This is a genomic window from Rossellomorea sp. NPDC077527, assembly GCF_044542955.1.
In the GTDB taxonomy this organism is placed as follows: Bacteria; Bacillota; Bacilli; order Bacillales; family Bacillaceae_B; genus Rossellomorea; species Rossellomorea aquimaris_E.
The window spans coordinates 288358-345095 of the sequence record NZ_JBITVL010000005.1 but is presented as its reverse complement, the minus strand read 5'-3'; the positions used below and the strand labels follow the sequence as shown (position 1 = coordinate 345095).

Genomic DNA, 56738 nt, shown 5'->3' with positions numbered 1-56738 from the left:
CCATGAAGGGGTTTGATGGAGAAGGAGAACTGTATACGATACAAATTGAAGATGTAACCGCCATTGTCTGTGACCTTCCATCCGATGACTACTCGGGGGAGTCAATTAAGGAAAAAGTCGATAATGACATGGACTGGCTTCAGGAAAAGGCCTTTCATCACCACGAAACCGTATTGATGGTGTCGAAACTCTATACCATCATCCCCCTTAAGTTTTGTACTTTGTACAAAAATGAGGAGAGTCTGAAAAGCACGATTAAAGGTAACCGAAACAAGCTTGATACGACGTTTAAACAACTGGATGGAAATGAAGAATGGAATGTCAAAATCTACTGTGACGATAAGCTGTTGAAAAAGCAGGTAAGCGAAAGCAATCCGTCCATTGAAGCCAAAAGACAGGAAATCAGTGACTTACCAAAGGGCAGGCAGTTTTTTGAAAAGAAAAAGATCAATCAGCTGATCGACAGGGAACTGGAAAACGAGAAAAACCGCCTCTGTGAAGAGGTTCATGAAAAACTGAAAGAGCACTCGATCTATGGAAACATTAAAAAAAATTGGAGCAAAGACGTTACGGGACGACAGGAACATATGGCATGGAACAGTGTATTCCTCCTTCCGGTTTCCAATGTGGGTGAATTTGTAGAGGAAATCAAGCAATACGAAGAAGAACTGGGACAAGCCGGCTGGAAAATCGAAGCTTCAGGACCTTGGCCACCCTATCATTTTTCTAGTTTTTCTTAACCAACTAATAAGGAATGAGAAATATGACTGTAAGAGAATCGATCGAGAACAAAGATATAGCCCTTATTGATATTTTAGATGTCATTCTCGATAAAGGTGTGGCGATAAAGGGAGATTTGATCATATCCATTGCAGGGGTCGACCTCGTATATCTGGATTTGCGGGTATTGATTTCTTCAGTTGAAACTTTAGTTCAGCATAAGCAGGGAACGCGTAAAACGGTCACGTCCGACCAATTTGATCAAGAAAGGGAGGGATTGATCCATGCAACAGGCCAGCGGGACAAATGGGCGAATTAATTTCGATCCGGATAAAGCAGAGCAAGGCTTGGCACAGCTAGTATTGACCGTCGTGGAACTGTTAAGGCAAATTGTCGAGCGGCATGCTATGCGACGTGTAGAAGGCGGTACATTAACGGATGAACAAGTAGAGAACCTGGGGATCGCCCTTATGAACTTAGAAGAAAAAATGGAAGAGTTAAAAGAGGTATTCGGTCTTGATGCTGATGACTTGAATATAGATCTTGGCCCTTTAGGAAGCTTGATGTAATAGCGGTTAGGGAGGTTACATGATGGGAATGGAGCATCCGGTACAATCCAATACAATTGTGGATGTATTAGAAAAGATTCTGGATAAAGGTGTAGTCGTGGCAGGAGATATTACGGTGGGTATCGCCGATGTCGAGCTGCTGACAATCAAAATCCGCTTAATTGTTGCCTCTGTAGATAAAGCAAAGGAAATAGGAATGGACTGGTGGGAAAATGATCCCTATTTAAGTTCAAAAGCGGCAGATAACAACACGAAAGCCCTTGAAGAAGAAAACAAGAAACTACAGGAACGATTGGAATCACTTGAAAAGAAACTGGATACAAACCGCCTTAACCCGGCGGATACAAACTAATTGGAGGTTTTACAAATGGCAGAAAAAAATAATACGCAAACAACAGTTGAGAATCAAGGACAAGAAAAGAATCCTACGAATGAGAACAAAACAAGAAGAAGCGGCCCGATCAAGAGGACAGTGGCAGGAAGTCTCCTCGGAGCAACAGTGGGCTATTTAGCAACACCTAAAAACGGGAAAAAACTTCTGGATCGTATCGATCAAGAGAAAATTAAAAGCAAGAGCTTAGACTTCGGAAAAGCAGCAAAAGAAAAATCGAGAAAAGCCGCTGTCACACTAAAATCATCTACAGCGAGCCTCTTCAAGCGTGATAGGGACGAGGAAGCATCTGAAGATACAGCAACAGCTGTAAATGCGACAGAAACGAACCAGTCAGAAGACTCCAACCAAGACTATGAAGCTCTTAAACAAGAAAATGAAGAACTTCAGAATCGCCTGCAGCAATTAGAAGAAAAAATGAATCAAATTGCAGCAGCCCGTGAGGAAGAAGATGATGAAGAGGAAGACGAAGACGAAGAAGAGGAAAAAGAAACTTCTTCTAGAAAGAAATCGTCAAAGAAATCCAAAGAAACGGCGACAGATGAAGAGGATGACGACGAGGAAGAAGATGATGATGATAACGACGATGAGGAAGAAGCATCAAGCAAAAAGAACTCAAACAGCAAGTCAACAAAAGGAAAGAAACGATCTACACGTAAGAGCAGTGCTAAAAGTAAAAAAACGGCCAAAAAAGATGATGACTCAGGCGAAGATCAAGAAGAAGACACAACACTCTCTACGGAGGATGACACAGTAGCTTAATGAAAGGGAGATGTGATCATGAGTTCAGGATCAGAAAAGGACAGCATCTTAGAATTTTTTGTGCAAGCTTCAAATAAACATGACTTTTCATTAGACATCACGTTAAACGTCGCTGGAGCCGTCATAACGGGTACTCTCGTTTCTGCGAAGGAATACTTCGACTCGTTAAGCGAAACCTTTGAGGACGGCAGTGACGTGGCTCAGAAGCTGAGTGAGGAGCTTGCCAAGGCAGGAGAGTCAGTAGAAGAGAATCAAAGCGCTGAAGCCAACTTCATTCATTTGAAGAATACAAAGGTATATTGTGGCGACAGCAAGCCTACCCCTTCCAAAGGGAAAATTATGTGGCGAGGGAAAATCAGTGAGGTAGACGGCTTTTTCTTAGGGAAAATTGCAGAATCGAAGAGCAGTAAATAATAAAAAGCGACTGAGCTTGGAATCAGTCGCTTTTTGCTATAGTAAGGGGAAATTTATTTCCCGGGCAGTAATCAACTCCAAAATCAAGCCCATTTCCAATAATAGATGGAAATGGGCTTCTAAATGACATCTTATTTTTGAACATTGATGATTTCACTGCTGTTCGGCTCTAAAGTCATCTGTACTTCAATATACTGCTTACCATCTGAAGCGTAGTTTTGTGTGATGCTTCCTTTGGATACGTTATATTTCCCCTCTTTCATGTAAAAAGGGATTGTAACCTGTAAAGGTTTATTTAAACGATTGGTTATATCCACTCGCTGTGAATCAGCATTTCCGTCGTTCGCTTTCAGATAATCTGCGTCAAAGGACATGGTCCCGCCTTCTGTATCGCCGTTTTGGTAAACAGGGATGGAACGATCGGGATCTTCGTAATGGTAGGATGAGATCTGACCGTTTTGAACGGAGAAGTCTCTAAAGCCTACCCAGGGTTTACCGGATAACTCAATGGCCGTGGTAGTGGTATATAAGATGCCATCCTGCTGGGTTACATCGTCAATATGAGTGTGTCCATGAAGACTGATTGTCACATCATTCGCCTTCATGATATCGATCAATTCTTGAGCATTTTCCCCGTGCCATTGCTGGTCGTACTTAAGCCCTAGTTTTTCGCCAAGGATCAGTGTGCTCAAGCGCTGAGGGTCATGCTGTTCATCATATTGCTTCCAGTATTCTTGAACGTCAGGATCGTCTTGAGGCCAAATATCTCTGTCGCGCCATAATGGATTATGGTGTGAAAAGAGGCCGCGGATTTGGTCACTTTGTGCGGTTTTGGCGTTCTCTTGTAGATCTTGTTTCACCCAGTTCAACTGTTCTTCCCGAATCTGGCCGCCCCATGTTGGAACAGAAACCGTACCATTTCCACTTCGGTCAAATTTATCCCAATCGAATGAGTTATATCCGATGAAATGGGCGTAAGGTCCGTAATCGAAGGAGAAATATTGAGGCCCGAAGTACTTTTCCCAATACTTTGCTCCATCCGTCAGTGTTGCATCCTGGGCGTAGTAATCATGGTTTCCAGGGACGATATAGACAGGTACATTCAGTTTTTGAAGCATTTTAAAGGTTTCTTCATATTCATAAATATACTCTTGAGGATTTTGTTGACCAAACATTAAATCTCCTGTCAGAACCACAAAATCGGGGTTCTTTAAGTTGACTTCTTTAATCGCTTTCTGCAGATATAACCAGCGTTTGGTTGGGTCCGGATCCCACATGCCGGTTTCCCTTGCCCGGCCTGGCGTTAAGGAAGAGGGATCATCGGTATTTCCAAGGTTACGCGGAGAACCTATATGAGTGTCAGTCAAATGCAAGAAGGAAAAGTTCTTCTTGTACTCGTCGACCACTTTGACAGAATGAGGTTGTTCATCTGTGATTCTTTGTCCGTTCCCAGTATAGGTCACCTCTAAATCATATAATCTCTGTGGAGTCCCCTCAGGAATGGAGACGGTGACATCGACAATGGAAGAGCTGTCCTTCCAATGCGATTGTCCTGGTTGTACAGATTGGACCGGTAATTCGTATTCACTGGTGAGGGAAGAGTGATTCGTTTGCTTTAATTTTACAGACCAAGACCCGGCTTCCTTTCCTTGAGTATCAACCTTTATGGTAAGGGGCTCCCCTTTCTTTTTAATAGCAGGCGTTGCAAATAAAGGATAGATAATCTGATTTACCTTTTCATCAACCGAGATATTTGGCGATTCGTCTAAGTAATGAGTACTGTTTCCGATTCCTCCATCACGCTCGCCAGAAGCACTAAGGGGGTTGTCCAGTGCCTGGGCTGATAGTGGAAGAAGAGAAAATACCAACAGTAGTACGAATCCTTTTTTAAACCAATTCATCATGATGCTTACCTCCTTTTCTGCCTCAAGAGTATCAGCTTTATGTAAAGGCAGTGTGGAGGGGTGTTTACAGAATGATATCTCTACTATTTACATTTTAATAAAAGAAATCCTACTAAAAAGGATGCCCCAATCATGTGGGACACCCTCTCTATCGTTAAACAAGTATGATCCATAACAATAAAGTAAATACAAGGGCGGTTAACCCTTGAACCAGCGTAGCGGCGGTCTGTGCCTTATAAGCGTCCGTGACCTTCATTCCGCTGAACTGTGTGACAACCCAGAAGTAGCTGTCATTGACATGGCTGACCGTCATGGCACCTGCTCCAATGGACATCACGACTAAAGCAAGCGGCACGGCACCTTCAATCCCCATTTGTGGAAGTAGCGGGGCAATCAGGGAGGAGGTGATGACCAGCGCTGCCGTAGAAGACCCCTGAGCCGATTTTAATAGTGCTGCCACAATAAATGGTATGAGAAGGACAAGGGCACCGGAAAGCAATCCTCCGTCTGCAATTCCTTGAATCATTTCCGCAACGGGAGTCGCCTTAATGACGGAGCCGAACGCCCCACCTGCACCTGTGATCAAAAGAATATTGGTCGCATCTTTCATCCCTTGAGTAACCCAGCCGTTCAAAGTTTCTTCATCCCATTTCGGCATGAGGGCGAATGCCGCCAGGACACCGATGAGTAAGGCTACAACAGGCGATCCGATGAATAAGAGTACATCTGCGGCTCCGCCTTTCCATTGGAAGAAGCTGACGACTGATCCTGCCCCGATCAATAGGATGGGAAGGACAATAGGGGCAAAAGATTTGAACGTAGAAGGAAGTTCTCCGAAGGATTTGACAATCTCATCATAATCCAAGTCCAGCTCATCTTCTCCTTCGATTTCAATTTTATCTGCGACTTTAACCGCCCACAGATAGCCTGCTAGAATTGTAGGAATGGCTACAATGATCCCAATTAAGATAATCGTTCCTAAGTAATCACTCGCACCGATATTCCCGGCTGCGGCAATAGGACCCGGGGTAGGTGGCACGAGGGTATGGGTTGCGTATAGACCCGTTGCCAGGGCAACGGACATGGAGGCAAGAGCCACTTTTGCCCGTTTTGCCAATGCTTTTTTCAAGCTTGAGAGAATGACGTACCCTGAGTCACAGAAGACCGGGATACTGACGATGGCACCGATAAGGGACATGGCGAGCTGCGGTCTCTTTTCTCCTACTAATCTCAGAACCACTTCTGCCATCCTGAGAGCAGCGCCTGATTTCTCTAAGATTGTTCCGATGATGGTACCTGCTACGATGACGATGCCAATATACCCCATCAGCCCACCGAAGCCGCCGTTTACTGCTTCTACGACTTCATTCAATGGAAGACCAGCGAATATGCCGACTAAGAAAGCTGCAAATAATAACGATAAAAACGGCTGAAACTTTAATTTAGATGTTGTGAAAATGATGAATCCTACCCCTAAGACAATGACCGTAAATAACCAAATTCCCGACATGAGAAGTTCCCCCTTTTATTTTTCACCCTTTGTTCTGTTCAAAATTCGTGCGATGTTTCTTGTTTCATGGTAAAGAAGTTCCTCGGCCCGGCTGATGCTTTCATCTAAAGACATTGGGCCGATGGCGATGGAGTGACAGCTGTCAAAGTCTCCGTATAAGTTTTGATACCCTTCTCCCAAGCTCCCGGCGATAAGGGACACCGGTGTTTGATACTGGTTGGCGATGGAAGCGACATAGGAGGGGAGTTTACCGAACAGTGTTTGATAATCGCTCTGTCCTTCACCGGTGAGCACCCAATCTGCATCCCGAACCGCAGTTGAAAGGCTGGACGCTTCAGCAACGAGCTTCGCACCGGATTCAAGTTTGCCGTTTAGATGAAGGAAGGCGAAGCCCAGCCCTCCGGCTGCGCCGGCACCGTTTGTATCTTTGAAGTCAATCCCTCTAGCCTCTGTAAGCACCTGACTGTAGTGAAGCAGTTGTCGATCGAGCTCCTTCACCTGTTCTTTCGTGGCCCCTTTTTGTGGACCGAATACAGATGAGGCTCCTGTTTCTCCGCATAAAGGGTTTTCGACATCTGAGGCGATGTGAAACGTACACTCTTTAACGGCGGGGTGAAGAGTACTCCAATCCACTTTAGAGATGAGTCCAAGATCTCTACCGAAGGACCCGACAGCATTCCCTCGTTCATCATGGAAGGTCACTCCAAGGGATTGGAGCATGCCGAATCCACCATCATTAGTAGAGCTTCCGCCCAGGGCAATAATGAAGTGACGAAAGCCTTTTTCCATGGCTGAGACAATGACTTCCCCGATACCTCGTGACGTTGTGTGGAAGGGGTTCCGTTTTTCTTTCGGAACCATGGGTAATCCTGCAATGGAAGCTATTTCAATGACCGCCGTCTTTTGATCTCCCAGTATTCCATACTCAGTGGGGATTTGTTCTCCCAAGGGACCTGTTGCTCTTGTCTTGATTTTCTTCCCTCCCGTAGCATAAATGAGGGTCTCAAGAGTCCCTTCGCCTCCATCGGCCATAGGGAGGACGTTCGTGTTAAACAACGAAGATTCATCCAGGAAGGCTTTCTCCATAATCGTCCCAACCTTAAGGGAACTTAGACTGCCTTTAAATGAATCGGGGGCAATAAGAATATTCATAGCGGCTCCTTTTTTTCAGAAAATATAATCTATTCTTCTATTAAATCAACTAAAGTAAGCGGTTACAATGTGAGTTCCTCTAAACATTTCTGTATAAAAATAAAAAAAGATTGTGCATCTGCACAATCATATTCTTACGTCTACATACTCATCTCCTGGATGATTAAAAGAAATCGAAGCAATATGGCATCATCAAACTGTCTTGGATTAAGACCTGTCAGTTCCTCAATACTTTCAAGTCTGTAGAGGAGAGTGTTTCGGTGAATATGCAATGAGCTTGCTGTCTCTTTCATGTTTAATTGGCAGTCAAACAGCCGTTGAAGAGTCTCTCGCAGCGTGGTGCTCAGGTGGAAGGTGCGATCATCATATCGATTCATAAAATCCTTCCTGATCTCAATGGGCACTTGCTTGATAAGATCCATGATACCCCAATCCTGAATATGGATATAGTCGGGGAACTGTGGGAAACTCTCTTGTAATTCCAGTGAGTTGTGTGCTTCCATATAAGATTTTCTGTATCCGTTGACTCCCGAGTAGATATTTCCGACAGCTGTCTTCACGCTGAAATGCTTTTCCTGTAAATGTCGCTGCAGGCGGTTAGCCAGCTGGATACTTTCTCCCTTGGTGGGGCAAATGCTTGATGAAATGCCGAGAACGCAGGATGATTCGGTAACGAAGGATTGAAAGTGCACTTTCGGTAGTTGAAGCATTATTCTCCTCATTAGCTCTTCCTTGACCATTGATAGAGGAAGGCTCGGTGAAGAGTGGGCTGATAGGTCATCAAATTGAACCAACATGATTTGTACCTTTTCGTTCGTTTCGAGATGTAAGTAGTGATGTGCAAATGACTCATTTTTTTGTTCATCAAAATAATGGGGGTGAACCAAATCCAGTAACCAATTATCCATCAATGTTTTTTGGTGCTGCAATTGATTGTGAAAATGTACCTGCTGCAACATCACTTCAACGGTGACCTTCACGATCTTCACAAACTGCTCTAATTCTTGTGGAGAACCTGTAACCCCGACAACTCCGATCATTTCCCCAAGGAACTCAATCGGAAGGTTGATTCCTTCCTTGGAGCCGTGATACCTGCCTGATTCTTGCTCCGATATGATCAATGGGCTTTTCTGTTCGAGAACGTATAGAGCTCCTTCGTGAACTTGATTCATACGTGAAGGGTCTGTGCTGGCAACAATGACGCCGGACGCGTTCATGATGTTGATATTGTAATGAACGATGGTCTTCAGTTTTGAGATGATTGGATAAGCTAATTCTTCCGTGATTTGCATGAGAAACTCCCCGTCATTTATCGTCTTTTCTCCATTCTAGCATATGTTTTCTTTCTTCAGATTCGGGTAGAGTACTGTACAAAGGAGGTTACCTTTATGAAACGTTTAATTGGAAGACTGATCAAATGGGGACCTATTATTTACCCGATCTATAAGAAGTATCGGAATAAACGAAGACATAAGAAATCGATGACGTATTGAGAGAGCAGCCTGCAATGGCTGTTTTTTTATTGGCACAAAATAACCCCCCCTGGACTCCAGGGGGGCAATCTCCTTAATGAGACGTTCTTCTCATTCCTCTTAGAAGAAGACTTAATAGGAATACAAAGATGATCGCTCCAATCAAGGCCGGTACGATGGCGATTCCTGCAAGTGACGGTCCGAAGCTTCCGAGGAGCTCTCCGCCGATCCATGCACCGATGATACCGGCAATGATGTTTCCGATGATCCCGCCAGGAACGTCTTTACCTAATATAAGTCCAGCTAACCAACCGATGATTCCACCAACAATTAAGTACAAGATAATACCCATTTTTGTTACCTCCATTTATCGTTTTTTAATATGTGTTGTTATAAAGTAAATTCCCCTTTTTCTCAAAGTCAAAACCTAATATGTTGTCACTTGGAAAATTTTCTGAAGGACATACATGACATACTTAACAGCAGGCAATTTATCCTGATATTCTTCATAGTCAACGGTGTACGTCCCGTTCCGGTTGTTCCATATACGGTCAAAATAGTCGTCGATTTCAGTCATGGTCTTGCTGTCTGTAGGGGCTGTCAGCTTCAGATTTTCTTCCATATTGTAATCATCCATATTCCGGGACGTATAGTTTCCCGACCCGCCAATGACGGTACTTTGATCCTTTCCTTTTACATAGATAATTTTTGTATGATATTGCTCTTTATTGGTGTTATACCATCTGATGGTAATATGTTCGTTCTCTAATTTATGGAGTTCGGCTGCAATAGGGAGGTTCGGTAACCCGATCTTTTCTTGACCAAAGGCATTCTGATTCGGGTCCAGCACTATACGGATGTCCACTCCCCGTTCGGCTGCATCTTCAATCGCATCGATGATGTCCCGGTCCGCCAGATAAAACATGCCGATCCATGCTTCGTCACCCTTTTTGGCCTTATCTAATGCCTGTACGACCCCTTTTTGGATTTTTCGTTCCGTCAAGATTTGTGCCTTGACAGTCGATCCATCTGTAGGGACGTCTTTGACGGTCTTGTCGAGTTCTTCCTCGGAAGGGAAGGCGTCCATCTTGCCATTTGAGAATGCCGCAACGGCTTTTTCGGCTTTGACCATATCCTTGATGATGTCCCCCTTCACCTTGAAAGCAATATTCGAATGAAAACCACTGGCATCATGGGGGTTGGCCGATAAGATGAGACCTGCGTCTTCCGTCATCACCACTTTTCGATGATTGGCCTTTACATTTAATAGTTTCAAATAGGATCTCATCGTGACGTTTGGTGCGGAAGGGGCCATCGGGTTGGGCAGCCACCCATAACCATCCTGTCCAAACCAGCCAATAGTGGTCCTCCAGACACCTGAGTATAAGATGTTGGGATCTCTCAGGCGATTCAAGTCGGTAAATACGACTTCAGCTCCCTGTTTTTCTAACGGTTCAAGTTGTTTCGCTATATGAGATCCGTAAGTCGTATTGACAACATCACTGATAAAAACCACTTTTAAATCGGGTTTCTTTTTCATCTGTTCTTGAATTTTCTTGGATAATGTTTCACTGATTTTAGGATAATCGCGGTCACCCTTCGTATATCCGTTCACTAAAAATAAGTCCAGTACAAGAAAATCATCGGCTTCTTCAATGGTTTGATAGACTTCATTGAAGATCGACTGGTCATATTGTTCCTTTCCATCTTTCTGATAAGTCAAATCGTATAAAAATTCTACTTCCTTTTCCGGTATGGTATAGGTGTCACTGGCGTAAGAAACCCCGGGTGGCAATGGTTTTACCCGGTTGTAAAACATGACCACGGTAAGAATCAGCAGGATGGCGCCGCCTATCCACCAACTTTTCTTCTTGTACCACTTTCTCTTTGTCTTCAAATGAATTCCCCTGTTCTACTATTTTTTCTTACTATACCCTGAATAGCAGGGAGAGAATCCATGGGGCTGAAGAAAATTTCATATAAAAAAACCAGGCAGATAATTCTGCCTGGAACTCTTTAGCTATCGTTTATTGTCCTGTCTGCGATATAAAAATAATAGAAGGAGAGAAAGCATCATGAATCCGATCAGAACGAGAAAGGTGTTCTGAAAGGAGCTCACCGGAAAGTCCGCACCGCCAAATTCCACGATGATCCCGCCAAGGACGGAACCTGAAGCGCTCCCGACATAATGGATCAGCTGCTTCATGCCGATACCAGAAGCCGTCAATTCCTTACTCATGACCCGGGAAACCTCGTTAGTGGAGCTTGAGGAAAGACTTGAGAACCCAAAACTTGTGAACATGTAGGCTAGCATAATCATGTATTCACTTTTCGGTGATAAGAAATAAAAGATGATGGTCGAAAGAATGAGAAGGATATGGGCGAGAAACATCACTCTGATATTCCCATAACGGTCAATCAGTCTTCCTACAAAAATGGCTGCCACTGCAGAGAGCATCGCACCCGGGAAAATGATGAATCCGACGGCCGTCGGATTTTTGCCAAACACATGCTGAAGCATGAGGGGCATGACAATCAAAATCGCAAAATGGGTGACGAATCCCAGAAAACTCATATAAAGTATCTGGCGGTAGCCCTTATCACGGATCAGGCTTGGTTGAATGAAGGGAAGCTCGATTTTATGGATTCGGATCCACAAGCCCCCGAAGAAAACAACGGCCCCCGCGAGATAATACCAGTGAAATGTCGAAATGAAGAGTAGGAAAAAGGTGATTCCTACACCTGTGAGTAAACCGCCCCATACATCGAAGTACCCCTTTCTGGTCGTTTCATTCGGCAGGAAGCGGTACAATACGGGAATCATTCCAAGTACGCATAATGTAACCAAGAATAAATAATTCCAATTCAGATAATCCGTAATGACCCCACCCACAACGGGGCCCAACCCAAATCCAAGGGAAGAAGCGGATGCTATCATCGCGAGTGCCCGGCCACGCCTATGCAAGGGGATGAAACGTCCGGCGAAAACCATCGACAATCCGGGAATGGCAGCTGCACCTGCCGCTTGAAACAGACGGGAAAGCAATAACCAAGCAAACGTATGGGCGAAGAAGCCTGTGAATGAGGCGACCCCGAAAATGGTGATGCCAAGGATCAGCAACCGTCTGATCGGGATGTAATCGGCCAATCTGGTATACGTAATGGTACAGATCGCGAGCACGATGGAATACCCCGATACAATCCAGGCCCCTTCGGAAGGCGCCAATGAGAAATCTTTTAAAACGTTCGGAAGGGCTACGTTGAACATCGTTGTATTCATGACCACTAGCCATATGGTAAGACTCAGGAAAAGAATCGTCTTTGTATGTGAAGGAGAGGCTTGTGCATGTTGATCACTAGTCATTCGTAAACACCTCCATTATTTATTTTTATGCTCGAAGTAATATACCATAAAGAGAGCATACTTAAAATGAATCTGCCTGCTCCCTGCATGGGTGAAAAAGTTTACTATTTATACATTGGTCTATTATATTAAGAGAATCTGTTAGGAGGGTGTGTATGTCAAATCTTACGATAAAAGCATTTGTATTCGATGCATACGGGACGCTGTTCGATGTACATTCTGTTATTGATAAATGTAATGAAATCTTTCCGGACAAAGGGGAGGAGATCAGTCAGGTGTGGAGGCAGAAACAACTGGAGTACAGCTTCCTGCGTCAGCTGATGGGGACATATGAGACATTCTTCTCGATCACAAGGGAGGCCCTTCATTTCGCTTGTGTACAAGTCGGGGTCGACCTTTCTGAAGACAATGAGAACGAATTACTGGATGCCTATCTTGAATTGACTCATTATGAAGAAGTGGAACAGGTTCTTGAACATCTGAAACCATATCAAACGGCCATTTTTTCGAACGGTTCCCTTGATATGCTTTCACCACTGGTGGAACAGTCTTCGTTTGGACATTTACTGGATGAAGTGTTGACAGTGGATGAAGTCAAACAGTTCAAACCGACTCCTATGGCTTATCAGCTTGTTCTTAAAAGGCTGAGAGTGAAACGGGAAGAAGTCTTGTTCATGTCATCCAATCCTTGGGATATTGCGGGAGCCACGAACTTTGGGTTCCATACCGCCTGGATCAATCGGCAGGATAAGGTGATGGATGAGCTGGGGGTAAAACCTCATTTTGTTTATAAGGATTTAAGAGGAATACTTGAGCATAAAAGCTGAATAAAAGGGACTGGCCCTCTTCATCGAGTATGATGTAAGCGGGCCAGTCCTTTTTGATGTATTTAGTAAGCCAAACCAATGGATTCGTTCATATGTTTTCCCTGAACAACGCTTTGTAGCAGGAAGTGGGCGACATCAGCCCTTCCTATTTTCCGACCCTTAACGGGAATTGAATGTGTATCTTGGCGATACGTCTTGGATAGAGGTTGGGTTGTCAATTGCATGGGTCTTGCAATCGTATAATGAACGCCTTGTTTCTTAATTTCTTCTACAGCATCCCCATGGTCCTTTAACACATTGCGAAGGATGAATTGTGAGAGTTTCCCTGTAAGCCCCGGTATTTCTTTGTTTATGCCCGCTGATGCCACGTAAGCGATTCGCTCGATGTTATGAGTCTTCATACCATTCAGGATATTCTTTGTCATCTCGGTGAGGATATTGGTTTCCTTCAAGCCATTTGAACCGAGACAAGATATGACTGCTTCATGTCCTGTTAGTGCATTTCCCACGTCTTTCGTGCTTAAAGCATCACCCTGCACGATGGTCAGAAGTGGATGTTCATCACTCATTTTTATGGGATTCCTAATAAATGCTGTGACTTCATGACCATCTGCCAATGCTTGCTTGACTACTTCTTTCCCTGTACCACCTGTTGCTCCGAATACAATTAACTTCAAGAATCTTCCCCCTCCCATTCTCTTATTATTCATTGTATAGTACAGGTAGAATATCAGACCAGCAGGAAGTAAGTACGGAAGATCCGTTACGGATCCTGGTAGGAATATAAACAAAGAATATCGAAGACTAATACATACAGAAATAAGGAGGAAGATCATGACTGAAAAGTTGATTACGGTGTCTGGCGTAGAAGTGGATTCTAAGACCAAATGCAAACATTATAGGTCGTCGAAGGATATCATCGCGATTAAATTTAAATGCTGCGACACCTATTATCCTTGTCATAGTTGCCATGAAGAAGTGACAGATCATGCTCCCATTCTCTGGTCTCCAGAAGAGTGGAATACGAAAGCGGTTCTTTGCGGAGAATGCAAGAATGAGTTAACCATTCTACAATATATGAATTGCCAGTCAGTCTGTCCTCATTGTCAGTCTTCCTTTAACCCTGGGTGTCAGAACCATTATCATATGTATTTTCAAGGGTGAGTGTTTTTTCTTGAGGGATATGTTTCACGTGAAACGAAAGGAGGGGTGATATGGAGAAAGCAACATTTGCAGGGGGATGTTTCTGGTGTATGGTAGAGCCCTTCGAAGACCAAGAAGGGATTGAGAGCATTGTTTCAGGGTATACGGGAGGCGTAACGGCTGACCCTACTTATAAAGAGGTGACGTCAGGTGCCACCGGCCATTATGAAGCGGTGCAAATCACGTTTGATCCGGTTATGTTTCCTTATGCAAAACTTCTGGATCTGTTCTGGCAACAAATTGATCCGACCGATAGCGGGGGCCAATTCAAAGATCGTGGAAGCTCATATAGGACAGCGGTTTTTTATCACAGCGAGACCCAGAAACGACTTGCCAAAACATCAAAAGAAGAGCTGGAGAAGAGTGGGCGATTCTCAGAACCGATTGTGACAGAGATTCTGCCCGCCGTGGAGTTTTACCCTGCTGAAGAATATCATCAGGATTTTCACAAGAAAAACGCTTTCCGCTATGCCTTATATAAGCGAAGCAGAGAAGACTTTTTAAAGAAGTATTGGCCCAGAGACCGGTCTTATTTAAAAGGGAAGCTGACGGACATGCAGTATTTCGTGACACAGGAAAATGGCACAGAGCCACCTTATGAAAACGAGTACTGGGATAATAGTGAAGAAGGAATATATGTGGATATCGTGTCAGGAGAACCCTTATTCACATCAAAGGATCAGTATGACAGTGGATGCGGCTGGCCCAGTTTTACAAAGCCTGTCATGGATGCGAGTGTAAACGAACGATACGATCTTTCTCATCGCTCGACACGTGTGGAAGTGAGGAGCAGGGAAGCCGATTCCCATCTTGGACATGTATTCACTGATGGTCCTGGTCCGAAAGGGCTTCGCTATTGTATCAACTCGGCCGCTTTGCGTTTTATCCCTAAAGAAAAGCTTGAAGAAGAAGGATATGGAGACCTTCTCATATTATTTCATCATAAATAAAGACATGGCGGCCCAGATCATGAGCCACCATGTCTTTTATCTTTTCACCTTCTCTTCTGCCTTTTCCCAAAGATTCTCTATGCCTTGCACCCGTTTGATCGATGTAATGGTTCCTTGATGTAACCCTTCATGCCAGTTAGCAAAGGAAAGAACTTCAGCTAAAGTGGTAAACGTCGTATGTTCTCCAAGGACAAACGGCTTCTCTCCCAATTGATCTAAGCGGCCTGTGAAAGCTTCTTTTATCCTTAGAGGCTGAGCCTCCAATTTGTCACGTAGTTCACTCAGGGTAGGAGGCGTGAGGGATTCCCACGTTTTAGGGCTGGTATTGAAGCCAAACAACTCCCCATATTCAGGTGGAAGAGATTTACGGTCATTTTCTCCTACAAATGAATACAGCAGGTTTTCCTGGGATAATAAGATATGACCCAGATTCCACCGGATCGAGTTTTTAAAACCTTCAGGGATTTCATCCGCCAGTTGTTCGGTTGTGGCATCCAGGGCAGCAAGGGTGCGCATTCGGATGAATTCCATTTGTTGAAATAACATTTGTTCCTTCATTTCGTATTCCTCCCCATAATGATCTCCCTTAATAGATTCGGGATAGGGTGGAAGATTCCTCTATATAAAAAAACCGGAAACAATGGTGAACCATTGTTTCCGGTTATTCTTTATTCGGAGCCGGTAGTGACTAATCCTGCGTCCGGTTTTTCTTGGTATTCGCCTGTCCTGTCGTGAATTCGACTAATTCGGAACTTGTACGATTCCCTTTTTTAGCATTCGTATTACTTTGAGCATTTCGGTTTCCTTTTTTTGTACGGCCCATTCAAAATCCCTCCCAAAATAGTGCTCGGTTATAGTGTGAGACGTAATCCAGGAAATATTCTTCTGTTCAATGCGACAAAATATGTCAATAATCATGATCATTCTGTTTATTTCCCAGGCTATATTCGACAATAAATCTGATATTGGACAGAGTCCGTCCCTTAATCTTTCATGTCGAGCCTTTTGAGTGGCTTTTTGGCTGGACCTTCGATGACGTCTCCGTCTATGGAGAAGCGTGATCCGTGACATGGGCAATCCCATGTGTGATCTCCGTGATTCCATTCGGTTTCGCAGCCCAGATGAGTACAGGTTGTGTCGACGATATGGAGATTTCCACTTTCATCCCTGAATCCGCCGCACCTGCGTCCGTTTACGTTCACGACATCGCCTTCCCCTTTATGCAGGTCTTCCGGTTTCTTGGATGGGATGTGCAGTTTTCCTTTCAAGAGCTCGCCGGCCACATTAACATTCTCTTTGAAGAAATGTTTGATGCTTGGATCGGCCACGAATCTGGAAGGAGAATATAGGTCGGCATAGATGTGATGATTTCCCAAGATTTTATCAGAAAGAATCTGCCCGGCCAGGGTACCGGACGTCATCCCCCATTTATTGAAACCTGTAGCGACAAAAATAGCGGGATGTTTTTTTGTGAGGTTGCCGATGTAAGGTACTTTATCCAAAGTGATCAGGTCCTGTGCCGACCAGCGATACCTGACTTCTTCTACACCGACCACTTCTTCGGCGAATGCCTGTAAGGTCTTATAATGATCCATCGTATCTTGGCCCTGTCCTGTTTTATGTTTTTCTCCGCCAATCAAGATGAGTTTTTCTCCATTTTCATCTTCTTCATAACGCAGAGAACGTGTGGGATCTTCAGCACTTAAATACATTCCCCCTGGATAGTCATTTTTGGCCTTCACCCCAAGGATATACGAGCGTTCTGCATGCATTTTTGTGTAATAAAAACCCATTCCATCATAAAAAGGGAAGTGTGAGCAGATGACGACGTATTCACTATCGAGATGATAACCGTCTTCCGTCACAACCTGGGTGCTTTCGCCTTCATTGATGGTTCTGGCCACGGTTCCTTCAAAGATTTGCCCGCCTATTCCTGTAAAAGAATCAATCAGGGCCTTTAGATATTTCAATGGGTGGAACTGAGCCTGGTTTTTCATGACCACCGCATTTTTAATAGAAAGATCAAGAGGGATCCTTTCTGTGATTTCACCTGGTATATCCAGCTTCTGATATGCCTCATATTCCTTTTGGACCTTCTCTGCATAGTGGTCTGTCGTTGCATATACGTACGCATCTTCTTGTGAAAAATGACACTCGATGTTTTCGCTTGTCATCGTGTCCTTTATAAACTGAAGAGCTTTTGTTTGAGATAAAAAATATTTCTTTGCAAATTCTTTCCCGAAATGCTGGATCAGCTCATCATAGATCAATCCGTGTTGTGCCGAAATCTTTGCAGTTGTATGCCCTGACGTACCGTTCAATACATGGTCGGCTTCGATAAGAGCGACATTCTTACCGCCTTTTGCCAGAAGGTAGGCAGTCGTGATCCCTGCTATGCCGCCTCCGACCACGGTGACATCCACTTTTACATTTTGTTCAAGCTTTTTAAACAGGGGGAGTTTCGTCGTCTCCCTCCAATAGGGTTCCGGTGTACGGGAGAAAGCATTGGGTTGTTGTTGTGAGTCCATTAGAACGCTCCTTTATCATTCGTTTCCTTACCATTTTCTCCGGAATCGAAGAAAAAATAAGTCCTGAATGAGAAAAAGAGACTGACCCGAAAATGGGGTCAGTCTCTTGAAGTTATACGTTTTGCTGCACACGACCGTATTTCTCGGCTGAATCAACGGTCTGTTTTAAGAGCATGGAAATGGTTACAGGACCCACACCACCCGGAACCGGTGTGATGGCGCTGGCTTTTTCATAGCATGCCTCGTAATCGATGTCTCCGACGTTGCCTTTGTTATATCCTGCATCCAGAACGACGGCTCCTTCTTTAAGCCAGTCCCCTTGGATGAACTTCGGTTTTCCGACTGCAGCGACTACGATATCTGCAGCAGAAAGGATATCAGGCAGGTTCTCCGTATAGGAATGGCATGTTGTCACTGTCGCATTTCGGTTCAATAACATCATGGAAACAGGTTTTCCTAGGATTGGGCTTCTTCCCACTACGACCGCGTGTTTTCCTTCAAGGGAAACACCATAGTAATCAATGATACTCATGATTGCGGCAGGGGTACAGGATGGATACTCACCGAATCCCAATGAATTTTGACCAAATCCAAGGCTTGTGACACCATCCACATCCTTTTCAATGGAAATGGCTTCAAAGGCAGCACGTTCGTCGATGTGGTGGGGAACGGGATGCTGTAACAGAATACCGTGAACGGAAGAGTCATCATTCAGCTCCTGAATCATGGCTAGTAGTTCATCCGTTGTCGTTTCCTTTGGAAGGTGGATCCGTCTTGATTCCATCCCGATTTTCGCACAGGCATTTCCCTTCATTTTCACGTACGTAGCAGAAGAAGGATCGTCTCCGACAAGCACGGTGGCAAGACATGGGGTGATCCCGTTCTCTTTTAATACAGCTACTCTCGATTTCAGGCTTTCCTTGACCTCAGATGCAACAAGTTTCCCGTCTAATACTAGTGGTTCCACTGCAATCCCTCCTGATTATAGTAAAAAAAGACAAGGGTATCCCCTTGCCTTCTGCCCAGGCGAACGGCTAATGGCTTAAATTTTATAAGATTCGCAGCTCCCTTGTGGTTGATTCCACATTTTCGCCAGTCACTGCTCTATTTATTTTCAAGTTCATTATAACACGAATATAAAAGGTATTTCCAGTATTAATGTTCGTGTTTTTCTGGAAAGTACATCAAAAGCCTGAGAAAGAAATACATCCAATTTTCTAGAGTATCCAACTCCGAACAGCCGATTTGCTGTCATCGGCTATTTCATACACTGTAAGTACCAAAAGAAATGAAAGGGGTATGGAATATGTTTGAGAAGAAGGTAGTTATGATTACAGGTGCTTCAAAAGGACTGGGTAGAGCTTTGGCAATGAAATTTGCTGAAATCGGCGCGAGGCTCGCAATCTGTGCACGAAACCCAGAGTCGCTTAAAGAAGTGGAAATGGAGCTGAAAGGTTTGGGAGCAGAAGTGGTAGCAATAGTGGCTGATGTTTCCGACTCACGTGATGTTGATCGTTTCGTATCGGTAGCGGAAGAAGCTTGGGGAGCTGTGGATGTGTTGTTTAATAATGCTTCTATATTTGGGCCCGGACCACGTCTGCTTGCGGATTATCCGGAAGCAGATTTTCTTGAAGTGCTCAGGATCAATACGTTGAATCCATTTTTAGTCACGAAGAGGGTTCTTCCCGGAATGGTAAGTAGTGGGAAGGGTTCTATCGTCAATATAACATCAGAAGCCGGTAAAACAGGATTTGCTGAGTGGGGGGCGTATGGTATTTCGAAATTTGCTGTCGAAGGCATGACTCAAACATGGGCAGATGAGCTAAGTGATACAGGTGTAAGGATCAATATGATTGATCCGGGGGAGATGGATACGGAGATGCACGACAAGGCCGTCCCTGACTGTGATTATCCCCTGGCGAGCCCACACGATCATCTTGATGCCTTCTTGTACCTAGCATCTGATTCTTCTTCGGACGAAAACGGAGAGCGTTTCCAGGCTCAGGAATTCAAGTGGAATCGGGGTGGCGGTCATGAATGAGTTGGCGAATGAGTTTCATATCCCTTCCCGTTTGAACGCAACGACACCCATCGAACTCCAGGGATTTGAGAGAGATGATGTAAAGCTGATGGTGTTAAACAGAGAGACCGGCAAGTGTGAACATACAAGGTTTAAAAAGCTTCCAGATTTATTACATGAGGGGGACGTACTTGTGTTGAATAACAGTAGGACGCTTCCCGCTTCCCTCAAGGGCAAACAGGGGAAACAGAATGTCGAGGTCCGTCTTTCCCGTAAAAGAGGAAAAGACACGTGGGACGTTCTCATTCTGGGAGACTTCCATCAAGCAGGAGAACCAATTGAATTTCCACAAGGTGTAACAGGGCGCGTGAAGGGAGAAGGAAGTGAACGACCACTTGTACAGTTGAAATTCAATAGGAGTGGCAGTGAACTGATCGATTTCATCTTCAAAAATGGAGAGCCCATCCGTTATGAATACATCGATGATCCGTGGCCACTTGAGTATTATCAAAACGTTTACGGTTCGATTCCGGGTTCCGTTGAGATGGCCTCTGCCGGCAGGGCATTTACATGGCGGTTGTTACGGGAGTTAAGGGAAAAAGGAGTCGACATTGTTTTCATACAGCTCCATGCGGGCTTGAGCTACTATGGGAATGACCGCTGGCCTCACCCACGAAACCATCCCGAAGACTATCATGTCAGTTCAGAAGCGGTGAATGCGATAATCCGGGCAAAGAATCGCGGGAAGAGGGTTATTGCAGTCGGTACAACGGTGGTTCGTACCCTTGAAACGGTGATGACCGAATTCGGGCATCTGAAGCCTTCTGAGGGTGTCACACATTTATATCTATCCGGTGACACACCCCTCCAAATCGTAGACGGTCTCATCACAGGACTTCATGAGCCTGAAGCGAGTCATCTGGATCTCTTAAAGGCGTTCATTTCAGAAGGAAAATTAAAGAGCGCCTATCAAACGGCTCTTATGAAAAACTATAAATGGCATGAGTTCGGAGATATGAACCTCATCTTGTAAGGAGAATGAATATGAAGCTTCATCATATCGGGATGAATGTGAAGAGCTTGAAAGCATCGAAGGAATTCTATCAAATATATTTCGGCTTTGAAGAAGAGCTGAATTTTAGATGGGGCAGCGAGAACATCCTTTTTTTGAAAAAAGGGAATTGTCGCTTGGAGCTTATTGAGGAACCTGGAGAGGAAAACAAGCGTGCATTCCTCCATATCGCGTTGGAAGCAGACGATCTGATAAAGGAAGTTGCATTAGTAAAGGAGAAGGGTTTACTGCCTGTAGAAGGCCCCCTTCTTCTTGACAATGGATGGAAAGTGGTGTTTTTCTTCGGTCCTGATGGAGAGATCATAGAGTTGGTGGAAGAGTAGTGGGGGAATGCTCTTATCCTCGTGGTTTTTTTTGTGGAATTCAGCCGTTTTGGCTGAAAATCAAAATCCGGCCGTTTTCTGCAAAAATCCAGCGGAACCTCTCATTAAACAAGCCGATTTCAACTAGAATCCAGCCGGCTAACAAAATATGTAAAAGGACAATCAAAACTCACTACCACATCCAGCCCCTTATCCCCACCAACCCCATAGGTTTTATGAAATTTTTTTGTCTGTGATTCTGTGATACAGTTATCCGGGTAAATAAATGAACTGACTATGGTGTAGGAAGGGATTTTCATGAATAGAGAAAAAATGTTACGCTGGTCGTTTTTCTTTGTGGGCCTCCTTGTGCTTTCTTTTGGCATAAGCTTGACGATCAAAGGGAAAGACCTTGGAATCGGTCCCTGGGATGTGTTTCACTACGGATTGTTCAAGCAGCTCGGTATGACGATCGGGACGTGGTCCATCATTGTAGGCTTTATCATCCTGTTTGTGACGGGTGTTGGAACAAAGTCATTTCCTAAAGCCGGTGCCTTTATCAATATGCTGTTAATCGGTATTTTCATAGATATTTTTAATTTTGTATTACCTGACCCTCATACGCTGATAGCGCAAGCCGTCGTGTTTGCCATCGGGATCGTGGTGATCGGCTATGGGATCGGTCTTTATGTTTCAGCTGATCTTGGTGCGGGTCCGAGAGACAGCCTCATGCTGCTGGTCGTTGAAAAGACAGGATGGAAAATTCAATGGGTACGGAATGGAATGGAAATCCTTGTGTTCTTCTTCGGCTGGTTACTGGGTGGACCTGTCGGGATCGGAACCGTGATCATTGCACTGGGACTTGGTTCCATCGTCGGAATTTCATTGCCTCAAAGCAAAAAGCTGCTTCACCTTCTCATTGAGAGGCAGATCACCAAGAGAGACAATCCTTTAGCAAGCTAAGGGTTGTCTTTTTCTTTATAAGCTCTTTTCGCAAAGGTTGTTGTTATTCTTACACAGGCAATGATTTGGTTGAAATCCTAACATTTACACTGTTATACCAAACATTTATGCTTGGACAGTTGATTGGAGCGGAAAGCGAGCACCTGAAGCGGAAATCAACCACCTCTCGCTTGTTCAAAAGCGACTATGTTTACGAAAATAGTCTCTTTATAAAAGGTTTTTCAACCCCTCATCAAGAAGTATGAATAAAGAGTTACACAGGCCGAATGAAGGAATGGGTGCGAAATGAAAGAACTTGTAAGCTACTGTTATCTCTGTCAAAAGCCTCTCTATTGTTTGGACGGTTTCTTTAACGGTGTTCATATAGAGGATGGAAAGAGCTGTTGCTTTGAATGTGAAGAACGAAGGCAGGAGGAGGAGACAAGAAATGAACCATGAATATGCAGATAAACTGATTACCCTTTTAGAAAATCATCATAACAGTGACAATCAGGAAGCCATGGAAGCCTATATGAGGAACCAATTTCCGTTCTTTGGCATCAGGACGCCTGAGCGGAATGCGTTGTTAAAGGATTTTCTTAAGGAAAATGGCAAACCACCGATTGAAGAATTGCCGGATATTGTTCGTTCCCTCTGGTCTATGCCTCAAAGAGAATGTCAGTACATCGCTCTCGGTCTAATCGATAAAAGGTCAAGGTACTTAACAAAAGAGCATCTTCCTCTTTTGGAAGAATTGATTGTGACGAAGTCCTGGTGGGACACCATCGATCATATCGGACCGAACCATGTGGGGGAAATTTATCAAAACGAAGAAGATGACACATACTTAGAAAAATGGATCAAAGCGGATCATATATGGTTGAACCGCATTGCTATACTGTATCAATTAAAGTATAAGGCAGAAACGGATACAGAACGGCTTTTCAGATATATTTTGCTCCACAATCAATCCAAGGAATTTTTTATACAAAAGGCCATCGGCTGGGCGCTAAGGGAGTATTCGAAAACGAACCCCGAAGCGGTAAAGGATTTCATTGCAAGTGAACAACTCGCACCGCTCAGTGTACGTGAAGGATTGAAGCATGTGGATCGAAAGGCAAAAGAGGAAAAATCGGTTAAAAATTTAAAAGGACAATCAATACAAGGGTAAGAGAAAATTCCTATTTATTATTCATCTATTCTCCCAGCCCTTCATCTAGGATAAAGTAAAGAAAGAATATGTGAGAGGGGCATTAGGATATGAATTGGAATGATTGCATCGAGAGAACGAATACTCACTCTGTTAAATGGTCGTTTCCCGACGGGGATGTGATCCCTATGTGTATAGCAGACATGGACTTTCAAGTATCATCCGCCATTGTGGAGGCACTAAACAAGAAGGCGCAGCATGGCATATACGGCTATACCACGTTCAGCGATCGATATTTTGAGTCTATCATTTCATGGTGGAAAAGACGCTTCGGCATGGAATTAGATAAAGAGTGGATTAGCTTCAGCCCGGGGATCATTCCGGGAATCAATGTGTTGCTTTCTGTATTGACGGAACCTGGAGATGGCGTCATCATACAAGATCCGGTTTACTATCCTTTCTATAGCACGATTGAAAATCACGGCTGTTCAGTGATGAAGAACACGCTGCTCTATGAGGGTGGAGTGTATTCCATTGATTTCGAGGATCTTGAAGAAAAGGCGAGCCGGTCAAGAGCCAAGGTCCTTATCCTATGCAGCCCCCACAATCCTGTCGGCCGGGTATGGACAAAGGAAGAGTTACTGAAAATCGGCGATATCGCCAAACGTCATGATCTATGGATCATCTCGGACGAAATGCATGGAGACTTAGTGTACAGTGGGTACGAACATATCCCCCTCTTTAAAGGGGACGAAAGCCTTCTGGAAAGAAGCATTCTGTGTGCTGCTCCAAGTAAAACGTTTAACATCGCGGGCCTTCAAACTTCCATCCTTCTCATCCCGAATGAGGAACTAAGGGCAAAGTATCAGGACAAGCTAACCGGCTACGGACTGATGAGGCCGAATGTGTTTGGAATTGAAGGAACCATCGCAGCATATGAGGAAGGCGAACCTTGGCTGAATGAGTTATTAATGGTGCTGGAAGAGAATAAGCAGTATGTGCAGAACTATTTGGATCAGCAAATTCCTGAGCTTAAAGCCATTCAGTCAGAAGCTACCCATCTTATCTGGATCGACTGCACAGAATTAGGAATGAATGGGGAAGAGCTTTGCAGGTTTTTCTTAGAAAAAGCCAGAGTTAAATTTGACGAAGGATTCAAATTCGGAGACAGCGGCACATCCTTCGTTCGAATGAATATTGCCTGTCCAAAAGAGCGGGTCGACATGGCTTTAAGAAGAATGCACGAAGCGATTCTTGAACACCGTGTGGAACAACAGGTAGTCAAATAATGAACAAGGATGAACAACAGTGATGACTGTTGTTCATCCTTGTTTTTTATAAGAAAGAAAGAACGAAGGCCCCTATAACACCTGATAGTAGAACATATAGAAGCATAGGGACAACGGTTATCCGGATGATCTGCCCTTCCTTTCCGCTAAGATGAACCACTGAAGCGGCAGCCACTACATTTAGAACACAAACCATGTTTCCTGCATTTGCACCCAGCACCTGTAGAGACAATATGGTTTGATGATCGGCACCGATTTGGTCGGCTACACTGAATTGAAAGAGAGAAAACATCATGTTACTGAATGTAGCGCTTCCTGAAATGAAAGACCCAAGTGCTCCGATGAGTGGTGCGACCAATGGCCAGCCTTCTCCCGCTAACCCTGATACTAACGTAGCGAGTTCCATCGGCATACTGACTAAATCACTTTCGTTCACACCAGAATTAATGAATATCCTTACCATGGGTACGGCAGCCATCAGTGAAATGATACTTCCTTTAATCGTAAAGAGAGATTGTCGGAAAGTCTCTTTGATCTGAACCCTACTCATTTTATGAATCATGAATGTCAATGCCATGACGAATATAAATATTGTGCCAGGAAGGTAAAGTGGCTCAAACTGAGTGGAAATGTCTGTCCCTAAGATATGACTCCATCCAACCTTCACATTTCTAAGCCAATCCTTGACAGGCAAAAGATCCAGTCTCGTTAAAACCAACAGGACTGCCACAAACAGGTAGGGAACCCAAGCTAACCAAAGCGGCATTTTCTTATCAGGGACAGAATCGATGGTGGATTCCTCCTGTATGTCGAAGTCCCAAGCCTCTTCGGGTAATAAGAACCCTTTTTTCGCAGCAGGAATGACGATCATCAACCCGGTCAATCCACCAATAATCGAAGGAAATTCAGGACCTAAGAAAGTGGCTACAAGTAATGCGGGTACTGTAAATGATAGACCTGCAAATAGAGAGAACTTCCACAGAACGAGTCCCTCTTTCCAAGAGTGATTTTGACCGAAAAAACGGGTCAGCATCACCACAAGCAACAGGGGAATCAGAGTACCGATAAATAAATCGATACTTACAGCCCGACTGGCTACACCGCTTAAATAATCCATCATGGAATGAGCCCCTATCGCTTGTTCCACTTGACCTGCAAGGTTTCCTCCTTGTCTCAATCCTTGATCGATCCCTACCATAACAGGTGTACCGACTGCACCGAACGATACGGCGCTGCTATCTGAAATAAGAGCGAGAGAAACGGCTGCAAGAGGTGGAAAGCCTAAAGCGACGAGAAGTGGTGCTGCCAGGGCAGCAGGGGTCCCGAAACCAGCGGCACCTTCAATAAAAGAGCCAAATAACCAGGCAATGATAATGACCTGTACACGTCGGTCTGGGGAAATCATAGAAAACCCGTTTCGAATCGTTTCCATGGCACCGCTGTTTTGCAAGGTGTTTAAAAGAAGGATTGCTCCAAATACAATCCATAATATAGTGAAAGCAATGATCATTCCTTCAACTGTGGCAGCACTGATCTGTATAAGGGGAATTCTCCAAAAACCAATACTTAAAATGACAGTCAAAAAGAAACTAACGGGCATCGCAACAGATGCGGGTAAGCGCAAAATAACAAGAAATATAAGAACAGCCAAAACGGGAGTCAATGAGGTTAAGAGTTCAAAAATGGACATGTTCATCACCTGCTACATATTGATAACTTTATTTTACAACAAGTTTGTGAAGTATTTCACATTATTTATGGATAGTTTATGACAGTTCATTTATATGAAAAATTCTGAAGTATTTTTTGTATAAAGGGAACACTAGATAGTAGGAAAATTTGAAGATAAATTTTGTCCATCACAAAAAAACATGTTAAACTAAAAAGCAGAATAATCCTCAGAAAACACAAAGAATCAACTGATAAAAATTGTATTTTTGGAGTGGACATTTGTTTTTAAAACGCTTACATAACGGGAGGACGAGTATATGACAAGCAAGACATTAGATCACTTTTTACAAGAAAATCTTGAAGATTTAAAATCACGCGGTTTGTATAATGAGATCGATCCATTGCAAGGTGCGAATGGACCGGTCATTACAGTGAAAGGTAAAAAGCTTGTAAACCTTTCTTCTAATAACTACCTTGGACTGGCTACTGATGAACGTCTAAAAAAAGTAGCGATTGAAGCCGTGAAAGAATACGGTGTTGGATCAGGGGCTGTACGTACCATTAATGGTACGCTCGATCTTCATGTGAAGCTTGAAGAAAAGCTTGCGAAATTTAAAGGAACAGAAGCAGCGATTGCGTATCAATCCGGTTTTAACTGCAATATGGCAGCCATTTCAGCTGTTATGGATAAAAATGACGCCATCCTGTCAGATGAGCTGAATCATGCTTCCATCATCGACGGCTGTCGCCTTTCAAAAGCCAAGATCATCCGCTTCGGACACTCCGATATGGAAGATCTGCGAGCGAAAGCGAAAGAAGCGAAGGAATCCGGTCAATACAACAAAATCATGATCATCACGGACGGGGTATTCTCGATGGACGGGGATGTGTGTAAGCTTCCTGAAATCGTTGAAATTGCGGAAGAATTTGATATGATGACGTATGTAGACGATGCACACGGTTCAGGTGTACTTGGAAAAGGTGCCGGTACGGTCAAGCATTTTGGTCTGTCTGATAAGGTGGACTTCCAAATGGGTACGCTGTCGAAAGCCATCGGAGTAGTCGGTGGATATGTGGCAGGAACTCAGAACCTGATTGATTGGTTGAAGGTCCGCTCCCGTCCATTCTTATTCTCGACATCTTTGACACCGGCAGATGTAACGGCTTGTACGGAAGCACTTGATCTTATCATGAATTCGACAGAACTTCAGGATAATATGTGGGAAAACAGCCGTTACCTGAAGGAAGAATTGACGAAGCTCGGATTTGATATCGGGAATAGTGAGACACCGATCACGCCTGTTATCATCGGTGAAGAGCAAGCAACACAGGACTTCAGTAGACGCCTGTATGAAGAAGGGGTTTATGCGAAATCCATCGTGTTCCCGACCGTACCAAGGGGAACAGGACGTGTGAGAAACATGCCTTCGGCTGCACATACGAAGGAAATGCTTGATCAAGCGATTGCAGCCTATGAGAAGGTCGGAAAAGAAATGGGAATTATTTAACTATTAGCGAATAACAAGGGTCTGGCGCATCGTCAGCCCTGTCTTTTTTACGATATCACCAAAGGTAAATGCAGGAGGAAACACGATGAAGAAAATTTTAGTAACGGGTGCCCTTGGACAAATCGGATCCGAGCTCACCAACAAAATGCGTGAAGTATATGGTTCTGATAACGTCATCGCAACGGATATCCGCGAAACGGATAGTCCGGTCGTAAAGAATGGCCCGTTTGAACAGCTTGACGTGACAAATGCAGAAAGAATGTTTGATATTGCCAAAACAAATGAAGTGGATACGATCATTCACTTAGCGGCTCTGCTATCTGCAACGGCAGAAGCGAAACCGTTGCTTGCATGGAACCTGAATATGGGTGGGCTTGTAAATGCCCTTGAAACGGCACGGGAATTGGATTGCCAATTCTTCACACCGAGTTCGATCGGGGCATTCGGTCCATCGACACCGAAGGACTCTACTCCTCAAGACACGATCATGCGTCCTACGACGATGTACGGAGTGAATAAAGTGTCCGGCGAGCTTCTTTCAGATTACTACTTCTCGAAATTTGGAGTGGATACAAGAGGTCTACGCTTCCCTGGATTGATTTCTTATGAAACCCTCCCAGGAGGCGGGACGACGGATTATGCAGTAGAAATCTATTACGAGGCCATCAAGAATAATCAGTATACTTCCTATATCGGGGAAGGAACTTACATGGATATGATGTATATGCCTGATGCCCTTAATGCGATCATCGATCTGATGGAAGCGGATGGTTCGAAGCTTGAGCACCGCAATTCCTTTAACGTGTCAGCCATGAGCGTAGCACCTGAAGACATTGCCAAGGCGATCCGTGTCCATCAACCGGACTTCAAGCTAGATTATAACGTAGATCCTGTTCGACAAGGCATCGCTGAAAGCTGGCCAAACGCCATCGATTCCAGTGCAGCCCAGAACGAATGGAACTTCAAGGCGGAATATGATTTAGCCAAAATGACGGCAGATATGCTGGATAAATTAAAAACGAAATAACGGCAGAGATCCCCATGAAACAATTCATGGGGATTTTTTCTATATCAAGAACAGATAACCTCGTTGAAAAGCATGCTTCTAACTGGAGATGACTGAACCGAAATAACGACAAGAAATGACAATTCCTCCTAGGGACATGATATACTGCAAGTAATAGAAAAAGAAATTTCAGGAAATTACGACCGATTAAGTTATTTTAATATTCAGAAATAAAGAGTGTTTATGATAGAAATTGGGTATTGGTACATATGGACTATACAATACCCTTTCCGTTATGATCGAATCGATTTAAAAGTAAGAATGAGTGGGGCTGATGACTTAGATGATAGAGAAAATGAAAAGCAATGCACAGACATTTCACAAGATAATCATAATCCTTATGGCTCTTTCCGTTTTTCAAGTCATCTCTGTACTCTTTCTAGATGGGCCATGGAATTTCTTTGCGGCCCTTATACTGATGATATGTGTTGTCGCGGTCCTCTTTTTTCTCTTGAAAGAAGGAAATCGATTTATGACCAGGCATCAGAAGCTGTTGGAAGAAGAAAATCAGCTATCCACGCTTCTTCATTCCCTTCCGGATTTTGTCTGTTTCAAGGATGGGGAGGGGCGCTGGCTAAAGGTCAATCAATTTGGGCGAGAGCTCTATAACTTGGAGGATATTGATTATGTCGGTAAGACGGATAAGGATCTCGGGGAGCTTGTTCCCTTCTTTAAAGATGCTTTCGACTATTGCACCGATTCCGATGAAGGGTCATGGAAGGCAGAACAAGTGACACGCTGTGAAGAAGGATTCTTTCTTCCGAATGGTGAGTTCAAGACCTTCGATGTCATTAAAGTCCCATTATTCCATTCGAATCGTGAAAGAAAAGGTTTGGTGATCATCGGAAGGGATATTTCCCAGCAGAAGATCGCGGAAGAAATGCTGTTAAGGAAAGAGAAGCTATCCGTAGTGGGGGAACTGGCCGCAGGGATTGCCCATGAAATCCGAAATCCCCTCACAAGCATTAAAGGCTTCATTCAGCTTCTGGAAGAGAACGAGCATGTATCCAATCACTACCTTACCGTTATGTCATCCGAAATGGACCGGATCAATCAAATCGTAGGGGAGCTGCTTATTTTATCCAAGCCCCAAATGAGGGAATACCGACCTTTTGATATGAGTGAAGTGCTGCGGTATGTGGTCAAGGTCATGGGCCATGAGGCACTACTAAAGGGGATCACATTGAATATCAAACTCCCGTCTTCTCCGATTCATGTGTTCGGCGATAAGAATCAATGCATTCAAGTGTTTATCAACATCATTAAAAATGCCATAGAATCTATGGATGAAGGAGAAATCGATGTCGACTGGAAACTTCGGAGCGGGTCACTCCACGTCACCATCACGGACCAGGGAGCAGGAATTCCCCCGGATCGTTTAAAGAGGCTGGGAGAGCCGTTCTTTACCCTGAAAGAAAAGGGTATGGGACTAGGACTCACCATCAGCCAGAAAATCATACAGGATCATAAAGGTACTCTTCACATTGATTCAGAAGTGAATAAGGGGACGAAAGTGGAAGTCACTTTACCTGTGGAGGATAAGTAATATTCAAGGCTGTTTCTTAACGGAGCAGCCTTTTTTTATTGTCTCGAATAAGTAGGAGAGAAAGAAGAAAGGAATTAATGAATATGAGATGGAATGAATAAGATAGAAGGAGCGTTTTGATAACAAAAATGAGAGAAGACCAAGGAGTGTGAAAGGTATGACCAATGCAACTGTCCTACATTCTCTTCATCCATTAGGTCAGTTAGAGAAATTCAGGAAGGATCCACTACTTTTTTTAGAAGAACAGGCAAGTAAACATGAAGAAAGGGTTCAATTCCGCTTCGCCAACCGTACCGTTCATTTACTATTAACCCCTGCATTGATTAAAGAAGTACTCGTAACCCAATCCAAGTCCTTTCAAAAATCAAATCAATTCAAAGAACTTTCTCTCCTTATCGGTGAAGGACTTGTAACGAGTGAGCCTCCCGTACATACAAAACAGAGGAAAATCATTCAACCGTATTTTACTCCTCGTCATATCAAGAAATACGTGAGTGAAATGATCGATTCAGCCACTGAAATGATGGAAAGCTGGGAGGTGGATCATCCAAGGGATATATCCAAGGATATGATGGGAGTTACATTGGCGGTCATTACGAAGACCATGTTCGATATGAATGTAAACGAAGGGCATGAGAAGATAGGCGTCCATATGGAAAGGGTTCTGGAGACGGCTACCAAGAGAATTCGCTCTTTTCTTAAGCCACCCATATCATGGCCCATGCCAGAGTTAAAACAATACAAGGCTTCTATTCAAGAACTTAAGAGAGTCGTAGAGGAAATCATTCAACATAGAGAAAGCAGAGCAGAAGAAAAAGAGGATTTACTTCATGCCTTGCTCCATTCCCGTGATGAAGACGGCAATTGTATGAGCAGGGAACAATTAATAGATGAAGTCATGACCATTTTTGTGGCGGGTCATGAAACGACAGCTAACCTGCTTTCCTGGTTTTTTTATATGCTACAAGGCAATGAAAAGGTGAAAGAAAATGTGTATAAAGAAGTGGATCGAGTAGTTGGGAAGAATGAACTGTCCAGTTCCCACCTTCCCGCTCTTCTTTATACGCGCCAAGCCCTTGAGGAAACGTTACGACTGCACCCACCCGTATGGATGTTTGGGAGGATGACTGTAAGAGACGTTGAAATTGGTGGTCACCTCATTAAGAAAGGGGAAAATGTCCTCATTTCCCCTTATATTATGCATAGGAGTAAAAAGTACTTCCGGGATCCATTCCTTTTTGAACCAGAGCGCTTTAATAGAGTCAGTGCAGAGGGCAATCACCCTTATACTTATCTTCCTTTCGGAGGGGGATCGAGAGTGTGTATCGGAAATCATTTTGCCCTTCAGGAGGCCTTGATTATTGCAGCATTATATGTTCAGAGATTCAACTTTAAAATGTCCGGTGATGGCAAGGTAGAATGCCATCCATTAATTACTCTGCGGCCTAAAGGAGGAATTTTCATGGAGGTTGAAAAAAGGTGACATGCAAGGTAAGAAGGATTTCGAATCGTAGTGGAAAACACAATAAGAAACCCAGGTTCGATTCCGAACCTGGGTTTCTTATTTACTAAAAAAGCATATGAGCAATCGCTACAATGACAAGTAACGTCAAGAATGTACGCTGGAGGAAGATGATGACGAGATCCTTAAAATCAACCGGGATCTTGGAGCCTAAGAGCAGCCCGCCAACTTCCGACATATAGATTAATTGTGTAACGGATAAACAAGCGATGACAAAACGTGTCAGCTCACTCTCGATACCAGATCCAAAGATGGCTGGCAGGAACATATCGGCAAAACCGACAAGGATGGAGCGTGATGCTTCCGTCGCTTCCGGGATTTGAAGAAGTTCCAGGATCGGAATGAGTGGCATACCGATGTATTCGAAGAACTTCGTGTTCTCTGCAACAATCAGGGCCGTTGTACCGATGGCCATGACGATGGGAGCTACGCCCATCCACATGTCCAACACATTTTTCATTCCATCAGTGAAGAACTTGGTTGCACTGTTGTTGTTCTTTGCCTGAACAAGGGCCTGCTCGTATCCGTAACCGACACGGCTGTATCCTTCAGGAATCACTTCCATCGTATCCTTGCCTTCCTGACCGTTGAAGTACGTATCAGGCTTACGGGATAAAGGCGGAATCCGCGGCAGCACAATCGCAGCAAGAAGTCCGGAAGCTGCCACCGTGAGATAGAACGGGATGAAATATTCCCCTAGGTTAACCTGTGAAATGACAACGAGACAGAAGGTGATGGAGACAACAGAGAAGGTTGTCCCTATCACAGCTGCTTCCTTCTTCGTATAATACCCGTCTTCATACTGTTTGCTTGTCAGTAATACCCCAATCGTACCGTCCCCAAGCCATGACGCTAAACAGTCAATGGAAGAACGACCCGGAAGGCCGAATACAGGACGCATGATTTTCGTTAAGAGCGCTCCGAATAATTCCAATAAACCGAAATTCAACAATAGCGGGAGGAAAAGTCCGGCAAATAGAAACACAGAGAAAAGGATGGTAAGCAGTCCGTCCGGGTTTAATAAAAGGCCACCTGTTGCATCTGACCAGACCCACTCAGGTCCTAATTTAAATAGAGTCATAACGGCAAAGATGGCCCCTATCACTCTGACAATAGCCCATACAGGTCGTACATCGAATAAACTTGAGAAAAATGGTGATTTTTCAATGAAATCCGGGTGTGCTAGCTTTGTGATAAACGTCCCGATGACGGTAAGAATAATCAAGCCTGTCATAATGGCTGGTACATAACTTCCAATCCAGTCCTGCAGAAGTCCGGATAAGACCGCAATCGGAATCGTGATGCCGTCTTTCCCCGGAATTGGTATCATAAATAGAAAAACTCCCAGTAGGGAAGGGATGATAAATCGTAAATGATTCGATAGTGTAAAGCGATGCTGTTGATTCATAAATTCACCTCAGAAATAGTTGTAACGGAAAATGAAACATTATTCATTCTAATGCATACATATAAAATTGTCCATAGTAAGATCCAGTAAGGGATATTATGTATGTCAAAGATGATTTTCCCAAACGAGGATCGGGTGAAACCTAAAGATTAAATAAAAAAATGTTTAAAATAATCCACACCAAAAAGAAAGCGCTATCTTTCAGTACTTCTTTCATTTTACTAAAATTTTTTAAAATTTCAATAATAATCTGGATTGAGGAAAAAATGTTGAAAAGTAGGTTTATCTTTTGTTTAAGAGGGTAATTAAGTTTCATATCTTGGTTAATCAGGAGTTGTAATCGATGACATCTTTAACAAAACTTACAGAAGAGCAATTGGCCAATGTCTATCAACTGGCACAGGAAGAAGGTTTGGAAGAGGAATTTATTGAGATGTTAGAAGGGGAGCTTGAGAGAAGGGAAAGTGTCAGATAGGTATAGGTACATAGAAGATAATGAAAGGTCATATACATCGGCTGGTCTCATAAGAGGCCGGTCTTTTTATTGGTCAGAGCAAAAGGCGCCTTTTGGGGCGCCTTCACTCATACATTATAAGAATAGTAATCCAAGAGAAATGACAATTCCGCTAATGACAAGGATGATGACACAATAGCCCATAATATCCTTCGCCTTCAGTCCCGCGATGGCGAGAGCAGGCAAGGCCCAGAACGGCTGGATCAAGTTGGTCCATGCATCCCCCCATGCGACGGCCATTGCTGTCTTGGCGACCGAAGCATCAAGGGTTTGGGCGGCATCGATCATGATCGGCGCCTGAACGGCCCATTGTCCACCGCCGGAAGGAACAAAGAAATTGACAATCCCTGCACTCAGGAAGGCAAAGAAATAAAACGTCACGTCATTCGAAATCGACACGAAGGCTTCACTCATGACGACAGCAAGTCCCGAGGCAGTCATCATCCCCATGATCCCGGCATAGAAAGGGAATTGAATGACAATCCCGCTGGCCCCTTTGATCGCTTCTTGTACCGCAGTAAGGAAGCGCTTCGGGGTCCCGTGAAACAGAATTCCGAGAAATAAGAATAAAAAGTTCACAATATCTAAATTAAGGGCGAACCCATTTTTAACAAAGTAAGAAAACAAAAACGCAATTCCGAGTACCGCAACTACAATGGAAAGAATCATACTGTTTTCCAAACGATCGGCAGGTGTCATGGCTTCCTTTTCCAGTGTGACAGCCGTCTCATTAAAGAGTTCGGGGTCCACTGTGATCGTCTCATCTTTAGAAGGCATTAACATCCTGTTTGTGATCGGAAGGATAATGAAAAGTGCTGCTACAATGATGAGTGTAGATGTTGCAAATATGGTCTCATTCGTTGAAATGACACCGATCAAATCTTGGAATGGGTGCCCCTCTGTCGCAATCGACAACGGAATCGACCCGGAGAATCCTGCATGCCAGACAACAAACCCTGAATAAGCGCTAGCGATCAGCAATCGGTAATCGACCCCTTTGACCCGTTTGGCTAATTCTTTTGCAAACAGGGCCCCGATGACAAGTCCGAATCCCCAGTTGATCCAGCTGGCGATCATGGAAACGACGGTCACAAACACGATGGCGGAACCCGGAGACTTCGCAAAGGAAGCGAGAAAACCGAGGAACTGCTTAAACAATGGGCTGCTCGCGAGCACATACCCGGTCACAAGGACAAGCACCATCTGCATGGAGAAGGCGAGTAGGCTCCAGAAACCATTCCCCCAGTATTGAACCATCTCAAGACTCGAACTATCCGTGAAAATAAGGCCGAGACCGAACACGGCCAACGTTAAGATGACAACAAATAAAAATGGATCGGGCAAATAACGCTGCATGATTCTGTTTGATAATGAAATAAGGCCTTTCATCTTAATCCCCCTCCTATAAATGTACACCTTTACTAGTGTTCTATAGGAATACATGAAAACCCTTTCAATTTTTGTAAATTGAAAAAAGCGCCTGACTCTTTTATCGAGTGCAGACGCCGAAAGCTATTTCTTTACCGAGCGGGACTTTTCTTTCCGAAGAAGCCTGAATAACGTCACACACATCAAGATCAGAATCACCGTAAAGGGCAATGCTGAAACAAGAGAAGCGGTCTGTAGTCCCTCCAGTCCACTCGACACAAGCAGCACGGATGCAATGGCAGCAATCAAAACGCCCCAGACGATCTTCACGATCATCGGTGGATTTAAACTTCCTTCCGTCGTCATACTGCTTAGTATATACGTTGCTGAATCAGCTGAAGTAATGAGAAACGTAAAGATCAGTAGAATGGATAAAACGGACAGAACCATTGTAAAGGGAAGCTCACCATAGGTTGAAAATAAGGCACTCGTGACATCCTTATTGACTCCTTCTGCAATCGAAGTTCCGCTGAATAGGTCCAGGTGCAGGGCTGTGCCGCCAAATACGGCGATCCACATAAGCGCAATCAGCGGTGGAACGACGAGCACCCCTACGATAAATTCCCTGATCGTCCGACCCCTTGAGACCCTGGCGATAAAGGCACCGACAAATGGAGACCATGCGATGGCCCAAGCCCAATAGAAAATCGTCCAGTCCTGTACCCATGTTCCTCCCTGGTAAGGTGTCAGGCGGAGACTGTAGCGGATGAAATTGGAGATATAATCCCCGATTCCAAGGGTGAACGTATTTAAGATAAACACCGTCGGACCGACGATAAAGACAAAGAGCATCAGAATCAGGGCAAGGGATAAATTGAGGTTGCTGAGCCACTTGATTCCTTTATCAAGTCCTGTTGTGGAGGATGCTAAATAGAGGATGAGCAGGATGAACACAATCACCAGTTGAGTCATTGTACCACTGCCGAGTCCAAAAACGGACCCAAGCCCGCCGTTGATCTGCAGGATTCCGAGTCCCAGTGAAGTCGCTACACCCATGACCGTGGCGATGACCGCGAGGATATCAATCGTATTTTTAATCCCGTTTGAGCCTTTATACTGACCGATCAAGGGAGTGAGGGAAGTGGAAACGAGTCCATTTTCTCCTTTCCTGAATTGAAAGTAGGCAATGATCAACCCGACAATCGTAAAGACCGACCACTGACTGACACCCCAGTGGAAAAAGGCATAGCCCATGGCAAGACGCGCGGCTTCTTCCGTCTGTGCGTCCACACCCGGGATTGGGGTTTCAAAGAAATGACTCATCGGTTCTGCAATGCCCCAGAAGACAAGCCCGATACCGAACCCTGCCGAAAATAACATCCCAATCCAGGTGAAGAAAGGGTATTGGGGGCGTTCATCATCCTTTCCGAGACGTACCTTTCCATACCTGCTCCCCATAAGGAAAAGGAGGAACAGCACGAAGAAAAACACGGCAGCAAGATAAAACCATCCAAACGAATAAGTAGTGAAACCAAAGGCTGCATTTGCTCCCTTTGCAAAAAGTTTCGGAAAAGAAGCGCCAAATACAACTAAGATGGACACAATAATAGCTGAAATCCAAAACACTTTGTTCAAGTATGTACGATTACCCATGAAAAAACCTCCTGAAATAATAAACGAACGTCCTTTTTATACTCATACCCTAAATCATCCAGTATATTCCTCAACAGGAGGTTATTCAGTATAAAACGATAAATGTTTCATGATACAATGGCTAAATTAAGAAAATTCAACAACAGGAAGGTGTTTACGAATGATCACATTCATTGCGACAGATATGGACGGTACATTATTAAATGAAAATCAGGAAATCAGTGAAGCGAATAAACAAGCCATCCTGGAGGCTCAACAGCAAGGAATCGAAGTCGTCGTGGCGACCGGCAGATCGTATGAAGAAGCACGCTATGTCATTGAGGATGCCGGTATCTCATGCGATATCGTTTGTGCCAATGGGGCAGAGGTGCGGAATAAACAAGGAGAAATCGTTTATCAGGCCGGAATTGAATCAACACGTGCGAAAGAAATTTCCGATGTCCTGAATGAAACCGGCATTTATTTTGAGATATACACAGACAGGGGAACCTATACAGAAAACTATGACATGGGAGTTGAATTGATCGTTGACATTTTCACGACAGCCAACCCGAATGTGTCGGAAGAACAGGTAAGACAAGCGGCACGGGAACGATTCGAGAAAGGTCATATCAAACTTGTGGAAGATTATGGTGTTCTTTTCGAAGATGAATCCCAGCTTGTTTACAAATTTCTTGTTTTCTCTTTTGATGAGAAGCAATTGGCAGAGGCCAACAGTCGACTAAATAAACTGTCAGACATCGCCATCAGCTCCTCTGGTAAAGAAAATATTGAAGTGAACAATATCGAAGCCCAAAAAGGAGTCGCGCTGGAGAAGCTCCTGAATGACAAGGGGCTGTCAGCGGAAAATGCCATGGCCATGGGAGATAATCTAAATGACCTATCGATGATGAAAGTCGTCGGAAGACCGGTTGCAATGGGGAATGCCCTGGATCAGGTGAAAGAATTCTGTCCATTCATCACGGCAACGAACAAAGAGGACGGTGTGGCCAAGGCGATACAGGAAGTAATTCAACAGCCGGCAAAGTAATGAGATTGTCTTCGGTTGTCCATACTGGTTAAAAAAGCGAACAAGGGGAGCAGGTAGAATGAAACCCAAAATGAGTTGGCTCGTGTTGATCATCAGTCAAAGTTTGTTACTCAGTGCATGCTCATTCGGACAGCCAGATAGGCAGCAGGAAGAAAGTCGATCCGTCACAAAACCGAGCGTGGAAAGCGAAGTGGTCGCGCAAAACCTCTCCATTCCCTGGTCCATCCAGAAGCTTGGTGATGGATTCTATATCACACAGCGCACCGGAGGAATCGTGGAAATAAAGGATGGGAAAAAATCTGTTATGAAAACCAATCTGTCCAGGACTTTATCTGCACGTCCAGAAGCGGGATTGTTAGGGTTTGTGCTCCATCCAGATTTCAAAATGAATCAACTGGCCTTTGCTTATTACACGTATGATGACGCAGGGGGTCCTTACAACAGGGTCGTCGTACTAAAGCGGAGGGAAAACCAGTGGTCCGAGGAAAAAGTAATATTGGACCGTATCCCAGGCGGTCAGTACCACCAGGGAGGCAGGCTTGAAATCGGCCCCGACCACATGCTCTACATGACCACGGGGGATGCCACCAAACAGGATAAGGCACAGGATCTCACTTACTTGGGAGGGAAAATCCTTCGAATGAAACTGGATGGAGGCATACCGTCCAATAATCCCTTTGAAGATTCATATGTTTATAGCTACGGTCACCGAAATCCCCAAGGCCTCGCCTGGGATCAGGATGGAGAGCTTTATGACACCGAACATGGTCCGAATGGGTTTGATGAAATCAATCTGATCGAGGCTGGACACAATTATGGATGGCCGAAAATAACCGGAGATGAAAAGGAAGAATCGCTCATTTCACCCTTGGCCCATTCAGGAGAGCCGTCATGGGCCCCGTCAGGAGCAGACTTCTGGAAAGGGGATTTACTATTCGCGTCCCTCGCCGGTCAAAGCGTGAAGCGATTTAATACAGGAACTCAACAAGTATCCGATTTGCTCACCGGTTTCGGGCGTATCAGGGACGTATTGGTGGAAGGGGACACCCTGTACTTTGTATCCAACAACACCGATGGACGGGGAATCCCAAGGGAACATGATGATAAGTTGTATGAAGTGGATTTGACGTCGCTGATGAATGAAGAATAGAGTGTCGAACGCCTTCCTAATCGATAGTTGGAAAGGCTTTTGGCAAAAAAAATAACACGCTGCAAGAGCGTGTTTATGAATGTTTATTTTCATCATTGTCTTTATATTTCAGAATCGCGATTACAAACATCCCAAAGCTGAGCATCAGAGATAATACTTCGAATGTATCCATGTATACATCGCCTCCTTACTCTAAGGCTTCCCGGATCCAAGATTGTCCTATACACTTTAAAAAATAAAAAACATGAAGCCTATGTGAATACTGGCCTCATGTTTTTTTGGTCATCTAGTTAAAATATCTAACATATTTGTAAGGAATATATCCTCATCGATTTCAACAGCAATCCGTGAACAGCCTGTCCCAAAGCAGTTTATGCTTCCCGGTCTGAAATCTGCGATGCTCAGCCCATTTGCATAGCTTTCTTCATGCTGGACGCGTATGGCCCGTTTCTCGTAGGTGAACAGTCCGTCGATACAGGCAGCAGCCATGACGGCAGAGAGGTCATGCTGAGGGGTCCCTTCTATTCCCGGTTCCAACTGTTGATAGGCTTCATAGTAAAAGTCCAGAAGCGGTTTGATGAGTTGATCCAACGGTGTCTTTGCCTTCGAATCGATGAAATCCACTTGTGCAGGTGTGAGAAGGGCTATTCTTGTGACATTCAAAGGGATGACTGTCAGATTCGGGGATAGCCTGCACACAATATCTGCAGCCACTGCATCCCCATAGAAATTCGCTTCGGCTACTTCCGTGACATTCCCTGGTACGAGAAAGGCCCCTCCCATGATATAGGTTTCCTTTACGAGGTTCATAATTTCCGGACTCAATAGCCAAGCGATGGCAAGGGACGTACACCTGCCTACATTTACAATCGTGATTTCACCGGGGTTGCTCTTGATCAACTGAAACAGCTTGCTGAAATTGGTTTTGTTCCGATAGCGTTCTTCAGGAACTGGCGGAGACAGAGGGCCAAGTCCTTCCACCCCGTGAATATCAGGGAAAAACTCAGGTTCTTGTCCAGAAAGTGGCCTGGTGCTTCCGGCAATGACCGGTATTTCACCGTGGCCTGATAAGTTTAATAGATAGGTTGCATTCCGGTAGCTTTTGTTACGGTCTGTATTACCGAATCCACTGACAACCGCCATTACATCGATGTCGGGATTCTTCAAGGCATAGATTAAGGCAATCGCATCATCTATACCGGTATCTGAAAATAGAATGATTTTTTTAATAGAAAACACCTCCTACTATGGTGTATGCAGGAGGTGCGCTGAATGCCTGTTTGAAAATACTAGATTTCTCCAGCTATTTATGATTTTCATTCAAAGACTTTGATAACGCGTGAATGGCAAGTTCGAGCTGCTCCAACTTCTTCTCAAGCTTCACTAATAGAAAGAGTGTAACGGCAATGGGAAATCCGAAATTACCAAGTAATTGAACGAATACGGAATAATCCATTTCTGCCCCTCCTTTGAATCAGAGTTTTCTGCTAGAGTTTCAATGCCTTCCCGATGCCAGTGGCAATCGCGTTTGATAGTCCTGTGATGAAGGTCGGATCTTTTAATAGATTTGCATCATTTACGGTGTCAATAAAGAGATTTTCAAGTAAGATCGCAGGCATCGATGTTTCTCTTAAAACAGAAAAGTTCGCTTCTTTTTGACCGCGGTCCCTTAATCCATATCCAGAGAGAAAGTTCATGATTTCCACGTGCAAGACGTCCTGACACCTGCCTGTTTCTGAAGCGCTTGTCCCGGGATAAATGTAGCTTTCAAACCCGGTGCCGCCACCCGCATTGTGATGAAGGGATACGAAGTAAGAGGCTCCCAGATCATTGGCGAAGTCAGCACGGTCGGAAAGCTCTACAAACACGTCCGATGTCCTTGTTAAGCGCACGTCAACGATATAGTTTGCCTCCAGCAATTGCTTTACCTTCAGCCCGATGGTCAATGTAAGATTTTTTTCCTGCAATCCGTTTCCAGCCGCACCGGAATCATTTCCCCCGTGGCCTGGATCTAGTACGATGATTGGCATATCATTTCCCCCTTTTTTATGTTTACGCCCAGTAATACGACCCGGCACCATACGGGTATTCGATGCGGCTGTCATTGTGAACGAAAGTCGAGTATAGGATAATCCCGCTAAACCCACATGTTTTAGCGACTTCTGCCACTTGAGTCGGTGTTTTTCCCGATGGATCGACATCTGCTGCGATTCCATACGTATGCATGCTGTTGGACGCACCGCCGACGTTTCGGTTGTGAGTGATGCTTCTGAATCCGGAATTGATGACAACAGGTGGATTCCCCAATTTCTTGCGAAGGGCCTCAAGCTTGTACATGAGTCGTCGTACATTTTCTTTCACTTGAGTCGAGCTGACATTCCCGCCAGAGAAGCCGCTTCCGTCCTTGGAGTGGAATTCGCTGAATGCAAAGTTGACCGTCGATCCATCGCTGTCTTCAAGGGCATTCAACTTGCTATGTGTCTGTGGTCCCGCGATTCCGTCAGCTGAAAGACTGTACGCGCTTTGAAATCGCTTGACGGCTGCTTCTGTTCCAGGTCCGAATGCTCCATCCACCGATACATACGTTTTCGAAGGGGAACTGGCCGCCCAGCCTGCTACCCGGATTTGAAGCTCCTTCACGTCACTGCCAGAATCACCTTGTCGTAATGTTCGTGTCCAATTCATTCAACATCGCTCCCTTTTTATCGTTCTAGGCAAAGGGGATGAAGAGGGAGAAAGACCATCCCAATCTCTCTCACTCTGTGTTGTTTGCCTTACACAGTATAAAGAAGAGTGGGAGGGGGGGAATGACAACCTTTTGTTGAAAATTGTTGGGGAAGGTAAGTAATGAAAGGCTGTTTTCGTATTTGAGGTTGCTTTTAGATATAGCGAGCAGTAGTTGATTTCCGCTCCAGGTGCTCGCTTTCCGCGGGGCTGGCGGTGAGCCTCCTCGGGCTTCGCCCTGTGGGGTCTCAAGATCCAGCTCTGGCGGCTAGGCCCTCGAGGTCATAAGCTAAATGGGCCAAGAAGGCAAAATACGCCTTCCCGGCCCATTCATCTTATGCTTGTCGGGCCTGAGCAAGCCGCCTCCGCTTTTCGTTCTGACCAGCGTTTCCCGCAGGAGTCGAGCACCTTCCGCTCCAATCAACTGTCCAAGCATAACTGCTTCAGTATAACCGTGAAAATGGGAAACTTACTTACACCAACTCCTTTTCTAGGAGATTCATTGCCCTTCACCCTCCAACACACTTCACATGACAGTGCATTCGCAAAGCTATAGTCTGTATGAATAAAACAACCTTTACGAAAAGAGCCTTATAAAAAAAGACAAGCACCCTATGTGGATGCTTGTCTTTTTTTCATTGCTCATTCAGATCAAAGAGTCCTGGTACATTTTCCAGCGAATAGTCACGTACGTAGCGGATCAATCTGATCTTTAACTCCTGTTCGAGGTCGTCCCTGTTTTCGACCCGTGTGAGATACAACGACTTCTTGATTTTAGGCTCGAACGTGCGAATGACCTTCGTTTCATATTCACTGTTGCACTTTGCTTCTTTTACTAAATCGTATAGTATTCCCATAGTTTATGATTCTCCTTTTTCAAGAATGGTTTTTAATATGCGCAAAGCTTTTCGATGGGTTTTAGAAACGGCTTGTTGAGATACGCCAAACATTCTGGCGATTTCCGTATCAGATAATTCCTGCACATAGGCAAGATCCAGGATGTGCTTCTGTTTGTCAGTCAACGTCTTATAGGCCTTCAACAGCTCTTCGTTCTCCAGGCATTCCCCCAGGGTCGAATAATTGGTGAAAGGGGAAATTTCCGGTGACGGATCAGGAACTAGATCGACAAACGACATTCCCTCTTCATTCGTTTGGTTATCCAGGGTCAGGGGATGGCGTTCGCTATATTTTCTTATACGTTTGTCAAAGTTCACACTGTGAAAATAAAGGGATGAACTGACATAAGAGGTAAACCGGATATCAAAATAATGGGCTTTAAAAGCTTCGTTTAATCGATCTTCCTTCTTTGCACTGGGGTGACGTAAGAAATCTTCCACTAACTTCTGGTTTGCTCCTTGACTGATAAAGGACTCAACGGCTTTATTATGTTTGAGATGAGGATAATGACGATAAAATTCAATCACTAATGAATCCATTTTTTTCACCACCAACAGAACGTATGTTCGATTTTAAAGTAAAAAAAAGAGGAGAAAAAATCTCTCGGCTTTTACTTAATAAAGAAGATGTTGAAGATAATTCCACAACCGTCCTCTTTAATATCGGTCCATAGTACTATCTATTAAACCACAAATTACTGAATCAAGTAAGTGATGAATGCACTAATTTCCCCAATATTAGGTAGAGTTGTGAATTATAAAGGGAAATAGGGGTATTTTATATAATAAAGTATACAATGGTTTATTCTTTTTGGAAGGGACGTGATGATGTGAGAGGTAAATGGGTGTTCGCATGTATGCTGTCTGTTTTGTTCCTGAATGGATGTGGAGCAGACGAGCAGAAGAACGAACAAGATTCTACTGAAGTCAACTCGGATGTGCCAGCTGATCAGCCGGGAAGCAAGATAGACGTTCTGGCTAATGATGAAAAGATCATTGAGATGTTAAAAAAGACCGGAGTCATCTCGGAAGACGCTTCACATGAAGAGATTGAAAAGGCCATTCAAAAATATCTCCAGGATAAAAGCAGCGACCAGTTAAACAATGAAAAAGAAAAGCAAAAATATATCGACGAGATCAAAAAGAAGATTCAAGAAGGCAATTAACCGGGCAAGGATGGAAAATTCCTTGCCCGTTTTTTTTTAGAGGATCATCTCATGACGCTGCCCCCGGAAATCTTGACCGACTCCCCAACAATGTTTTCAGCAGCATCGCTTAATAGAAAAACGATGGTATTTGCGACTTGAACGGGTGAAGTCAACCTTCCTGAAGGGATGCCCCCCTTGGCAATCTTCAATTGCTCCTCATAGCTTCTTCCTTCCCGTTCCCCTTTGGATTGGATGGCGTTCCGTCCCATCTCTGTATCCACATATCCTGGGCAGATGGCGTTCACTCTGACATGATGCTCGATCGCTTCATGAGCAAAAGCCTGAGTGAATCCTGTAACGGCGAACTTCGACGCGCTGTACGCACTGTTTCCATGGGTGCCTCGCAGTCCGGAAAGGGAAGAGATATTAACAATCGCTCCTCTTTTCCCGATCTTCATTTGGTGATAAACCGCTTGGGAGAGCTGGACCAGTGAGAAATAGTTGAGCTCCATAATACGTCGGAGATCTTCTTCGGGTAAGATTTCCACCATATCACCCCCTCCAATGCCTGCTGAATTCACGAGGCCTGTAATGGAACCATGATGTACTGTTGCCGCTGATAGGAGCTGTCCGCGGTCTCCGTTACTCGTAAGATCCGCTTTGTATAGGAAGACTCTATCTGGATCTCCACACTCTGCCTTCAACTGCTTCAGCTTTTCTTCATTCCGTCCTGTAATGGTCACTTTGGCACCCGCCTGAACGGCCACTTTCGCCGTTTCATATCCAATGCCGCCGGTGGCCCCGGTGATAAGGATATGCTGATCGTTCAACATACTTTCATGAAAAAGAGAATGCATTTTTTTACCTCATAGTGGTGTATAGTTGGTTTTTTACCCGATGGGGGGAGGTGGGAAACAGAAGGATAGCGTTTTGAAAATAAAATGGTGAGAATTGAAAATAAAAATGGGAATTTGAAAATAAGTTGGGTGGAATTGAAAATATATTCTGCTTTAGAAGGTTCAACCCTTTCAAATGTCGTACCATGACGGAAAAAAGATGAGAAATGAGTCGTGAATTGTAACTTTTTCAACTCTTTTGACTAGTTTTATCGCTATTATTTACAATATTCAGAATAATTGCTATAATCATTTTGTTCTTCAAAAAGAACAAATCTAGTAATCTACCAACTTATAGGGGTGAATCATTTGGGGAAGAAAAAGTCTGCTTTAAAAGTTTTTTCAAGCATCACTGCAAGCACCATTGTAGCATCAACTTTATTTGCAGGTAGCGTTGCAGGATCTAAAGTGGTGCCTGCTTCAGCTGCTGCCACTACTGTGGAATCGGCACCGATTGATTTGAATATCATTAACGAAGACCGATTGGCAAAAGCGCTTCAAGATCAGGGTGTCATCTCTAAAAATGCTTCTTCTGCCGAAATTCAGAAAGCTGTTAAAGAGTACATACAGAAGAAAAAGAATGTGAAAGAATCTAAATCTGCAAAAGAGCAAAAGCATGATGAAATGGACCAGAAGGCCAAAGCCTTTTTAACCAAGCAAAAAGATAAGCTGATGAAGCAGATGGAGAAAGGTCATGATAATTTCAAAAAAGGGAAGCCTACAGGATCTGTAAAAGTAAACTCTGCTAAGCAAGCTCCTTATAATGGCGATGTAAGAGAAGATAAGGTTCTTGTTCTCCTGACAGAATTCTCGGATTTTAAACATAATAATGTGGTACAAGAAGATGGATATATGTTTTCTAGCGACTTTAATAAAGAGCACTATGAAAAATTAATGTTCGGGGATAAAGATTTCGAATTGTTTAATGGTGAAAAAGTAAAAACCTTTAAGCAGTATTACGAAGAGCAGTCTGGTGGAAGTTATACGTTGGACGGGACAGTATCTGATTGGCTGACGGTACCTGGAACGGCAAAAGAGTATGGCGATGATAATCCAGCCGGCGGACATGATAATCTAGCTCCGAAAGGTCCCCGTGATCTAGTGAAGGATGCTTTGAATGCTGCAGCACAATCAGGAATAGACTTGTCAGAGTATGATGTTTTTGATCAATACGATCTTGACGGAGACGGAAATCAAAACGAGCCGGACGGTTTAGTCGATCATCTGATGATTATCCATGCCGGTACAGGACAAGAAGCTGGTGGCGGTAAACTTGGTGATGACGCAATATGGTCTCATCGTTGGGTATTAGGGAATGCCCCGTACAGAGTAGAAGGGACAACAGCGGCCGTCCCATATTGGGGTGGACAAATGGCAGCCTTTGATTACACCATCCAACCTGAAGACGGTGCAGTCGGAGTCTTCGCTCATGAATTCGGTCATGATTTAGGTTTACCAGATGAATATGATACTCAGTACTCCGGTCAAGGAGAGCCGGTCGCTTCCTGGTCCATCATGAGTGGCGGCAGTTGGAATGGAAACATTGCAGGAACGGCGCCGACAAGCTTCTCTCCTCAGAATAAAGAGTTCTTCCAGAAGACGATGGGCGGGAACTGGGCAAATATTACTGAAGTAAACTATGAAGATATCGATAAAAATGGAGTAACTTCATTCCTTGATCAAAGTGTAACAAAATCAAAGAATCCAGGGATTGTGAAAGTGAATCTTCCTCAGAAGGAAGTAAAGGGAATTCAACCAGCTTTCGGGAAACAGTACTATTACAGTACAAAAGGTGATGACCTTCATACGACATTAGTGTCTCCTGAGTTCGATTTAACAGAAGCGACAACAGCTTCGTTTGATTTTAAGACGCTTTATGATATTGAATATGACTATGATTATTTATATGTCACTGCTGTCACCGCAAATGGTGAAGAGGTTGAGTTAGACGTTATAGGAGATGACGATACAGACGGGGATGCTCGCGCTGAATCGACTAAAGGTCAATGGATTGATAAAGGATACGATCTAAGTCAGTTTGCAGGCGAAAAAGTCACTCTATATTTTGATTACGTTACGGATGGTGGACTCGCCCTAGACGGCTTTGCAATGGATAACGCTACATTGACAGTCGATGATGAAGTAGTCTTCTCAGATGATGCTGAAGGTGAACCGAAATTTACAGCTGAAGGTTTCGTTATTTCAAACGGTATTGATCACAAAGATCACTACTACTACCTCGAATGGAGAAACTACGCAGGATCCGACAAAGCCTTAGCCTTCTCCCGCGGAGTAAAATATAACACTGGATTAGTCGTCTGGTATGGTGACGACAGCTTTACAGACAACTGGGTTGGTGTTCATCCAGGAGAAGGATTCCTTGGAGTAGTAGATTCACACCCAGAAGCTATCATAGGAATGAGAAATGGAGCTCCTTCTACGTATCAAAGTACTCGTTACCAAGTAGCAGATGCAGCCTTCTCATTAGACAAAGCACCTGATTGGTATATCAATTCTCCATCCCGAGGAATCTTTGACTACAAAGGCTTAGGTGGAGTGAAGGTATTCGATGACTCCAAAACCTATATGAACAATTTAATTCCGGATGCCGGACGTAAAACACCTAACTTCGGACTGAAATTCGAAGTCATTGGTGAAGCGAAAGATAACACTGCCGGAGCAGTTTGGATCCACAAATAATAAAGAGAAGCGACCTTGGAAAACTCTCCAAGGTCGCATTTTTTATCCTTTTCCAATCCCATTCACAATCATCTTCACCGTCATCTCGATCTCTTTCTCGTCATCCCAATCGGCTTCGGGCAGAAAAAGGTACCTGACCAGCAGTAACCCAAAGATGCTGGACGCTGAAAACCGTACGACAGCGGATGATGGCAGGTCGATAATCTGGCCTTTTTCTTTATAGTGATCCACGAGCCTTACGAATTTCTCAACTACTTTTTCTCCGATATGCTCCCTGAACTGTTCTTTCAGCTCGGGGTGAAAAGGGATTTCTTGTATTAAAATTTTAAATGCGGTCATGTTCTCTTTCAAAAATTCCTGGCGGTTCAAGATCATCGCCTTCAGGAAATCTTCATACCGGTCGTATTTGGCGTCGAGCACCTTATTCAGATCGCGGATGACAAATGGTGCAATCAGTTTGGCCATCGTAGGGGATACAATCGAAAGAAGCAGATCCTTCTTCGTTTTGTAATGCCGGAAGATGGTTCCTTCTGCGACACCGGCCTTTTTGGCGATTTGACTGGTGGAGGTGGAGGCAAAGCCTTGTTCCGCAAACATCTCGATGGCGGCCTCCACGATTTTTTGCTGTTTATCCGTCAATGTTTCTTCCTGTTCGAATAACTGTTTAAATATATTTTTTTCTTCAGACATCGGTTAAACCCCTAACTTCATTCATTCCTTACCTATATTTTACGGTATTTTCGGAGCGCTGCAACATTGAGAACAATAAAGAGTAGAGAAAAGCCGATCAGGATCGATAGATTATAGAGCAGATCTTCGAATGCATAGCCCCGTATCATAATATCCCTTAATGCGTCAGCTGCATAATAGAGCGGTGTGAAAGGTCCGATCCAGCTAAGCCACTCTGATATGGTATCCAGATTGAATAATCCTGAGAAGAAAATTTGAGGGACGACCACAATCGGAATGAACTGCATCATTTGTAATTCATTTTTAGCAAAAGCGGACAGTAATATTCCCAGAGTAAGAGCAGTGAACGATAAAGAAACAATGATGATCAAAACGTTGAAAAAGCTGCCTTTCATCATCATATCCAGAACATAGATCGAGTACCACGAGATCAAGGATGCCTGGAGGAGAGTCACGATTCCGAAGCCAATCACGTAACTGACGACCATTTCCCAGATTTTAATAGGGGAAGCAAGAAGCCTTTCCAATGTTCCCGTCGTTCTTTCTCTTAAAAAAGATACCCCACTGATTAAAAACACGAAGAAGAAGACAAAAAAACCAAGTAGAACAGGTCCAAAGGAATCGAACATCTCCATGTCCTTACTTCCATGAACATAGTTCACTTCATCGGAGAGATTTTGTGAACTGGAAGGGAACAGGGTTTGAATCTTCTTCATGACGGCACCATTGACGGTGGGGTCACTGCCTTCGATGGTGATGGAAGGTGAAGCGGGATCTTCGAACGAAATATAGCCATCGAGTTCGCCATTTTTTATATCCTTCAACGCCTTATCAGTACTTGAATAGGTTTCGAAGTCGCTTGTATCGAACTTCGCTTCCAGCTGCTGTGGAAGGTCGACAACGGCAACTTTGGCTTCATAATCCTCCGAGTCAAATACAAGAGAAAGCATGCTGAGAATCAGGAGCGGTGCCAGAAACATTAGTGCCAATGTCCGCTTATCCCGTAGGAGCTGCTGAAGGATACGAACGACAAATCCTCTAATTCTCAATGGAAACACCCCCGTTTTTTAAAAATACATCTTCAATCGATGTGACGCCGTAGTTTTCTTTAATCGCAGCGGGTGTATCGCTTGAAATGATCTTCCCGTGCTGCAGGAGTCCCAGTTGGTCGCATCTTTCAGCTTCGTCCATGACATGGGTCGTAATGATCAGCGTCCTGCCCTCTTCTTTGAGAGAGTGAAAGCTATCCCAGATCTCTTTCCTCAACACAGGGTCGATCCCGACAGTCGGTTCGTCGAGAAATAAGACTTCAGGGTCATGTAGAAGGGCGATGGCAAGGGAAAGTCTTCGTTTCATCCCACCTGAATATTGATGCACCGGCTTATTGAGGTGGTCCAACAGGTCGACGGTCGTCATCACCTTCTCGATTTGCTCTTTTCGTTCGGCCTTCTTTAAACCGTAAAGGGAAGCCATGAATGACAGATTTTCTTTTGCTGTCAGCTCATCGTATAAGGCATCGGATTGAGCCATATATCCGATGAATGGGTACAGCTCTTTCGCTTTCAGCTTGTTTCCTTTATAGGTGACACTGCCGGATGACGGCGTTTCAAGACCGATCATCAATTTGATTAACGTCGTTTTCCCAGAACCGGAAGGACCTAATAAACCATAAATCTTTCCTTTTGGAATGTTGAGGGAAACGTTTTTAAGTACGTCCTGCGAGCCGAATGATTTTGACAAATCATCAAGTTGGAGGATGGAATCCACATGAATCACACCTTTCGAAAATAATGAGTGATTACTCACTTATTAATATAAAGGTTGTAAGTTGATTTGTAAAGTGAGTAATCACTCATTTTCTAATTCATGTATATTCCTGATATACAAATATAGAAGAACACCATTAAAAAAAGAGCTTGAGCAAAGGCTCAAACTCTTTTGAAAAGTTTATTTTACGTTGTCATTTTCCCATTGATAACTCCAGAATCGTTCGACCGTCACCCATTTCATCGCTTCGGGATCATTCTGCTGAATGCCTTTTTCAAGGTCCTTCAGCATCCAGGCGGTTTGGGAGATATGGGCCTTCATGGCACCGATTTTCTGGTCTTTGACCGGGGTGATGTCAACAAGTATATCTGGTTTACCCAGATCTTCTTCACAGTTCTTCGAGAATGCTAGGCAGTGGAGCTTCGGTCTTGATGCCTTCGGAAGACGTCGAACGGCACGTACCACAGCTCTTGCGGTTGCTTCATGATCCGGGTGGACGGAGTAGTCCGGGTAGAACGTGATGATGAGGGACGGATTTAGTTCTTCGATCAGCTCCGTCACCATATTTGAAAGCTTTTCATCGTTTTCAAATTCTAGAGTCTTATCACGGTATCCCATCATACGGAGATCCTTGATCCCCATCACATTGGCTGCTTTCTGCAGTTCTTTCTTCCGGATTAAAGGAAGCGATTCCCGGGTCGCGAAGGGTGGGTTTCCTAAGTTTCTCCCCATTTCACCTAACGTGAGGCATGCATACGTGACGGGCGTTCCATTGTTCACGTGTGTGGATATCGTCCCGGATACACCGAATGCCTCGTCATCCGGATGAGGGAAGATGACCAGTACCTGTCTTTCTTTTTCCATTAGTGACCTCTCCTTTATATATGAGTTCAAGTTAGTTAAAAGGTGTCGGACTGATTTCAAGGGCGACGGCTAGTTTCCCGTCCCCGCCATGGCCGGCAAGCAGCAGGCGTCCGTGTTCATCAAGCTCATAATGTGTCAGTCCTTCGGCATAAATCCATCCGAGCTCAATCTTCAGGCCGACACGGTAAGGTCCGTCCCCTATGATCTTTCCGTGTTCATAGTTGACTTTCGCATTTCGGATGTACGCTCCGGCTGAGAAGAAGCCTTCATTAAAGTGGGAGGCATAGGCTCCATTGGTGGTTTCTAAATGTATATAAACGTCCTGCCGTGCAAGCTGGGTGATGATGCCCTGGACATCGGCAATCTTAATTGGTTCCATTCTTTTTCCTCCTTAAATACAGAAAAGACTCATAACCATTATGTACTATCTTACTAAAATTCATGAGTGATTGCGAAAAGTATGATTGGGGATGGTGGAAGGGTTATTTGATGGAAGATTGGCCGGTCCGTCCCTCAAAAAAAGGGCCAGACACGAAATGGCTGTTTCGCGCCTGGCACCGGTATGGGCATTATTTTTCGAATCGGTTGTAAGCTCCGTGCATAACGGGTCCAACGTATTCGTTCAGTTTGAAGCCGTGTTTGATGGCGGCTGTGACGAAGGACTTGGCGTTCTGAACGGCTTCCTTCACGTCTTGTCCGTTTGCAAGGTTCGCTGTGATGGCTGCTGCGAAGGTACATCCTGCACCGTGGTTATACGACGTTTCTACTTTTTCTTCTTCAAGAAGAGTGAATTCGTTTCCGTCATAGAATAAATCGAGAGCTTTATCGTGACGTAATTGTTTCCCGCCTTTGATGACGACGTTTTTTGCGCCAAGGTCGTGGATCTTCTTCGCTGCTTCCTTCATATCGTCGATGGTTTTGATCGGGCCTGTCTGGGCAAGCTGACCCGCTTCGAACAGGTTAGGGGTTACAACGGTGGCACGCTGTAATAGATGTTCTCTCATGGCGTCAGTTGTTTCAGGATGAAGGACCTCATCTTCTCCTTTACATACCATAACAGGGTCGATGACCACTTTATCGAGTCCAAATGCATCGATTTTTTTCGCTGCAAGCTCGATGATTTCAACGGTGCCAAGCATCCCGGTCTTCATGGCATCAATCCCGACAGACAGGACCGTTTCCAATTGTGCTTCTAATGTATCGATGGATAGGGGATGAACGTTGTGGTGCCAGTGATTGTTCGGGTCCATCGTCACGACAGTGGTGAGGGCCGTCATCCCATATACGCCGTGTTCCTGGAAGGTTTTCAGATCGGCTTGGATCCCTGCGCCCCCGCTTGTATCGGAACCGGCGATCGTCAGTGTTTTTTTCAATGTCATGGTTGCATTCCTCCTATGAAAATAGCTCGTTCTCAGTGTAAAAGTCTGACTAAAGATTATAATAAGAGACGGGTAAATACAAATTCTTTTGGCAGGCATTTCAATAAAAAAAAGACGTCTATTGACGCCTCTTGTTGTGTGACATGATTAATCGTTAACCTAGAATGGCTTCGCATCATTATCGGTTGCTTCTTTGGAAGCGACGATCACGAGTTTCCCTTTATCGAGTTCCTCTTCATAGGCATCTGCCTCAGCCTGGTTCAACCCGACGGACTTCATTTTCGAACGCAATTCATCTCCGCGGCTATTGAAGAGGTTCCCCATGGATTCAATGATCCCCTGTTCTTTCACACCAGTGGATTCTGTGTCGGTTGCCTCTGTGATATGTTTGGAGCGGTGTTTGTCATGTGCAAACACATAGATGTCATCTTTGGAGTAGCCATCATTTGTGAACACTTCAATTTCTCTTTTTGCCTCTACCACATTCTCAGCTGTTTGTACTTTATACATGTTCATTCCCTCCAATTTTTATGTCTTGACCCTTCTTTTCCCGGTTTTGTCAAAATCAAACTTTCCATAATATAGAAGCAATTTAGATAGAATAATTGTTTCCAAGATTCTACATTATTTCCTATAATAGAAGGGAGGATGGTGGAAAATTTGACAAGTCAATACAAAAAAATACAAGAGATGGAAGCGATTCTGGCGGATTTGAAAGCAACTGAAAGAGAAACAGGTGCCTCCTTGGCATATGACAATAGAAGCAGAAGGCGTATGGGGGTGACCAGATCGCTTATGATCATCTGGAAGAGGAGAGCGGCGCTGATCCTCCTGGTCCTAGCACTATTGGCCGGAGGGGCTACGATAGGGATCTATTCATGGTTATCGGGTTCTACGTTTACAGAAGAGAAGGGGTCGTTTGTCGAACGGATTCAGGAGATGAGCTCATTGGCTACAGCCCAGGGGTTTGTGAAAGCCGTGATCGAGCAGGAAGATAATCAACTGTTCGGGAAGGAAATCAATGCGGATATCCCAGGGACAAAACGGAAGCTTCTGATGGTCGTACCCGGAACGGTCCTCGCAGGGGTGGATTTACAAGAGATCAATGACGGGGATATAGTAGTGAATGAAGAGAAGAAGGAAATCGAGCTTACCCTTCCACATGCTGATATCCTTCAGGAGCCGTCGATTGATACGGACAACATCAAGACGTTTTCTGTAGAAGGAATTTTTCGAAACGATGTGGATTGGAATGAAGGATTTGCCCTAGCAGAAGTGGCAAAGGATCAAATCAGTCAGGAAGCCATCGAACAGGGCATCCTTCAAGCTGCTGAGAAAAACGCTGAAAAATCATTAAAGGGTTTCTTTGAACAATTAGGTTACGACATTAAGATTAAGTTTCAAAACTAGAAAGGGTGTCTGTTCGTGTCAGCAATTTTTCAAAATGATTGGGACCATGTCCTAAAGGATGAACTCCACAAGGAATACTACCGAAACTTAAGAGAATGGCTGAAACGGGAATATGGAACGAACACCACATATCCTCCCATGCACGATATCTTCAACGCTTTTCACTACACAGCCTATGAGGACGTGAAGGTCGTCTTATTGGGACAAGATCCATACCATGGACCGAATCAGGCAGAAGGTTTAAGCTTCTCTGTGAAAAAGGGGATGAAGATCCCTCCGTCATTGCGGAACATGTATAAGGAGCTTCATGAGGATTTGGGCTGTACGGTTCCCGCTCATGGTTCACTCGTAAAATGGGCGGAACAGGGCGTCCTTTTATTGAATACAGTGCTGACTGTACAGGATGGCAAGGCCCACTCCCACAGAGGGAAGGGGTGGGAACAGTTCACCGATCAAGTCATTTCTATTTTGAATGAACGGGACAAGCCGATGGTGTTTATGCTGTGGGGGAAACCGGCCCAGGCGAAGCAGTCCCTCATCAATTCATCCAGGCATTACATCGTGACGGCGCCACATCCAAGTCCGTTATCAGCTCACAGGGGATTCTTCGGGAGCAAACCGTATTCCAAAGCGAACGGGTTTCTGCGTGAACAAGGGATGGCTGAGATCGACTGGTGTATAAAGTAGCGATGTTTCACGTGAAACACTCCGGGGAGGAAAGCTGTGTGAAAAAGGAAGGTAGGATCAATTGCTTCCAGTGTCACTATTTTTATACGACGTGGGAGCAGGCACATCCCAGAGGTTGCAAAGGGTACGGCTTTAAATCGAAAGCCATGCCTTCACAGGTGGTGTTTCAATCCTCGGGAAGTCCCTGTATGAAATTCAGGCCGAAACAATGATGATATTTGCGAAATCCTTCAATAAGAATTAGGATAAAGACGTACATACTGTATGAAAGATCTTGTGGAAGGAGTCAACAAGCGTGAATATCCCACATCAATCATTAATCAAAAAAATCGAACATGAACTCGGGAAAGCGAAGTCTGCAGAAAAGTCCCAGCAGATCCGCGAACATGTGTATTCAATAAAAGCACTATGTGAAGTACTGTTGGAGGAAAACAATGGGGTTTCTGCCCAACCGACGTACTCACAACCCCAGCAAACCTATTTCCAAGAATCCCAGCCGGTTCAGAAGCCTGTGACCATCCAGAAGGAAGAGCCCCTTGAAACGGACGATGGGGCCAACGGCAATTCACTATTTGACTTTTAGTCTAGGAGGATCATCATGAAAACATTTATCATTATCGGAGCCATCAACGCCTTTTTATCCGTTGCGTTAGGAGCGTTCGGTGCCCACGCATTACAAGGAAAGATTTCAGAGAAATACATTGATATATGGAATACCGGGGTTCTTTATCAGATGTTCCATGCCATCGGAATCATCATTGTCGGGGTTCTGATGGGAAATGTCACCCCTACATCCCTGCTTTCCTGGTCAGGGTGGCTGATGCTGATCGGAACGATTCTCTTCTCGGGAAGCCTTTACGTACTGAGTATCTCAGGCGTTAAAGTGCTAGGGGCGATTACACCACTTGGTGGAGTCAGCTTCCTCGCAGCCTGGATCCTTCTCATTATTTTTGCGGCAAAGACCTTATAAACATGAAAATACCCTGTAAGGAAGTTGATTTCCTTACAGGGTATTTTTTTATCGTTGGGAGTATCCTTGCATCGAACCGCCTGCACCATAGGGGTACTCATATTCAATTTCTTCATCGAATGTAATGTAATCTAAGTAAATCATCGGAATGAGGTACCGTGTCCCGGTTTGTGGATCGCTCAGGATAAGATGATCCCGGCCAGCGGCTTCAATGATTCCTTTAAATACTTTGGCATTCCACTCCTTATTGTTTTCAAAAGTCGCATACACCGTCGCTACTTTTCCTTTGTTCAATCTGAGAATATTCTCGATATACGATTCTTCGATCGGAAGCATGCCCGGAACATTCTGGGATGGTGCAGGAGCATTTGTCGGTGAAGGGATTTGATAATTCCCACCACCTTGCTGCTGGGGATAATATTGCCCCTGACCTTGCCCCCCGCCGTAATACTGACCATAAGGATTATAGGCAGATTGATTATACCCTTGCATATAAGGGTTTGATTGTTGGTTCGCCAAACCGAATACCTCCTTTGAATGAACTTAATATACTTTCGGGCAATCACCTTTAGTGGGTTGATAGAAACAGTGGGATTTGAATCGTCCCGAGTTGGACTGGTTATACCACTTGGCAGGGCAATTGCCGGCGGGTTTAAAGAACCAAAGGGAATAAGACGCAGGGTGGTACCTGCCACCTTTAATGGTCTTCCGCGCCAAATCGATTTCCTTTTGCCTGGCCCGTTGATAAAAGTAACCTTTCTGGGTTGCTTCGAATCCACCAGGACTTTGAAACACCATATCCTGTAGATTCGCTAACTTCTTGAAGTCAAGGCAATCCGATCGAACCCGGTTCACCCCGACGTTCCCTACCATCAGCATACCTTGCTGTCCTTCACCCTCGGCTTCAGCCCTCATCAGTCGAGCAAGGAGCTTCACTTCCTTCTCGTTATAAGGAATAACAGCCATCTTCCCACCTCACTTTAGAAGATGCTATGTCTCACTATTTCATGTCTATGTAGGGGGGGATTAATATATTCGTGTGTTTTTTGGAGAAGCAGGGTTCTTTTTAAAGTCTCTTCTCGCAAAGATTTTTCGTTATTCTTACACAGACTATGATCCTGCATATGCTCTGTCACCTGAGTCTTTGCCCGAGGGTGAAGGGAACTGCTCCGCTTTCCACGGACGTTCGGCCGAGCCTCCTCAGCACAGTTCGCTTCCGGGGTCTCGGCACGCCCGTTTTCCGTAGGAGTCTACGCAGTTCCCTTCATCCTCTAAAGTTGCAAGTGTTGACAGAGCTAAATGGTTAATAAAAAACCAGTAATAATAAAGATCAATAGTATAGTAGCTATAATCGATCCTGCGTCCAAGAAAATGACTTGCTTGTATAATTCTTACATTTACACGGTAACACTGAAGCATTTATGCTTGGACAGTTGATTGGAGCGGAAGGTACTCGACTCCTGCGGGATACGCTGGACAGAACGAAAAGCGGAGGCGGCTTGCTCAGGCCCGACAAGCATAAGATGAATGGGCTGGGAAGGCGTATTTTGCCTTCTTGGCCCATTTAGCTTATGACCTCGAGGGCCTAGCCGCCAGAGCTGGATCTTGAGACCCCACAGGGCGAAGCCCG

At 44.4% G+C, this 56738-nt stretch carries 61 protein-coding genes and 1 riboswitch (1 of these 62 running past the window's edge); of the genes, 28 read left to right on the top strand and 33 right to left on the bottom strand.

Annotation, left to right across the window (positions count from 1 at the left end):
• The 6 genes in view from ACIGG7_RS18610 to gvpU are tightly spaced (at most 23 nt apart) and all read left to right on the top strand, a layout consistent with a single transcriptional unit that may run on beyond the window.
• Positions 1–740 carry the 3' portion of a GvpL/GvpF family gas vesicle protein gene (locus ACIGG7_RS18610; RefSeq protein WP_397550613.1) on the top strand. Its footprint begins 67 nt before the window's first position, so only the last 740 of its 807 coding nucleotides appear in the window; the start codon falls outside the window, past its left edge; it ends in the stop codon at positions 738–740.
• Positions 741–763: 23 nt separating this feature from the next.
• Positions 764–1039 (top strand): gas vesicle protein, encoded by a 276-nt coding sequence (locus ACIGG7_RS18605; protein ID WP_034764922.1) that lies wholly within the window; start codon positions 764–766, stop codon positions 1037–1039.
• Positions 1005–1289 carry a gas vesicle protein K gene (locus ACIGG7_RS18600; protein ID WP_224944241.1) on the top strand — a complete coding sequence of 95 codons (285 nt, stop codon included), beginning with the start codon at positions 1005–1007 and terminating at the stop codon, positions 1287–1289. Before ACIGG7_RS18605 ends, ACIGG7_RS18600 begins: the two co-directional genes overlap by 35 nt.
• A 22-nt stretch (positions 1290–1311) precedes the next feature.
• Positions 1312–1641 (top strand): gas vesicle protein, encoded by a 330-nt coding sequence (locus tag ACIGG7_RS18595; RefSeq protein ID WP_224944528.1) that lies wholly within the window; start codon positions 1312–1314, stop codon positions 1639–1641.
• Between the two features lie 15 nt (positions 1642–1656).
• Entirely contained in the window at positions 1657–2442 is a 786-nt protein-coding gene (gvpT, locus tag ACIGG7_RS18590; protein ID WP_397550612.1) for a GvpT/GvpP family gas vesicle accessory protein, read from the top strand.
• A gap of 18 nt (positions 2443–2460) precedes the next feature.
• On the top strand, positions 2461–2856 hold the full coding sequence (gene gvpU, locus ACIGG7_RS18585) for a gas vesicle accessory protein GvpU (protein ID WP_397550611.1): 396 nt from the start codon (positions 2461–2463) through the stop codon (positions 2854–2856).
• Positions 2857–2987: 131 nt separating this feature from the next.
• Here gvpU and ACIGG7_RS18580 read toward each other — a convergent pair whose 3' ends face one another.
• From ACIGG7_RS18580 to ACIGG7_RS18550, 7 genes are all read right to left on the bottom strand, one after another.
• Complete coding sequence (locus tag ACIGG7_RS18580; RefSeq protein WP_397550610.1) at positions 2988–4760, bottom strand: metallophosphoesterase family protein; 1773 nt, start codon at positions 4758–4760, stop codon at positions 2988–2990.
• Positions 4761–4914: 154 nt separating this feature from the next.
• Positions 4915–6270, bottom strand: coding sequence for a GntP family permease (locus ACIGG7_RS18575; protein WP_397550609.1), 1356 nt, complete (start codon positions 6268–6270; stop codon positions 4915–4917).
• A gap of 15 nt (positions 6271–6285) precedes the next feature.
• The gene (locus ACIGG7_RS18570; protein WP_397550608.1) at positions 6286–7422 is read right to left on the bottom strand and encodes a glycerate kinase; all 1137 of its coding nucleotides are present in this window, start codon (positions 7420–7422) and stop codon (positions 6286–6288) included.
• 140 nt (positions 7423–7562) lie between these two features.
• A complete protein-coding gene (locus tag ACIGG7_RS18565) occupies positions 7563–8714 on the bottom strand; it encodes a CdaR family transcriptional regulator (RefSeq protein WP_224944233.1) in 1152 nt (383 codons plus the stop codon).
• Positions 8715–8988: 274 nt separating this feature from the next.
• Positions 8989–9246, bottom strand: coding sequence for a GlsB/YeaQ/YmgE family stress response membrane protein (locus ACIGG7_RS18560; protein WP_224944231.1), 258 nt, complete (start codon positions 9244–9246; stop codon positions 8989–8991).
• 75 nt (positions 9247–9321) lie between these two features.
• Positions 9322–10791 carry a phospholipase D family protein gene (locus ACIGG7_RS18555; protein ID WP_224944228.1) on the bottom strand — a complete coding sequence of 490 codons (1470 nt, stop codon included), beginning with the start codon at positions 10789–10791 and terminating at the stop codon, positions 9322–9324.
• 123 nt (positions 10792–10914) lie between these two features.
• A complete protein-coding gene (locus ACIGG7_RS18550) occupies positions 10915–12258 on the bottom strand; it encodes an MFS transporter (protein WP_224944225.1) in 1344 nt (447 codons plus the stop codon).
• A gap of 155 nt (positions 12259–12413) precedes the next feature.
• Here ACIGG7_RS18550 and ACIGG7_RS18545 point away from each other — a divergent pair, with 155 nt between their 5' ends.
• On the top strand, positions 12414–13085 hold the full coding sequence (locus tag ACIGG7_RS18545; protein ID WP_397550607.1) for a haloacid dehalogenase type II: 672 nt from the start codon (positions 12414–12416) through the stop codon (positions 13083–13085).
• Positions 13086–13147: 62 nt separating this feature from the next.
• Here the strand turns inward: ACIGG7_RS18545 and ACIGG7_RS18540 are convergent, their stop codons facing one another.
• Positions 13148–13762 (bottom strand): NAD(P)-dependent oxidoreductase, encoded by a 615-nt coding sequence (locus tag ACIGG7_RS18540; RefSeq protein ID WP_397550606.1) that lies wholly within the window; start codon positions 13760–13762, stop codon positions 13148–13150.
• Positions 13763–13919: 157 nt separating this feature from the next.
• On the opposite strand from ACIGG7_RS18540, the gene ACIGG7_RS18535 reads away from it, so the two are divergent.
• Both ACIGG7_RS18535 and msrB read left to right on the top strand, forming a co-directional pair.
• Complete coding sequence (locus tag ACIGG7_RS18535; protein WP_397550605.1) at positions 13920–14249, top strand: CHY zinc finger protein; 330 nt, start codon at positions 13920–13922, stop codon at positions 14247–14249.
• Between the two features lie 50 nt (positions 14250–14299).
• Complete coding sequence (gene msrB / locus ACIGG7_RS18530; RefSeq protein WP_397550604.1) at positions 14300–15238, top strand: peptide-methionine (R)-S-oxide reductase MsrB; 939 nt, start codon at positions 14300–14302, stop codon at positions 15236–15238.
• A 36-nt stretch (positions 15239–15274) separates the two neighbouring features.
• Here msrB and ACIGG7_RS18525 read toward each other — a convergent pair whose 3' ends face one another.
• The 4 genes from ACIGG7_RS18525 to ACIGG7_RS18510 form a co-directional block, all read right to left on the bottom strand.
• Positions 15275–15796, bottom strand: coding sequence for a DinB family protein (locus ACIGG7_RS18525; protein WP_224944209.1), 522 nt, complete (start codon positions 15794–15796; stop codon positions 15275–15277).
• A gap of 130 nt (positions 15797–15926) precedes the next feature.
• Positions 15927–16061 (bottom strand): hypothetical protein, encoded by a 135-nt coding sequence (locus ACIGG7_RS18520; RefSeq protein WP_263628248.1) that lies wholly within the window; start codon positions 16059–16061, stop codon positions 15927–15929.
• Between the two features lie 160 nt (positions 16062–16221).
• On the bottom strand, positions 16222–17766 hold the full coding sequence (locus ACIGG7_RS18515; RefSeq protein ID WP_397550603.1) for an FAD-dependent oxidoreductase: 1545 nt from the start codon (positions 17764–17766) through the stop codon (positions 16222–16224).
• A 112-nt stretch (positions 17767–17878) separates the two neighbouring features.
• Positions 17879–18733, bottom strand: a complete 855-nt coding sequence (locus tag ACIGG7_RS18510) for a bifunctional 5,10-methylenetetrahydrofolate dehydrogenase/5,10-methenyltetrahydrofolate cyclohydrolase (protein ID WP_397550602.1) — start codon at positions 18731–18733, stop codon at positions 17879–17881.
• A gap of 46 nt (positions 18734–18779) precedes the next feature.
• A riboswitch (ZMP/ZTP riboswitch) is annotated at positions 18780–18876 on the bottom strand.
• A gap of 196 nt (positions 18877–19072) precedes the next feature.
• Between ACIGG7_RS18510 and ACIGG7_RS18505 the strand changes: the two genes are divergently transcribed.
• The 6 genes from ACIGG7_RS18505 to ACIGG7_RS18480 all read left to right on the top strand — a co-directional run bounded on the left by ACIGG7_RS18505 (position 19073) and on the right by ACIGG7_RS18480 (position 24541).
• The gene (locus ACIGG7_RS18505) at positions 19073–19807 is read left to right on the top strand and encodes an SDR family NAD(P)-dependent oxidoreductase (protein WP_224944202.1); all 735 of its coding nucleotides are present in this window, start codon (positions 19073–19075) and stop codon (positions 19805–19807) included.
• The gene (locus ACIGG7_RS18500; protein ID WP_397550601.1) at positions 19800–20819 is read left to right on the top strand and encodes an S-adenosylmethionine:tRNA ribosyltransferase-isomerase; all 1020 of its coding nucleotides are present in this window, start codon (positions 19800–19802) and stop codon (positions 20817–20819) included. Before ACIGG7_RS18505 ends, ACIGG7_RS18500 begins: the two co-directional genes overlap by 8 nt.
• 11 nt (positions 20820–20830) lie before the next feature.
• Positions 20831–21181: a VOC family protein gene (locus ACIGG7_RS18495; protein ID WP_397550600.1), complete on the top strand. Its 351-nt coding sequence runs from the start codon at positions 20831–20833 to the stop codon at positions 21179–21181.
• A gap of 297 nt (positions 21182–21478) precedes the next feature.
• The gene (locus ACIGG7_RS18490) at positions 21479–22123 is read left to right on the top strand and encodes a YczE/YyaS/YitT family protein (RefSeq protein WP_397550599.1); all 645 of its coding nucleotides are present in this window, start codon (positions 21479–21481) and stop codon (positions 22121–22123) included.
• 427 nt (positions 22124–22550) lie between these two features.
• Positions 22551–23273 carry a DNA alkylation repair protein gene (locus ACIGG7_RS18485; RefSeq protein ID WP_397550598.1) on the top strand — a complete coding sequence of 241 codons (723 nt, stop codon included), beginning with the start codon at positions 22551–22553 and terminating at the stop codon, positions 23271–23273.
• An 89-nt stretch (positions 23274–23362) separates the two neighbouring features.
• Positions 23363–24541, top strand: coding sequence for a MalY/PatB family protein (locus ACIGG7_RS18480; protein WP_397550597.1), 1179 nt, complete (start codon positions 23363–23365; stop codon positions 24539–24541).
• Between the two features lie 46 nt (positions 24542–24587).
• Here the strand turns inward: ACIGG7_RS18480 and ACIGG7_RS18475 are convergent, their stop codons facing one another.
• The gene (locus ACIGG7_RS18475) at positions 24588–26231 is read right to left on the bottom strand and encodes an L-lactate permease (protein ID WP_397550596.1); all 1644 of its coding nucleotides are present in this window, start codon (positions 26229–26231) and stop codon (positions 24588–24590) included.
• A 298-nt stretch (positions 26232–26529) separates the two neighbouring features.
• On the opposite strand from ACIGG7_RS18475, the gene ACIGG7_RS18470 reads away from it, so the two are divergent.
• The 4 genes from ACIGG7_RS18470 to ACIGG7_RS18455 all read left to right on the top strand — a co-directional run bounded on the left by ACIGG7_RS18470 (position 26530) and on the right by ACIGG7_RS18455 (position 31815).
• The gene (locus tag ACIGG7_RS18470) at positions 26530–27720 is read left to right on the top strand and encodes a glycine C-acetyltransferase (RefSeq protein ID WP_224944181.1); all 1191 of its coding nucleotides are present in this window, start codon (positions 26530–26532) and stop codon (positions 27718–27720) included.
• Positions 27721–27805: 85 nt separating this feature from the next.
• The gene (locus ACIGG7_RS18465; RefSeq protein ID WP_397550595.1) at positions 27806–28747 is read left to right on the top strand and encodes an L-threonine 3-dehydrogenase; all 942 of its coding nucleotides are present in this window, start codon (positions 27806–27808) and stop codon (positions 28745–28747) included.
• Positions 28748–29258: 511 nt separating this feature from the next.
• Entirely contained in the window at positions 29259–30332 is a 1074-nt protein-coding gene (locus ACIGG7_RS18460) for an ATP-binding protein (protein WP_397550594.1), read from the top strand.
• Positions 30333–30489: 157 nt separating this feature from the next.
• Complete coding sequence (locus ACIGG7_RS18455) at positions 30490–31815, top strand: cytochrome P450 (protein WP_397550593.1); 1326 nt, start codon at positions 30490–30492, stop codon at positions 31813–31815.
• Between the two features lie 85 nt (positions 31816–31900).
• On the opposite strand, the gene ACIGG7_RS18450 is transcribed toward ACIGG7_RS18455, so the two are convergent.
• Positions 31901–33262, bottom strand: coding sequence for a YjiH family protein (locus tag ACIGG7_RS18450; RefSeq protein ID WP_397550592.1), 1362 nt, complete (start codon positions 33260–33262; stop codon positions 31901–31903).
• A 343-nt stretch (positions 33263–33605) separates the two neighbouring features.
• Between ACIGG7_RS18450 and sda the strand changes: the two genes are divergently transcribed.
• On the top strand, positions 33606–33737 hold the full coding sequence (sda, locus tag ACIGG7_RS18445) for a sporulation histidine kinase inhibitor Sda (protein ID WP_224944160.1): 132 nt from the start codon (positions 33606–33608) through the stop codon (positions 33735–33737).
• Positions 33738–33851: 114 nt separating this feature from the next.
• Here sda and ACIGG7_RS18440 read toward each other — a convergent pair whose 3' ends face one another.
• Both ACIGG7_RS18440 and ACIGG7_RS18435 read right to left on the bottom strand, forming a co-directional pair.
• Complete coding sequence (locus ACIGG7_RS18440; RefSeq protein WP_397550591.1) at positions 33852–35165, bottom strand: short-chain fatty acid transporter; 1314 nt, start codon at positions 35163–35165, stop codon at positions 33852–33854.
• 123 nt (positions 35166–35288) lie between these two features.
• Positions 35289–36797: a BCCT family transporter gene (locus tag ACIGG7_RS18435; RefSeq protein WP_397550590.1), complete on the bottom strand. Its 1509-nt coding sequence runs from the start codon at positions 36795–36797 to the stop codon at positions 35289–35291.
• A 160-nt stretch (positions 36798–36957) separates the two neighbouring features.
• Here ACIGG7_RS18435 and ACIGG7_RS18430 point away from each other — a divergent pair, with 160 nt between their 5' ends.
• Both ACIGG7_RS18430 and ACIGG7_RS18425 read left to right on the top strand, forming a co-directional pair.
• Positions 36958–37827: an HAD family hydrolase gene (locus ACIGG7_RS18430; protein ID WP_397550589.1), complete on the top strand. Its 870-nt coding sequence runs from the start codon at positions 36958–36960 to the stop codon at positions 37825–37827.
• A 58-nt stretch (positions 37828–37885) separates the two neighbouring features.
• Entirely contained in the window at positions 37886–38977 is a 1092-nt protein-coding gene (locus ACIGG7_RS18425) for a PQQ-dependent sugar dehydrogenase (protein ID WP_397550588.1), read from the top strand.
• 73 nt (positions 38978–39050) lie between these two features.
• Here ACIGG7_RS18425 and ACIGG7_RS18420 read toward each other — a convergent pair whose 3' ends face one another.
• The 7 genes from ACIGG7_RS18420 to ACIGG7_RS18390 all read right to left on the bottom strand — a co-directional run bounded on the left by ACIGG7_RS18420 (position 39051) and on the right by ACIGG7_RS18390 (position 43137).
• Entirely contained in the window at positions 39051–39149 is a 99-nt protein-coding gene (locus tag ACIGG7_RS18420; protein WP_224944134.1) for a putative holin-like toxin, read from the bottom strand.
• Positions 39150–39259: 110 nt separating this feature from the next.
• Positions 39260–40216: a nucleoside hydrolase gene (locus tag ACIGG7_RS18415; protein ID WP_397550587.1), complete on the bottom strand. Its 957-nt coding sequence runs from the start codon at positions 40214–40216 to the stop codon at positions 39260–39262.
• Between the two features lie 64 nt (positions 40217–40280).
• Entirely contained in the window at positions 40281–40433 is a 153-nt protein-coding gene (locus ACIGG7_RS18410) for a YvrJ family protein (RefSeq protein WP_397550586.1), read from the bottom strand.
• Between the two features lie 31 nt (positions 40434–40464).
• Positions 40465–41007: an N-acetylmuramoyl-L-alanine amidase gene (locus tag ACIGG7_RS18405; RefSeq protein WP_397550585.1), complete on the bottom strand. Its 543-nt coding sequence runs from the start codon at positions 41005–41007 to the stop codon at positions 40465–40467.
• 22 nt (positions 41008–41029) lie between these two features.
• Positions 41030–41662, bottom strand: coding sequence for a D-Ala-D-Ala carboxypeptidase family metallohydrolase (locus ACIGG7_RS18400; RefSeq protein ID WP_224944124.1), 633 nt, complete (start codon positions 41660–41662; stop codon positions 41030–41032).
• A gap of 674 nt (positions 41663–42336) precedes the next feature.
• On the bottom strand, positions 42337–42558 hold the full coding sequence (locus tag ACIGG7_RS18395; RefSeq protein ID WP_397550584.1) for a hypothetical protein: 222 nt from the start codon (positions 42556–42558) through the stop codon (positions 42337–42339).
• 3 nt (positions 42559–42561) lie between these two features.
• The gene (locus ACIGG7_RS18390; RefSeq protein ID WP_397550583.1) at positions 42562–43137 is read right to left on the bottom strand and encodes a sigma-70 family RNA polymerase sigma factor; all 576 of its coding nucleotides are present in this window, start codon (positions 43135–43137) and stop codon (positions 42562–42564) included.
• A gap of 290 nt (positions 43138–43427) precedes the next feature.
• On the opposite strand from ACIGG7_RS18390, the gene ACIGG7_RS18385 reads away from it, so the two are divergent.
• Positions 43428–43763, top strand: coding sequence for a hypothetical protein (locus ACIGG7_RS18385; RefSeq protein WP_397550582.1), 336 nt, complete (start codon positions 43428–43430; stop codon positions 43761–43763).
• A 44-nt stretch (positions 43764–43807) separates the two neighbouring features.
• Here ACIGG7_RS18385 and ACIGG7_RS18380 read toward each other — a convergent pair whose 3' ends face one another.
• Positions 43808–44602 (bottom strand): SDR family NAD(P)-dependent oxidoreductase, encoded by a 795-nt coding sequence (locus tag ACIGG7_RS18380; protein WP_397550581.1) that lies wholly within the window; start codon positions 44600–44602, stop codon positions 43808–43810.
• Positions 44603–44950: 348 nt separating this feature from the next.
• Between ACIGG7_RS18380 and ACIGG7_RS18375 the strand changes: the two genes are divergently transcribed.
• The gene (locus ACIGG7_RS18375; protein ID WP_397550580.1) at positions 44951–47341 is read left to right on the top strand and encodes an immune inhibitor A domain-containing protein; all 2391 of its coding nucleotides are present in this window, start codon (positions 44951–44953) and stop codon (positions 47339–47341) included.
• A gap of 42 nt (positions 47342–47383) precedes the next feature.
• Here the strand turns inward: ACIGG7_RS18375 and ACIGG7_RS18370 are convergent, their stop codons facing one another.
• The 7 genes from ACIGG7_RS18370 to ACIGG7_RS18340 all read right to left on the bottom strand — a co-directional run bounded on the left by ACIGG7_RS18370 (position 47384) and on the right by ACIGG7_RS18340 (position 52551).
• On the bottom strand, positions 47384–48031 hold the full coding sequence (locus ACIGG7_RS18370) for a TetR/AcrR family transcriptional regulator (protein WP_224944102.1): 648 nt from the start codon (positions 48029–48031) through the stop codon (positions 47384–47386).
• Positions 48032–48063: 32 nt separating this feature from the next.
• Entirely contained in the window at positions 48064–49080 is a 1017-nt protein-coding gene (locus tag ACIGG7_RS18365; protein WP_224944100.1) for an ABC transporter permease, read from the bottom strand.
• Complete coding sequence (locus ACIGG7_RS18360; RefSeq protein WP_397550579.1) at positions 49070–49798, bottom strand: ABC transporter ATP-binding protein; 729 nt, start codon at positions 49796–49798, stop codon at positions 49070–49072. Before ACIGG7_RS18360 ends, ACIGG7_RS18365 begins: the two co-directional genes overlap by 11 nt.
• A 180-nt stretch (positions 49799–49978) precedes the next feature.
• A complete protein-coding gene (gene bshB2 / locus ACIGG7_RS18355; RefSeq protein ID WP_397550578.1) occupies positions 49979–50662 on the bottom strand; it encodes a bacillithiol biosynthesis deacetylase BshB2 in 684 nt (227 codons plus the stop codon).
• 31 nt (positions 50663–50693) lie between these two features.
• Complete coding sequence (locus ACIGG7_RS18350; RefSeq protein ID WP_219169567.1) at positions 50694–51041, bottom strand: YojF family protein; 348 nt, start codon at positions 51039–51041, stop codon at positions 50694–50696.
• Positions 51042–51231: 190 nt separating this feature from the next.
• Entirely contained in the window at positions 51232–52041 is an 810-nt protein-coding gene (gene pdxK / locus ACIGG7_RS18345; RefSeq protein WP_397550577.1) for a pyridoxine/pyridoxal/pyridoxamine kinase, read from the bottom strand.
• A gap of 159 nt (positions 52042–52200) precedes the next feature.
• Positions 52201–52551 (bottom strand): YflT domain-containing protein, encoded by a 351-nt coding sequence (locus ACIGG7_RS18340; protein WP_397550576.1) that lies wholly within the window; start codon positions 52549–52551, stop codon positions 52201–52203.
• A 141-nt stretch (positions 52552–52692) separates the two neighbouring features.
• Between ACIGG7_RS18340 and ACIGG7_RS18335 the strand changes: the two genes are divergently transcribed.
• From ACIGG7_RS18335 to ACIGG7_RS18320, 4 genes are all read left to right on the top strand, one after another.
• Positions 52693–53451: a DUF4230 domain-containing protein gene (locus tag ACIGG7_RS18335; RefSeq protein WP_397550669.1), complete on the top strand. Its 759-nt coding sequence runs from the start codon at positions 52693–52695 to the stop codon at positions 53449–53451.
• A gap of 15 nt (positions 53452–53466) precedes the next feature.
• Positions 53467–54138: a uracil-DNA glycosylase gene (locus tag ACIGG7_RS18330; protein ID WP_397550575.1), complete on the top strand. Its 672-nt coding sequence runs from the start codon at positions 53467–53469 to the stop codon at positions 54136–54138.
• 295 nt (positions 54139–54433) lie between these two features.
• A complete protein-coding gene (locus ACIGG7_RS18325; RefSeq protein ID WP_397550574.1) occupies positions 54434–54721 on the top strand; it encodes a YwdI family protein in 288 nt (95 codons plus the stop codon).
• A gap of 15 nt (positions 54722–54736) precedes the next feature.
• Positions 54737–55108, top strand: a complete 372-nt coding sequence (locus ACIGG7_RS18320) for a DUF423 domain-containing protein (protein ID WP_224944076.1) — start codon at positions 54737–54739, stop codon at positions 55106–55108.
• A 48-nt stretch (positions 55109–55156) separates the two neighbouring features.
• Here the strand turns inward: ACIGG7_RS18320 and gerQ are convergent, their stop codons facing one another.
• Positions 55157–55600, bottom strand: a complete 444-nt coding sequence (gene gerQ, locus ACIGG7_RS18315) for a spore coat protein GerQ (RefSeq protein ID WP_224944522.1) — start codon at positions 55598–55600, stop codon at positions 55157–55159.
• A gap of 51 nt (positions 55601–55651) precedes the next feature.
• Positions 55652–56074 (bottom strand): cell wall hydrolase, encoded by a 423-nt coding sequence (locus ACIGG7_RS18310; protein WP_397550573.1) that lies wholly within the window; start codon positions 56072–56074, stop codon positions 55652–55654.
• Positions 56075–56738 lie beyond the last annotated feature (664 nt).

Excerpts from the sequence above, each read along its gene's own strand:
- ACIGG7_RS18605 (WP_034764922.1), top strand. The coding sequence starts at position 764 with ATGACTGTAAGAGAATCGATCGAGAACAAAGATATAGCCCTTATTGAT.
- ACIGG7_RS18600 (WP_224944241.1), top strand. The coding sequence starts at position 1,005 with ATGCAACAGGCCAGCGGGACAAATGGGCGAATTAATTTCGATCCGGAT.
- ACIGG7_RS18595 (WP_224944528.1), top strand. The coding sequence starts at position 1,312 with ATGGGAATGGAGCATCCGGTACAATCCAATACAATTGTGGATGTATTA.
- gvpT (WP_397550612.1), top strand. The coding sequence starts at position 1,657 with ATGGCAGAAAAAAATAATACGCAAACAACAGTTGAGAATCAAGGACAA.
- gvpU (WP_397550611.1), top strand. The coding sequence starts at position 2,461 with ATGAGTTCAGGATCAGAAAAGGACAGCATCTTAGAATTTTTTGTGCAA.
- ACIGG7_RS18580 (WP_397550610.1), bottom strand. The coding sequence starts at position 4,760 with ATGATGAATTGGTTTAAAAAAGGATTCGTACTACTGTTGGTATTTTCT.
- ACIGG7_RS18575 (WP_397550609.1), bottom strand. The coding sequence starts at position 6,270 with ATGTCGGGAATTTGGTTATTTACGGTCATTGTCTTAGGGGTAGGATTC.
- ACIGG7_RS18570 (WP_397550608.1), bottom strand. The coding sequence starts at position 7,422 with ATGAATATTCTTATTGCCCCCGATTCATTTAAAGGCAGTCTAAGTTCC.
- ACIGG7_RS18565 (WP_224944233.1), bottom strand. The coding sequence starts at position 8,714 with ATGCAAATCACGGAAGAATTAGCTTATCCAATCATCTCAAAACTGAAG.
- ACIGG7_RS18560 (WP_224944231.1), bottom strand. The coding sequence starts at position 9,246 with ATGGGTATTATCTTGTACTTAATTGTTGGTGGAATCATCGGTTGGTTA.
- ACIGG7_RS18550 (WP_224944225.1), bottom strand. The coding sequence starts at position 12,258 with ATGACTAGTGATCAACATGCACAAGCCTCTCCTTCACATACAAAGACG.
- ACIGG7_RS18545 (WP_397550607.1), top strand. The coding sequence starts at position 12,414 with ATGTCAAATCTTACGATAAAAGCATTTGTATTCGATGCATACGGGACG.
- ACIGG7_RS18535 (WP_397550605.1), top strand. The coding sequence starts at position 13,920 with ATGACTGAAAAGTTGATTACGGTGTCTGGCGTAGAAGTGGATTCTAAG.
- msrB (WP_397550604.1), top strand. The coding sequence starts at position 14,300 with ATGGAGAAAGCAACATTTGCAGGGGGATGTTTCTGGTGTATGGTAGAG.
- ACIGG7_RS18525 (WP_224944209.1), bottom strand. The coding sequence starts at position 15,796 with ATGAAGGAACAAATGTTATTTCAACAAATGGAATTCATCCGAATGCGC.
- ACIGG7_RS18520 (WP_263628248.1), bottom strand. The coding sequence starts at position 16,061 with ATGGGCCGTACAAAAAAAGGAAACCGAAATGCTCAAAGTAATACGAAT.
- ACIGG7_RS18515 (WP_397550603.1), bottom strand. The coding sequence starts at position 17,766 with ATGGACTCACAACAACAACCCAATGCTTTCTCCCGTACACCGGAACCC.
- ACIGG7_RS18505 (WP_224944202.1), top strand. The coding sequence starts at position 19,073 with ATGTTTGAGAAGAAGGTAGTTATGATTACAGGTGCTTCAAAAGGACTG.
- ACIGG7_RS18500 (WP_397550601.1), top strand. The coding sequence starts at position 19,800 with ATGAATGAGTTGGCGAATGAGTTTCATATCCCTTCCCGTTTGAACGCA.
- ACIGG7_RS18495 (WP_397550600.1), top strand. The coding sequence starts at position 20,831 with ATGAAGCTTCATCATATCGGGATGAATGTGAAGAGCTTGAAAGCATCG.
- ACIGG7_RS18490 (WP_397550599.1), top strand. The coding sequence starts at position 21,479 with ATGAATAGAGAAAAAATGTTACGCTGGTCGTTTTTCTTTGTGGGCCTC.
- ACIGG7_RS18485 (WP_397550598.1), top strand. The coding sequence starts at position 22,551 with ATGAACCATGAATATGCAGATAAACTGATTACCCTTTTAGAAAATCAT.
- ACIGG7_RS18480 (WP_397550597.1), top strand. The coding sequence starts at position 23,363 with ATGAATTGGAATGATTGCATCGAGAGAACGAATACTCACTCTGTTAAA.
- ACIGG7_RS18475 (WP_397550596.1), bottom strand. The coding sequence starts at position 26,231 with ATGTCCATTTTTGAACTCTTAACCTCATTGACTCCCGTTTTGGCTGTT.
- ACIGG7_RS18470 (WP_224944181.1), top strand. The coding sequence starts at position 26,530 with ATGACAAGCAAGACATTAGATCACTTTTTACAAGAAAATCTTGAAGAT.
- ACIGG7_RS18465 (WP_397550595.1), top strand. The coding sequence starts at position 27,806 with ATGAAGAAAATTTTAGTAACGGGTGCCCTTGGACAAATCGGATCCGAG.
- ACIGG7_RS18460 (WP_397550594.1), top strand. The coding sequence starts at position 29,259 with ATGACCAGGCATCAGAAGCTGTTGGAAGAAGAAAATCAGCTATCCACG.
- ACIGG7_RS18455 (WP_397550593.1), top strand. The coding sequence starts at position 30,490 with ATGACCAATGCAACTGTCCTACATTCTCTTCATCCATTAGGTCAGTTA.
- ACIGG7_RS18450 (WP_397550592.1), bottom strand. The coding sequence starts at position 33,262 with ATGAATCAACAGCATCGCTTTACACTATCGAATCATTTACGATTTATC.
- sda (WP_224944160.1), top strand. The coding sequence starts at position 33,606 with ATGACATCTTTAACAAAACTTACAGAAGAGCAATTGGCCAATGTCTAT.
- ACIGG7_RS18440 (WP_397550591.1), bottom strand. The coding sequence starts at position 35,165 with ATGAAAGGCCTTATTTCATTATCAAACAGAATCATGCAGCGTTATTTG.
- ACIGG7_RS18435 (WP_397550590.1), bottom strand. The coding sequence starts at position 36,797 with ATGGGTAATCGTACATACTTGAACAAAGTGTTTTGGATTTCAGCTATT.
- ACIGG7_RS18430 (WP_397550589.1), top strand. The coding sequence starts at position 36,958 with ATGATCACATTCATTGCGACAGATATGGACGGTACATTATTAAATGAA.
- ACIGG7_RS18425 (WP_397550588.1), top strand. The coding sequence starts at position 37,886 with ATGAAACCCAAAATGAGTTGGCTCGTGTTGATCATCAGTCAAAGTTTG.
- ACIGG7_RS18420 (WP_224944134.1), bottom strand. The coding sequence starts at position 39,149 with ATGGATACATTCGAAGTATTATCTCTGATGCTCAGCTTTGGGATGTTT.
- ACIGG7_RS18410 (WP_397550586.1), bottom strand. The coding sequence starts at position 40,433 with ATGGATTATTCCGTATTCGTTCAATTACTTGGTAATTTCGGATTTCCC.
- ACIGG7_RS18405 (WP_397550585.1), bottom strand. The coding sequence starts at position 41,007 with ATGCCAATCATCGTACTAGATCCAGGCCACGGGGGAAATGATTCCGGT.
- ACIGG7_RS18400 (WP_224944124.1), bottom strand. The coding sequence starts at position 41,662 with ATGAATTGGACACGAACATTACGACAAGGTGATTCTGGCAGTGACGTG.
- ACIGG7_RS18395 (WP_397550584.1), bottom strand. The coding sequence starts at position 42,558 with ATGGGAATACTATACGATTTAGTAAAAGAAGCAAAGTGCAACAGTGAA.
- ACIGG7_RS18390 (WP_397550583.1), bottom strand. The coding sequence starts at position 43,137 with ATGGATTCATTAGTGATTGAATTTTATCGTCATTATCCTCATCTCAAA.
- ACIGG7_RS18380 (WP_397550581.1), bottom strand. The coding sequence starts at position 44,602 with ATGCATTCTCTTTTTCATGAAAGTATGTTGAACGATCAGCATATCCTT.
- ACIGG7_RS18370 (WP_224944102.1), bottom strand. The coding sequence starts at position 48,031 with ATGTCTGAAGAAAAAAATATATTTAAACAGTTATTCGAACAGGAAGAA.
- bshB2 (WP_397550578.1), bottom strand. The coding sequence starts at position 50,662 with ATGGAAAAAGAAAGACAGGTACTGGTCATCTTCCCTCATCCGGATGAC.
- ACIGG7_RS18350 (WP_219169567.1), bottom strand. The coding sequence starts at position 51,041 with ATGGAACCAATTAAGATTGCCGATGTCCAGGGCATCATCACCCAGCTT.
- pdxK (WP_397550577.1), bottom strand. The coding sequence starts at position 52,041 with ATGACATTGAAAAAAACACTGACGATCGCCGGTTCCGATACAAGCGGG.
- ACIGG7_RS18340 (WP_397550576.1), bottom strand. The coding sequence starts at position 52,551 with ATGTATAAAGTACAAACAGCTGAGAATGTGGTAGAGGCAAAAAGAGAA.
- ACIGG7_RS18320 (WP_224944076.1), top strand. The coding sequence starts at position 54,737 with ATGAAAACATTTATCATTATCGGAGCCATCAACGCCTTTTTATCCGTT.
- gerQ (WP_224944522.1), bottom strand. The coding sequence starts at position 55,600 with ATGCAAGGGTATAATCAATCTGCCTATAATCCTTATGGTCAGTATTAC.
- ACIGG7_RS18310 (WP_397550573.1), bottom strand. The coding sequence starts at position 56,074 with ATGGCTGTTATTCCTTATAACGAGAAGGAAGTGAAGCTCCTTGCTCGA.